The 41,288-nt window shown below is 67.7% G+C and carries 41 protein-coding genes and 1 pseudogene; 23 read left to right on the top strand and 19 right to left on the bottom strand.

Features of this window, described 5'->3' with window-relative positions; translation table 11 throughout:
* From A5648_RS20715 to A5648_RS20700, 4 genes are all read right to left on the bottom strand, one after another.
* Positions 1 to 551 (bottom strand): alpha/beta hydrolase (locus tag A5648_RS20715; RefSeq protein ID WP_207511797.1); only part of this gene is annotated, 551 nt, incomplete at its 3' end.
* The gene (locus A5648_RS20710) at positions 548 to 2,203 is read right to left on the bottom strand and encodes a thiolase C-terminal domain-containing protein (protein ID WP_065026355.1); all 1,656 of its coding nucleotides are present in this window, start codon (positions 2,201 to 2,203) and stop codon (positions 548 to 550) included. The genes A5648_RS20710 and A5648_RS20715, both read right to left, overlap by 4 nt.
* Positions 2,200 to 2,409: a ferredoxin gene (locus A5648_RS20705; RefSeq protein WP_065026354.1), complete on the bottom strand. Its 210-nt coding sequence runs from the start codon at positions 2,407 to 2,409 to the stop codon at positions 2,200 to 2,202. Before A5648_RS20705 ends, A5648_RS20710 begins: the two co-directional genes overlap by 4 nt.
* Positions 2,406 to 3,704, bottom strand: a complete 1,299-nt coding sequence (locus A5648_RS20700) for an NADH-ubiquinone oxidoreductase-F iron-sulfur binding region domain-containing protein (RefSeq protein WP_065026353.1) — start codon at positions 3,702 to 3,704, stop codon at positions 2,406 to 2,408. Before A5648_RS20700 ends, A5648_RS20705 begins: the two co-directional genes overlap by 4 nt.
* Before the next feature lie 29 nt (positions 3,705 to 3,733).
* Between A5648_RS20700 and A5648_RS20695 the strand changes: the two genes are divergently transcribed.
* On the top strand, positions 3,734 to 4,204 hold the full coding sequence (locus A5648_RS20695) for a hypothetical protein (RefSeq protein WP_082966619.1): 471 nt from the start codon (positions 3,734 to 3,736) through the stop codon (positions 4,202 to 4,204).
* Between the two features lie 5 nt (positions 4,205 to 4,209).
* On the opposite strand, the gene A5648_RS20690 is transcribed toward A5648_RS20695, so the two are convergent.
* Genes A5648_RS20690 through A5648_RS20675 form a run of 4 tightly spaced genes read right to left on the bottom strand, consistent with a single transcriptional unit; the run spans position 4,210 to position 7,753 of the window.
* Positions 4,210 to 5,076: an alpha/beta fold hydrolase gene (locus tag A5648_RS20690; RefSeq protein ID WP_065026351.1), complete on the bottom strand. Its 867-nt coding sequence runs from the start codon at positions 5,074 to 5,076 to the stop codon at positions 4,210 to 4,212.
* A gap of 16 nt (positions 5,077 to 5,092) precedes the next feature.
* Positions 5,093 to 5,485 carry a Rieske (2Fe-2S) protein gene (locus A5648_RS20685; RefSeq protein ID WP_065026350.1) on the bottom strand — a complete coding sequence of 131 codons (393 nt, stop codon included), beginning with the start codon at positions 5,483 to 5,485 and terminating at the stop codon, positions 5,093 to 5,095.
* Entirely contained in the window at positions 5,486 to 6,628 is a 1,143-nt protein-coding gene (locus A5648_RS20680; protein ID WP_065026349.1) for an amidohydrolase family protein, read from the bottom strand.
* A gap of 27 nt (positions 6,629 to 6,655) precedes the next feature.
* On the bottom strand, positions 6,656 to 7,753 hold the full coding sequence (locus A5648_RS20675; RefSeq protein ID WP_207511795.1) for an amidohydrolase family protein: 1,098 nt from the start codon (positions 7,751 to 7,753) through the stop codon (positions 6,656 to 6,658).
* Positions 7,754 to 8,020: 267 nt separating this feature from the next.
* On the opposite strand from A5648_RS20675, the gene A5648_RS20670 reads away from it, so the two are divergent.
* The 9 genes from A5648_RS20670 to A5648_RS20630 are packed head-to-tail and all read left to right on the top strand — an operon-like array spanning position 8,021 to position 17,910.
* On the top strand, positions 8,021 to 9,034 hold the full coding sequence (locus A5648_RS20670) for an acyl-CoA dehydrogenase family protein (RefSeq protein ID WP_065026347.1): 1,014 nt from the start codon (positions 8,021 to 8,023) through the stop codon (positions 9,032 to 9,034).
* Positions 9,018 to 10,193 carry an acyl-CoA dehydrogenase family protein gene (locus tag A5648_RS20665; RefSeq protein ID WP_065026346.1) on the top strand — a complete coding sequence of 392 codons (1,176 nt, stop codon included), beginning with the start codon at positions 9,018 to 9,020 and terminating at the stop codon, positions 10,191 to 10,193. The genes A5648_RS20670 and A5648_RS20665 overlap by 17 nt, the downstream gene beginning before the upstream one ends.
* A gap of 15 nt (positions 10,194 to 10,208) precedes the next feature.
* Positions 10,209 to 11,342, top strand: coding sequence for an LLM class flavin-dependent oxidoreductase (locus tag A5648_RS20660; RefSeq protein WP_065026345.1), 1,134 nt, complete (start codon positions 10,209 to 10,211; stop codon positions 11,340 to 11,342).
* Positions 11,339 to 12,505, top strand: a complete 1,167-nt coding sequence (locus A5648_RS20655; protein ID WP_065026344.1) for a sulfotransferase family protein — start codon at positions 11,339 to 11,341, stop codon at positions 12,503 to 12,505. Before A5648_RS20660 ends, A5648_RS20655 begins: the two co-directional genes overlap by 4 nt.
* Before the next feature lie 7 nt (positions 12,506 to 12,512).
* Positions 12,513 to 13,316, top strand: coding sequence for a sugar phosphate isomerase/epimerase family protein (locus A5648_RS20650; protein ID WP_065026361.1), 804 nt, complete (start codon positions 12,513 to 12,515; stop codon positions 13,314 to 13,316).
* 16 nt (positions 13,317 to 13,332) lie between these two features.
* Positions 13,333 to 14,541, top strand: coding sequence for a DUF1214 domain-containing protein (locus tag A5648_RS20645; RefSeq protein ID WP_065026343.1), 1,209 nt, complete (start codon positions 13,333 to 13,335; stop codon positions 14,539 to 14,541).
* 51 nt (positions 14,542 to 14,592) lie between these two features.
* Positions 14,593 to 15,810 carry an acetyl-CoA C-acetyltransferase gene (locus A5648_RS20640; protein ID WP_267887842.1) on the top strand — a complete coding sequence of 406 codons (1,218 nt, stop codon included), beginning with the start codon at positions 14,593 to 14,595 and terminating at the stop codon, positions 15,808 to 15,810.
* Complete coding sequence (locus A5648_RS20635; protein WP_065026342.1) at positions 15,807 to 16,595, top strand: enoyl-CoA hydratase/isomerase family protein; 789 nt, start codon at positions 15,807 to 15,809, stop codon at positions 16,593 to 16,595. The genes A5648_RS20640 and A5648_RS20635 overlap by 4 nt, the downstream gene beginning before the upstream one ends.
* 16 nt (positions 16,596 to 16,611) lie before the next feature.
* Positions 16,612 to 17,910, top strand: a complete 1,299-nt coding sequence (locus A5648_RS20630; RefSeq protein ID WP_065026341.1) for an acyl-CoA dehydrogenase family protein — start codon at positions 16,612 to 16,614, stop codon at positions 17,908 to 17,910.
* Positions 17,911 to 17,929: 19 nt separating this feature from the next.
* Here the strand turns inward: A5648_RS20630 and A5648_RS20625 are convergent, their stop codons facing one another.
* From A5648_RS20625 to A5648_RS20600, 6 genes are read right to left on the bottom strand one after another with little or no spacing between them, the layout of a single operon-like run.
* The gene (locus tag A5648_RS20625) at positions 17,930 to 18,892 is read right to left on the bottom strand and encodes a phosphotransferase family protein (protein WP_065026359.1); all 963 of its coding nucleotides are present in this window, start codon (positions 18,890 to 18,892) and stop codon (positions 17,930 to 17,932) included.
* Positions 18,889 to 19,674: an SDR family NAD(P)-dependent oxidoreductase gene (locus tag A5648_RS20620; protein WP_065026340.1), complete on the bottom strand. Its 786-nt coding sequence runs from the start codon at positions 19,672 to 19,674 to the stop codon at positions 18,889 to 18,891. Before A5648_RS20620 ends, A5648_RS20625 begins: the two co-directional genes overlap by 4 nt.
* A gap of 49 nt (positions 19,675 to 19,723) precedes the next feature.
* The gene (locus A5648_RS20615) at positions 19,724 to 21,091 is read right to left on the bottom strand and encodes a cytochrome P450 (RefSeq protein WP_065026339.1); all 1,368 of its coding nucleotides are present in this window, start codon (positions 21,089 to 21,091) and stop codon (positions 19,724 to 19,726) included.
* Positions 21,092 to 21,106: 15 nt separating this feature from the next.
* Positions 21,107 to 21,313, bottom strand: coding sequence for a ferredoxin (locus A5648_RS20610; RefSeq protein ID WP_065026338.1), 207 nt, complete (start codon positions 21,311 to 21,313; stop codon positions 21,107 to 21,109).
* 40 nt (positions 21,314 to 21,353) lie between these two features.
* Positions 21,354 to 22,214: a mycofactocin-coupled SDR family oxidoreductase gene (locus tag A5648_RS20605; RefSeq protein ID WP_065026337.1), complete on the bottom strand. Its 861-nt coding sequence runs from the start codon at positions 22,212 to 22,214 to the stop codon at positions 21,354 to 21,356.
* Positions 22,215 to 22,255: 41 nt separating this feature from the next.
* On the bottom strand, positions 22,256 to 22,957 hold the full coding sequence (locus tag A5648_RS20600) for an SDR family NAD(P)-dependent oxidoreductase (protein ID WP_065026358.1): 702 nt from the start codon (positions 22,955 to 22,957) through the stop codon (positions 22,256 to 22,258).
* Positions 22,958 to 23,193: 236 nt separating this feature from the next.
* Between A5648_RS20600 and A5648_RS20595 the strand changes: the two genes are divergently transcribed.
* From A5648_RS20595 to A5648_RS20535, 13 genes are read left to right on the top strand one after another with little or no spacing between them, the layout of a single operon-like run.
* Positions 23,194 to 24,708 carry an aldehyde dehydrogenase family protein gene (locus A5648_RS20595; protein ID WP_065026336.1) on the top strand — a complete coding sequence of 505 codons (1,515 nt, stop codon included), beginning with the start codon at positions 23,194 to 23,196 and terminating at the stop codon, positions 24,706 to 24,708.
* Positions 24,705 to 25,910, top strand: a complete 1,206-nt coding sequence (locus A5648_RS20590; protein WP_065026335.1) for a CaiB/BaiF CoA transferase family protein — start codon at positions 24,705 to 24,707, stop codon at positions 25,908 to 25,910. The genes A5648_RS20595 and A5648_RS20590 overlap by 4 nt, the downstream gene beginning before the upstream one ends.
* Positions 25,911 to 25,926: 16 nt before the next feature.
* Positions 25,927 to 27,186 carry a Zn-ribbon domain-containing OB-fold protein gene (locus A5648_RS20585; RefSeq protein WP_065026334.1) on the top strand — a complete coding sequence of 420 codons (1,260 nt, stop codon included), beginning with the start codon at positions 25,927 to 25,929 and terminating at the stop codon, positions 27,184 to 27,186.
* On the top strand, positions 27,174 to 28,346 hold the full coding sequence (locus A5648_RS20580; protein WP_065026333.1) for a thiolase C-terminal domain-containing protein: 1,173 nt from the start codon (positions 27,174 to 27,176) through the stop codon (positions 28,344 to 28,346). The genes A5648_RS20585 and A5648_RS20580 overlap by 13 nt, the downstream gene beginning before the upstream one ends.
* 21 nt (positions 28,347 to 28,367) lie before the next feature.
* Complete coding sequence (locus A5648_RS20575) at positions 28,368 to 29,669, top strand: MCE family protein (protein ID WP_234787503.1); 1,302 nt, start codon at positions 28,368 to 28,370, stop codon at positions 29,667 to 29,669.
* On the top strand, positions 29,666 to 30,694 hold the full coding sequence (locus A5648_RS20570) for an MCE family protein (RefSeq protein ID WP_065026332.1): 1,029 nt from the start codon (positions 29,666 to 29,668) through the stop codon (positions 30,692 to 30,694). The genes A5648_RS20575 and A5648_RS20570 overlap by 4 nt, the downstream gene beginning before the upstream one ends.
* A gap of 46 nt (positions 30,695 to 30,740) precedes the next feature.
* Positions 30,741 to 31,835 carry an MCE family protein gene (locus A5648_RS20565; RefSeq protein WP_065026331.1) on the top strand — a complete coding sequence of 365 codons (1,095 nt, stop codon included), beginning with the start codon at positions 30,741 to 30,743 and terminating at the stop codon, positions 31,833 to 31,835.
* Positions 31,832 to 33,277 (top strand): MCE family protein, encoded by a 1,446-nt coding sequence (locus A5648_RS20560; protein ID WP_065026330.1) that lies wholly within the window; start codon positions 31,832 to 31,834, stop codon positions 33,275 to 33,277. Before A5648_RS20565 ends, A5648_RS20560 begins: the two co-directional genes overlap by 4 nt.
* Entirely contained in the window at positions 33,274 to 34,437 is a 1,164-nt protein-coding gene (locus A5648_RS20555; RefSeq protein ID WP_065026329.1) for an MCE family protein, read from the top strand. The genes A5648_RS20560 and A5648_RS20555 overlap by 4 nt, the downstream gene beginning before the upstream one ends.
* A complete protein-coding gene (locus A5648_RS20550) occupies positions 34,438 to 35,988 on the top strand; it encodes an MCE family protein (protein WP_065026328.1) in 1,551 nt (516 codons plus the stop codon).
* A gap of 17 nt (positions 35,989 to 36,005) precedes the next feature.
* Positions 36,006 to 36,512, top strand: coding sequence for a hypothetical protein (locus A5648_RS20545; protein ID WP_065026327.1), 507 nt, complete (start codon positions 36,006 to 36,008; stop codon positions 36,510 to 36,512).
* 15 nt (positions 36,513 to 36,527) lie between these two features.
* Positions 36,528 to 36,947, top strand: coding sequence for a hypothetical protein (locus A5648_RS20540; protein ID WP_065026326.1), 420 nt, complete (start codon positions 36,528 to 36,530; stop codon positions 36,945 to 36,947).
* Positions 36,948 to 36,985: 38 nt separating this feature from the next.
* On the top strand, positions 36,986 to 37,444 hold the full coding sequence (locus A5648_RS20535; protein WP_065026325.1) for a hypothetical protein: 459 nt from the start codon (positions 36,986 to 36,988) through the stop codon (positions 37,442 to 37,444).
* 4 nt (positions 37,445 to 37,448) lie between these two features.
* Here A5648_RS20535 and A5648_RS20530 read toward each other — a convergent pair whose 3' ends face one another.
* The 5 genes and pseudogenes from A5648_RS20530 to A5648_RS20510 all read right to left on the bottom strand — a co-directional run.
* Positions 37,449 to 38,048, bottom strand: coding sequence for a twin-arginine translocation pathway signal (locus A5648_RS20530; RefSeq protein WP_065026324.1), 600 nt, complete (start codon positions 38,046 to 38,048; stop codon positions 37,449 to 37,451).
* Entirely contained in the window at positions 38,045 to 38,833 is a 789-nt protein-coding gene (locus A5648_RS20525; protein WP_065026323.1) for a VirB8/TrbF family protein, read from the bottom strand. Before A5648_RS20525 ends, A5648_RS20530 begins: the two co-directional genes overlap by 4 nt.
* A gap of 51 nt (positions 38,834 to 38,884) precedes the next feature.
* Positions 38,885 to 39,319 carry a hypothetical protein gene (locus A5648_RS20520; protein ID WP_428844365.1) on the bottom strand — a complete coding sequence of 145 codons (435 nt, stop codon included), beginning with the start codon at positions 39,317 to 39,319 and terminating at the stop codon, positions 38,885 to 38,887.
* A 100-nt stretch (positions 39,320 to 39,419) separates the two neighbouring features.
* Positions 39,420 to 41,072: an FAD-dependent oxidoreductase gene (locus A5648_RS20515; protein ID WP_065026322.1), complete on the bottom strand. Its 1,653-nt coding sequence runs from the start codon at positions 41,070 to 41,072 to the stop codon at positions 39,420 to 39,422.
* Between the two features lie 23 nt (positions 41,073 to 41,095).
* Positions 41,096 to 41,288, bottom strand: a pseudogene (locus tag A5648_RS20510) (IclR family transcriptional regulator); the annotation flags it as partial.

Here is a 41,288-nt window from a genome sequence, read left to right as displayed (position 1 = left end):
CCGCGCAGCACCTCGTCGGGATACAACGATGCCGGCTCCCAGAGCAGTTCGCGCAGGCCGACCGGTCGCTGGCCGGGACCGGCCTTGCTCAGCACGTCGCGCGCGGCGGCCTGGTAGTGCAGCCCGGTGCCGGCCAGTTCCAGGCCGAGCAATTCGTCGCCGCGTTCATCGGCTGCCATGCGCAGCGCCAGTTCGCACCCGTTGGAGTGGCCCAGGACGAACAGTCCGGCGCCCCGGTCCCGATCGCCGAGGATCCGCTCGAGCGCCCGGTAGGCGAGCCGGACGCGCTGCTGAGGGTCGTCCATCGACTCCGGGTACAGCGCCGAAGCGCCGTAGCCTGGCCGGTCCAGGGCGATCACGGTGTAACCCAGCGCGGCACCGGCTCTCAGCAGGGACAGGTGCGGCTGGCCCGGGCAGTCGAAATACGCCGACGTGGTTCCGCCGCCGTGCAGGGCGACCACGACGGCGCGCGGCTCGGGGACTTCGACCAGCAGCGCCGACATCGGGATGCCGTCGGCGCTGACCGTCCGCGGGCGAACGGCTGGACTCATGTGTCGGTCCGCAGCAGCATGACCCCGCTGGGGGTCAGCCCGCCGCTGCTCGTCACCGCGACCCGGGCGCCGGACACCTGACGCTCGCCCGCCTCGCCGCGCAACTGGGTGACGGCCTCGTGGATCAGCCCCATTCCGTGGGTGCGGCCGTGGGAGAGCTGACCGCCGTGGGTGTTCAGCGGAAGCACCCCGTCGCGGGCGATGTTGGTGCCGCCGTCCAGAAAGCTCTTGGCCTCACCGATACCGCAAAAGCCCAGCGCCTCAATCCAGGACAGGCAGTTGAAGCTGAAGCCGTCGTAGAGCTCCGCGACATCGACATCAGCCGGGCGCAGTGAGGTTCGCGACCACAGATGCGCGGCCTGACCCAGCACCTGAGGCTCGTGGGTCAACGTGCTCTGGTCCCAGTCGGTCCGCTCGATGATCTGCGTGCCGACCGCCTCCACCAGCACCGGCGGCTTGGCCAGATCACGGGCGGCGTCTACCGCCGAGACGATCACCGCCACCGCGCCGTCGCAGGGCACATCGCAGTCATAGAGCCCGAACGGCGTGGTGATCATCCGGGCCGACAAGTAGTCGTCCATGGTCATCGGGTCGCGGTAGATCGCTGCCGGGTTCAGCGCGGCATTCGCCCGCTGGTTCAACGCGATCCAGCCCAGCGTCTCGCGGGTGGTGCCGTAACGGTGAAAGTGCCGCTGGGCGTTCTGTGCCAGCGTGTGCGCCGCGGAGGTCGCGCCGAACGGCATCTGCCAGCTGGTCGTGCGCTGTCCGCCCGGCGGCGAGGCTTTGCCGGCCTTGAGCAGCTCGCTGAACGTCGATTCCCACACGGTTCGGAAACACAGCACATGGCGCGCGAGTCCGGCGGCAACGGCCATCATCGCGGCGATAACAGAACCACCGGGCCCGAAGGTGTCCATGCCGCCGTTGATCCAGGTCGGGCGCAATCCCAAAGCGCCCTCCAGTGCCGTGACGCCGCCTTCGCCCATGCCGGCTACGTCCAGGCTCGGATACGTTGAGAGCCCGTCGATGTCATCGAAGGTCAGCCCGGCATCGGCGACGGCCGCCTGGCATGCCTCCACGGTCAGTGCCAGCGGCGCAACCATGAGTCGACGGCCCAGTCGTGAAGCGCCGACCCCGGTGATCGCCGACTTGTCTTCGAATTTCTCGGTACTCACCATCGGGCGCACGTGCTGTGCGAAGTCCTCGGGTGCGATCTCGTCGGCGGGCAGCGGCTTGGTCTCCGTGCTGTCGGCCACCGGCCGGAACAGCGGCAGCCACACATCCTCGATGTTCTCGAAGACGACCTCCACCTGCTGGCCGAGCTCGAGCTGGCCCGGATCGCAGTCGAGGATGTTGGTGGTCAGTCGAACTCGGGGATCCTCATTGATCGCGACCTGCGCCACCACGTAGGGCGCCGGCATGCCGGGCAGGCTGAACCGGTGGTTGACGGTGAACCCGGCCAGGGTGGCCCGCCCGGAAACGTCGCGCACGCCCATGTTCTGGCTGCGGCAGTACCGGCACACCGGTTGCGGTGGATGGATCAGCGCCGCGCAGTCCCGGCACTCCTGGATGCGCAGCACGCCGTCGGCACCTGCGGTCCAGAAGAACTCGTTCTCGAGGGTGATCGAGGGCAGGGGGCGGCCCGGTGCGCTCATTCGGCATCGTCCTCGGTGATCTCGATGATGGCGTGTACCGGGCAGTCCAGCAGGGCGCGCATGACGTCATGCTCGTCCGCCTCGTCCACCGTGCCGTCGCCGGTCAGGGAGGCGTAGCCCCAGTCGTCGAGGGAGAAGTACTTGGATGCGTGTTTGGCGCAGAACCCGAATCCGTCGCACATGGTGCGATCCAGCCGGATCTTCATGGCGTCACCTCCTCGACCGCGTAGGGGCGTTCGGCCCGGAAGGCGCTACCGCCGCAGGTCGCACAGGCGCCGTCCAGGTGCTCGGCCACCGATTCCGGGAACCGGATCAACAGGCTCGCCGCCACATTGGTGGCGCCGTCCAGCGTGCCGCAGGCGCCGCGCCCGGGCAGTACCCCGGCCCAGCGTTGCAGCCGCTCGACCTCCTCGGCGGTCGCTGCCCCGTCTCTCAGCGCCTCGGCGACTGCTGCCATCGCGGCGGTGCCGTTGAAGCACGACCCGCACTGCCCGGCGTTCTCCCGCCCGAAATAGGCCAGCACCGAGGCCGCCACCGCGACCGGGCAGTCGTCGGTCAGCACCGCCATCGCGCCGCAGCCCAGGCCGCTGCCGCCGGCACGCAGGGTCTCGTGATCCAGGGTGGCGTCCAGCGCTTCGCGGTTCAACAGGCCGGAGAAGTAGCCGCCCATCAGCAACCCACGGACCTGGCCGAGCGGAACCCCGTGCAACTGCAGCAGTTCGGAGACCGCGATACCGTGCGGCAGCTCGTAGAGCACGGGCGGCCGGCCGCCGCCGGTCACCGTCGCCAGGAACGTTCCCGGGGACAACGCGGTCCCGGCCGAGCGGAACGCCACCGCGCCGTGCCGCTGCAGATACGGAAGATTCGCCAGCGTCTCGACATTGGAGACCAGCGTCGGTCGCTGGGCGACCCCTTTCTGGTAGGGGCGTGGCGGTTTGTCGGTCGGCTTGGCCGGGCCGCCGTTGATCGCCCGCACCGCTGCGGTCTCCTCACCGGCCACATAACCCGCGTCGACGGTGAACACGCTGATCGTCATCCCGCCAAGGACTTCCGGGCCGACCTCGGCCAGCGCATCCTCAACGCTACGGGCCGCTGCCAGGTCGGAGACGTAGACGTAGGCGCGGGTGGCGGCCACGGTGGCGGCCGCCAGACGTAGGCCGTCGAGCACCAGGTGGGGGCGGTTGCGCAGCAGCCAGCGGTCTTTGATCGACGCCGGTTCGCCCTCCTCGCCGTTGGCGACGACGACGGCGTCCCGGCCGTGGCGGGCGCTGGCGGCGCGCACCGACGCCAACTTGACTCCCAGCGGGAAGGCCGCGCCCCCGCGCCCGAGCAGGCCGCTGCGTTCCACCTCCTGAAGGAACTCGTCGGCGTCGGCGAGCGCACGGTAGCCGCCCGCGGCGATGTAACTGGCACCATCCTCGATGCCCTCACGCAACAGACGCGGTGCACAGTCCGGCCAGGTGGCGACAGTGATATCCGGTCTCGCGGCAGTTGTCGTCATTGCCACCTCGTTTGGCTAGGCTCGCGGACGTGAGAACAGCGGTGGTGCGTGTCGACATCGACCCGACCGGGCAGCTGACCCGTGAGCAGTTGGCGGCCGGAATGGCGACGCTGCGTGACCTGGCCGGGCGGGCCGGCGTCGAGCTGGTGGAGACCGACGTTGCGGCGATGCCGGCGGGCCGGCGCCAGGTCCGGTTGCTGATCACCGGGGCCGACACCGACCTCGTCGACACCGGTACCCGCTTGTGCGCCAAGGCTTTCGACACCGCGCCGAAGCCCGGTGTGGTGACCTACGTGAGTAGGGGCACCGATGACGACGCGCACGGAGTGCTGGCTGGGCTGGGGCTGACCGGCGAGATCGGCCGGACACCGGGAGCGAACGGTCTGGACGTCGTCCACGTGACCCTGGCCGAATCGGACGTGGCGCGGGTCGGCGAGAGTCGCATCCACACCGCGCTGGAGGCGTCGCTGAACTGCGAGGTTCATATCCACAGCCGCTGAGGTCATCAGCGACCCAGGAATTCCAGGATGGCCGGGGCGGCCTGCACCCAGGTGTCGAACATGTTGAAGTGACTGACTTTTCCGGCGGCGCGCTCCTCGCCGGCCCGCTCCCAGGCGTCCTCGGGCCACGGCGGGTCGATCAGTTCGGATCCCTTGATCAGACAGCTCACCTCCAGCGAGGTGCGTTTCGGGTGATCCCAGTCGTTCTCGCCGCCGCGGATGATGAGCGTGGGAACCCTGATGCGGTCGAACATTTCGTCGTCGACACCGGGAATCGTCTGCCCCGGCTTGGAGACGAAGGCGTTCAGCCAGCGCAGCATCACCTTGAGGAACTCGTCGGAGTCCAGCTCGAGCAGCCGCTGCTTGTTCGCCGGGTTCTCCTCGATGCGCTCCTGCCATTCGCGCAGGCCCACCAGCGCCTGGGTGCCGCCGCCGCGTACCGCCAGAATGTTGGGCACCACGTAATAGGACCCCAGCACGAAGGAGCCGTACACGCCGCCGACGATGTTCCACAGCACCAGCTTGGTGACCAGCTCTGGATAGAGCATGGTGGTCAGCATGGAGTCTCGGGCGCCGCCCGAGCCGCCGGCGATGATGCACGGCCCGGTGCCCAGAGCGGTGAGCAGTCCGTGCAACGTTTCGGCGCGCATATGCGATTCGGACTGGCCGTAGAACTGCACATCGGAAGCCCCGCAGTTGGGGCGGTCCCACAGCAGCACCCGGTAGCCACCCTCGACGAGTTTGTCGGCCAATGGGCGCAGTCCGGGGATCTCCTTGGAGAACCGGCCGCCGGGGGTTAAGACGATCAGATCGCCTGCGTCGCCGAGGATCTCATAGACGACGTTTCCACCGTTGATTTCGACTGCGGGCACCGAAAACTCCTGTGTGCTAGGCCTGGACCAGGACGTCGTCGCCGACGACCCGCACCGGGTAGGTTCGGATGCTCCACTCGGGCTTGACCGCGGTGGTGCCGGTGGCCAGTTCGAAACCCCACTGATGCCAAGGGCAGTAGATGTATTCCAAGTCCCGGACCGTAGCGGCGTCTCCCGGCGCGGTCTCATCGACGACGGTGCGGCCGCGCAGCCGCCCGGCGCACAGCGGCCCGCCCTGATGCGGACAGAAGTTCGCGATCGCGTAGAACGTCCCGTTGATGTTGTACACGCCCACGCCGTGATGCCCGATCGGCACGAGTTTATGGGTGCCGGGCGGGATTTCGTCGACAGTGGCAACGATGTGCTCGCGGCCCTGGGCCAGCCGGGGCCGCTGGTCGTCGTGGCTCATTCAGAACACCCGTACCTGACCCTCGAGGGCCGGGACCGTGTCGGGAAGGTGGTAGGTCTTCAAGCCGTTTTTGAACATCACCGCTTCGCGGGCCGCCTTGGGCAGGTGCTTGACGAGCCAGCGCGGGTCGTCGAACGTCCAATGCGGGTAGTCGGAGGAGTACAGCAGAATCTTCTCGCACTCCATCCACTCGAAAGCGCGCATCAGCTCGGTCTTGTCCTCCGGGTAGTCCAGCGGCTGGGTGGTGAATTTGATGTGGTCCTTGACGTATTCGCTGGGTTTGCGTTTGATGTCCAGCCACGACTTGCGCGCCTCGTAGATGGCGTCCATGCGCCACATCAGCGGCAGGATCCAGGTGAAGGCGTGTTCGACGAGCACGATGCGCAAGGTCGGGAACCGGTCGAAGACGCCGTCGAACACCAGACTCATCACCTGGTTCGCCGCGAGCAGCGAGTAGGTGACCATGAAGTCGTGGTTGTAGCTGGGCATCCCCACCGGCGGCATCGGCAGCTCTTCGTGGTGGCTGCGGGACAGGTGACAGCTGACGGTGATGTCGTGTTTGGTGGCCGCGGTCCAGATCGGGTCGTATTTGGGATCGCCCCACGACGGCCGCGGCTCGGCCTTGATCAGGACCTGCGCCATGTAGGGGTGGCCGGCCCACTTCTCGATCTCGGCGGCCGCGCCGGACGGGTCCTCGATCGCGACGCAGATCGACCCGCGCCACCGCTGGTGCCAGTTGTTGTGGCTGTCCAGCCAGTGGTTGGCCTGCCAGTCGTTGAGCGCACACGACATCGCGTGCTGGGCTTCGAGGATCCGTGCCGGGTAGGCGGCGGGCTCCAGGATCGCGAAGTCGGAGCCCGCCTCCATGATCAGTTGTTTGAACGCCAACTCCGGGCTGCTGCCGGGGAACTCACCGTCGGACGGGAACGCGTCGACGCGCATCGCGAATGCGTGCGCGTAGTCGGGGGCGTCGTAGTAGATCTGTTCGCCAATCCGGCGGGTCAGAAAGTACTTGCTACGCCACGGCTCGGGAATGTACGGGGTCAGCTCGCCGCGCCGCGGTACCGGATGGACGTCGGAGTCCACGCATCGCACGGCGACACGCTCGGCCGCCGGCTTGCGCTCTGTGGCTGTCACGGTCATGGTGCTCTCCCTTGATCCAGCTGTTCTCTAGTGTGCGCCCGCGGCGGCCGGAACGGCCGGGATTTCTATGCCGTAAAGCCGGCTGGCATTGCGCCAGCACAGCTTGTCGCGTTGTTCGGCGCTGAACGTGCTCGGCACCGCCAATTCATTGCGCTGCCAGTGCGGATAGCTCGACCCATACATCACCATGTCGTCCTTGCCGGTGAAGCCGAACCATTCCCCGGCGAACTCGGTGTCTCCGGGACCGTCCATGGCGCCCTGCACGAAGTACACATGCTCGGGCAGGTAGTCGCTGGGCATCTCGGGTGCCCACGGTGTCTGCTCCAGGTGTGGCCTGCCGAAGGTGTCCATCCGCCAGATGAACGGGGTCAGCAGATCCGCGCCGCCGTCGGCCCAGACGAACTTCAGCGCCGGCATCCGCTCGAACACGCCCTCGGCGATCATGTTCATCAGGTGGTACAGGTAGTTGCACGCCATGAATCCGACGTACTGCTCGTAGGTGCGGGTGCCCCCCGACGGCGTCGGGGAGGCGGCGATGCCCGAGCCGACCTCGATGTGCGCGGCCACCGGCAGGCCGGCGTCGATCGCCGCCTCCCACAATGGCCAGAACTGCGGCTTGCCGAACAGCTCGCGGGATTGCAACGGAACGCCGATCTGCACCACCCGCGGGTGGTCCTTCCACCGGTCGATCTCCTTCAGCGCTCCGGCGATGTCGTCTGGGTTGACCCGGATCGTGCCGCGGAAGCGCTCGCCGTGCTCGGGGTGGTCCAGCCAGCGTGACACCAGGATCTCGTTGTGCGCCGCGGCGATCGCCGACCCGAGGTGCCGATCGGGCATGATCCCGCGCGTCATCGGGTGCAGCACCGCCACGTCGACACCGCGGTCGGCGAACAGATGCTGGGCCACCACGTCGGGGTCCGAGCCCGGGTATTGGCCTTTCGCGCCCTCGGTGCCCGGGGCATACTCGCCGCCCGGCGCCCCGTACCAGTCCATCTCGTAGTCGGGGAAGCCGCGGCTGCGATAGGGCTCCCGCAGGTAGCTGCGCAGATCCTTGTTGGACGCCGCGAAGATGTGCACGCTGGCGTCGACGACGGGCGTCCCGGTGCCGTCCGGGTGTTCGATCATCAACTCCGCCCTTCATTCGCCGGACCCTGCGCCCGCCACAGAGCGTGCTGCGGGGAGTCACCACGAGCCGGACTCCATTGTATAGCTGTATTCTTTGCTTGCAAGAACTGGATTCTCATACGTGGGGCGAGCGGCCGGTGCAGGCAGGCGGCACGGCGACCGCTTCCAGCCCGCGATACGGTGTGGCAGCACGGTATCTCAGATTGAGATCGTTACATTCGCTAACGAGAATGTTATTCTCGACGGGCGCGTGGAGGAGGTGACGCAATGCTGTTGGAGTTCGATGCGGATCAGCGACTGTGGCAGGGCACAGTGCGCGACGTGGTGGGCAAGCAGTGCTCGCCCTCGCTGGTGCGCGGTGTGGCCGAGGCCGTGGCCGGCTCGGACGATGCGATCGACTCGTTGTGGAAGGTCTACGTCGATCTGGGCTGGACCGAGTTGCACGAGCCGGAGACCGCGGTAGAGCTGGCGATCGTCCTCGAAGAACTGGGCCGCGCCACCGACCCCACGCCGTTCCTGGCGACCATGACCCAGTTCGCCCCCCTGGTCGGTGAGCACCATCGAGGCGACGGTTCGGCCGGCGCGGCGGTGTACCGCGGCGTGAGCGCCTACCGCAACGCCGCCGGCTGGGTGCTGGACGGAACCGCGCTGAACGTGCTCGATGGTGATCGGGCCGAACGGCTGGCGGTGGTCGCCGATGCCGGGGTGTTTCTGGTCGACGCCGCCGCGGTGACGACGCGGACAGCCTCGGTGTTCGACCCGACCCTGCACGTGGCCGACGTGTCGTTCAGCGGCGTCGAGGTGCCTGACACCGCGCGGATGCGCGTCGACGTCGAGCGGGCCCGCCATGTCGCGCTCACCGGGATGGCGATGACGATGGTGGGCGCCTGCCAGCGGATCCTCGATCTGGCACTCGAGCACGTACGCGGTCGTCAGCAGTTCGGGGTGCCGATCGGCTCGTTCCAGGCGGTCCAGCACAAGGCGGCCGACATGCACGTGGCGATCGAACGTGCCCGGGCGCTGGCGTATTTCGCGGCGCTGACGATCGCGGCCGACGACCCCCGGCGGCGGATGGCGTCGGCGATGGCGAAGGCGGCGGCCGGGGAATGTCAGTCGGTCGTCTTCCGGCACGGGCTGCAGCTGTTCGGCGCGATGGGCTTCACCTGGGAGAACGACCTGCAGTTCGCGCTCAAGCGGGCTAAAGCCGGTGAGCTGATGCTCGGTGGTGCCGCGGAGCACCGCGCGGCCATCGCAGAGGAGTACCTTGCAGCTCACGTTTGATCCCGAGGTCGAGGAGTTCCGTGCCGAGTTCGCGGCCTTCCTCGACGCCAATCTGCCCGCCGAGGCCGACACGTTGGAGCGGCCGCGGTCGGTGTCGCACATGCCGGAGTGGGCGCGCCGCTGGCAGCGGTTGCTGTTCGACAACGGCTGGCTGCTGCCCGGCAATCCGCCGGAGTTCGGCGGCCGAAACGCCACCCTGCTGCAGCAGTTCGTCCACTTGGAAGAACTGTGTCGGCGCCGGATTTATCACAGCTTCAATCCACAGGGTGTGAATATCATTGCGGCGTCGTTGCTTTCGTTCGGCAGCGATGAGCAGAAGCGGCGCTGGGCCGTGCCGATTCTGCGTGCCGAGATCACCGCGTCGCTGGGGATGAGCGAGCCGAGCGCCGGCTCGGACCTGGCGTCGCTGCGGACCAGGGCGGACCGCGACGGTGAGGATTTCATCGTCAACGGCCAGAAGGTGTGGACCTCGGGTGCTCACGACGCCGATGTGCTGCTGACGTTCGTGCGCACCGATCCCGATGCACCCAAGCACAAGGGCATCAGCGTCTTGTTGATCCCCACCGACACCCCGGGCGTGGTATGCCGCCCGTTCCCCACCATCTGCGGGATCGACGACAAAGACTTCAACGAGGTGTTCTTCACCGATGTGCGGGTGCCGGGGGAGAACCTCGTGGGCCCGCTCAACGGCGGTTGGCGGGTGGCCAACGGATCCCTCGGGCACGAACGCACCATGATGTGGCTGGGTTTCGCCGACCGGCTCGACAATGTGATCGCCGATTTTCGCCCCGACGGTGCGCTGGAACGCGACCAGTTCGCCACGGCCGTCATGGATTATCAGGCGCTGCGCCTGCTCGGCTCCCGGGCGCTGGCCCGGGCCGCCCGCGGCGAGGAGGACGTGCCCGCCCTGTCGGTGCTCAAGCTGCTCGGCTCCGAAGCCGAGATGTACGCCACCGGTTACGCACTGGACGCCGCGGGGTCATCGGGTCTGATCCACCCGGCCAGTTCCGGGGCGTATGCGCCGATGAACCTCGACAGCTACTTCGCCAGTTGGTTCGAACGGCACGCCCGGAGTTTCTCGGGCACGATCGCCGGCGGCACCTCGGAGATCCACCGCAACATCGTCGCCCAGCAGGTGCTGGGCCTGCCCCGCGGTTGACGCGATAGGACGCCGATGTCATGCGTTCGGCCGGCCGCGTTCCTGCGGACCACCCTGCCCCTGGACCTGTCGACGCTGACCGAGTTCGACACCGGCCGATACCATTCCGTCTGGATGCCCGACCATATGGTCAGCTTCTGGCCGGATGCCTTGTGGACACCGGAATTCACCGATCTGGCCACCGTCTCGCCCTCGCCGCACCGCCATCTCGATGCCCTGGCGGTCGCAGCCGCAGCAGCCGTTCTGACGGAGCGGGTGCCCCTGGCCACCAGTGTGGTGGACACCGTGCGCCGCCACCCGGCATCGCTGGCCCAGAGCGCGCTGACCATCGACCACTTGTCGAAAGGCCGCTTCATCCTCGGACTGGGCAGCGGTGAGCGGGAGAACATCGTGCCCTACGGCTTTGATTACGACCGGCCGGTGAGCCGTTTCGAGGAAGCGCTGCAGGTGATCCGGCTGCTCTGGGACAGCGACGGACCGGTGGACTTCCAGGGCGCCTTCTACCGCCTGGACCATGCTCGAATGGACACCGAGCCCCACGATGGGCGTGTCCCACCGATCTGGATCGGTGCCAGCGGCCCACGGATGCTCGACATCGTCGGACGCTACGCCGATGGATGGTGGCCGGCCGGGGCGTGGACCCCCGAGCAGTACGGCGAGATGCTGGGCGCAGTGCGCGAATCGGCGCAGCGCGCCGGCCGTGACCCGATGGCGATCACGCCGTGTTTCGTCCAGGTCTGTCTCATCGGCGACGACGACGACGCGCTTGCCGAGATCGCCCGGACGCCACTGGTGGCGTCCTTCCTGCTGCAGGTGTCCGCGCAGGTGTTGCGGCGCTTCGGGTTCGATCATCCGATGGGCGAGGACTGGGGCGGATTCCACGACATCGACCCGGCATTGCTGTCACGGGAGCGCATTCTGGGCTTCCTGGATCGGTTCGAGGCGGAGGCGCTGCTGGCGATCGTGCCGCACGGCACACCGAAAGATGTCGCCCGCATCATCAAGACGTACGTCGATGCGGGCCTGAGGGTCCCCAAGATCCTGGACTACTCGGCCATGGCCGGACTGGACTTCGCTGCCGCGTCCGCGGCACGGGTACGCGAGACCGAAGACGAACTCGCGGCGCTGTGCGAAGGCCGGACCGCATGACGACACTCGATGCCGCCGCGATGCTCGCCCGGGCCCAGCGCGAGACCGGATCTGACGACTACGGCGATCCTTCGCTGCCGGAGCGCTTCTCGGTGGCCGTGGCGCAATTGAACGGTTTCGGCTTGGACGCCGACGGCGCCGAACAAGCCCGGCAGGTCTCTCATTGGCTGCTCACCTCCCGGCTGGAGCTGATCGCCGACCGCGGCCGGCACCCGATCGGCGAGGAAGTCATCGACCGGCCGATGTTCGTCACCGGTGAACCGCGCTCGGGCACCACGCTGATGCACGCGCTGATGTCGGTGGATCCGAACGCCCGCGCACTGCGGTTCTGGGAGGTGATGTACCCCTCGCCGCCGCCGGGCCTCGCCGGGCCGGACGACCCCCGCCGCGCACGCGCCGATGCGGACTGGCGCGAGATCAACGCCCGGCTGCCCAAGTGGCTGCACAGCCATCCCTACAACGACATGCTCGGCGACGGTCTGCCCGAGGACGAACGCACCTGGGCGTTCGACTTCCGGGTGATGACACCGACCGCCTGGTGGCGGGTGCCGATGCCGGCGGTGGTCGCCGGTCTGCCCGTCGACGCGGCGGCACAGTACCGCCTGCACAAGGCCATGCTGCAGCAGCTCCAGTACGCACGGCCGCACAAGTACTGGGTACTCAAGGGCTTCCACGGGTTTCGGCTCGCCGAGCTGTTCGCCGCCTATCCCGATGCGAACCTGGTGTGGTTGCACCGAGACCCGGTACAGGTCGCGGCGTCACGCACGATGATGATGGCCGACATCCTCGACGGCATCGTCGGGCCGGTCGACCTGGCGGTGGAGGCCAAGAAGCACCTCGAGATGACGCGGGCCGGCATCGCCAACACCATGTCGGATCCCCTGGTCGACGACCCGCGGATCCTGCACGTCCCCTACACCGACTTCATCGCCGACCCGGTCGCGACCGTGCAACGCTACTACCGGTTCTGCGGCCGGCCGCTGACCGGCGAGGCCGAAACCGCGATGCGCCACTATCTGGCGCACAACCGCGGCGACCGGCACGGCAAGTTCCACTACTCGACCAGCGTGCTGACCGACATCGGCGAGGACCTGGGCGCGTTGCACGATGAGTTCGCGCCGTTCCGGGAACGCTTCGGTGTCCTCATCGAGAAGCGCGAGTGAGTTGGCGATGCACGAGCGGCTGTCGGTGCACAACGTCACCTTCCTGGGTGCGAGTCCCGCCGAGCTGCGCGGTTTTTGGGAAACGCTCGGTGTGCGGCGCCTGAGCATCCTGGACAGCCAACTGCTCGATCGCGGCTTCACCGGTCTGGTCACCGCCGGCGACTACCGCATCGAGGCGGTCTATCACCTGTTCGGCGGTGGCCGGGTACCGGCGGATGCCGAGCAGATCCGCACCGCCCGAACAGAGCTGGCGCGGCTGATCGACGCCGCCGCAGCCGCTCGGGCCCGGTGCATCTACCTGCTCACCGGCGGCCGCGGCCCACTCACCTGGGAGCAGGCCGCCGAGCGCTTCAGCGCCGCAATCGAACCTTGTGCGAGGCGCGCGGAAGCGGCCGGCGTCGACCTGGCGGTCGAGAATGCGTCCAGCCTGTACGCCGATCTTCATCTGGGACACACTCTGCGCGACACGATCACCCTTGCCGAGATGGCAGGCCTGGGCATCTGTGTGGACCTGTTTCACTGCTGGGCCGAAGCCGGGCTGAGCGAGCTGATGGCACGGGCGCTGCCCCGGACCCGGCTGATCCAACTGAGCGACTACGTGCTCGGCGATCGCGCGCTTCCGGCCCGCGCCGTCCCCGGCGACGGCGCGATCCCGATCCGGCCGGTGCTGGCGCAGGCATTGGCCGCCGGCTACCCGTTCGGGTTCGACCTCGAACTGCTCGGGCCGCGCATCGACCGCGAAGGACCGCTGGCCGCCGCGCAGCGGGCCGGGACAACAGTCACCGCGATGCTCGCCGAACTGGGCTGCTGAGGAAGGAGTTTCGACGATGGCTTTCGGCGACGGTCCCGACGATGCGGCGCTCGATGCGGCGTGGCGCCGGTTCTGCGACCAGCTGAAAGCGGCCGGCCGGCAATCCTTCAAGGACTACAACGCGACCGCTGGCGTGCAGCGAGCCGACGCGTTCCGCTTCCTCACCCAGAATCTCGGGCAGGCGTTCGACCTGGCGCTGGAGACCCGCGACACCCGCTACCCGACGCTGCACACCTTCTGCAACCCGACCCGCAAGCTGGGCGGCGACTGCGCCGACTTCACCTACCAGCAAGCCTGGATCGACGGCGAATCCACCTACCGGGTCAGCGGGACCCGCGGCACCGCACCGTTTTTCAATATGACCGTGCAGGGGCGCCGGCCCCCGGGCCCTGGCGTCCTCCACGAGCCGTTCGGCGATGTACCGGAAGCCAACCTCTTCGGCCACCAGCTGACCGCGGAACCGGACGGCACCTTCGAGCTCTACCTCGGTGGAACCGAACGTGGGCCGAACTGGCTGCCGACCACTCCGGAGACGCGAAAACTATTCATCCGTCAGGGTTTCGATCGCTGGGATGAGCAGCCCGCGCGCCTGTGCATCGAGCGGGTGGACATGACCGCACCGAAACCGGTCCCCGGCCCCGAGGCGTTGATCGAAGCGATGGGATGGGCGGCGGAGTTCATCACCGGGGCGATGGCCGACTGGCCCGAGTTCCCCTTCACGTACGGCGGAGTCGACGCGACACGCCCGAACCGATTCCCGGAGATCACCACCACGGACGCGGACGCCAAACGCGGTCGTGCGGCCGCCAACATGTACTGGGAGCTGGCGCCGGATGAGGCGCTGGTGGTCGAGTTCGACGCCCACGAAGGACTGTGGATGGTGACGAACATGGGCGTGTTCTTCACCAGCATGGACTTCTTGTACCGGCCGGTGAGCTACACCCCGAGCCGCGCCTCGGTTGACCCCGACGGCAAGGTGCGCCTGGTGCTGGCGCATCGGGACCCGGGCGTGCGCAACTGGCTCGACACGCAGGGTTTCGAACGCGGCAACCTCACCTACCGGCACATGCTGGCCGGTCACCCGGTGCCGCTGGAAACCCGGCTGGTCAGACATGCCGATCTCGCTGCGGTATTGCCCCGCGAGACCGCGCGGGTCACGGTGGCCGAGCGCCGCGCACTGATGTGGGAGCGCTTCAACGGTATTCGCACTAGGTTTCCGCTGTGAGGGCGCGAGCCTGCGTTTCAGAGAAGGGATTCGGAGAGCGTGGATGCACTAATCGTTGACGCGGTGCGCACACCGCGTGGTCGGGGCCGTCCCGACGGCGCGCTGCACGGTGTTCATCCCCAGGACCTGCTGGGGCAATGCCTCACCGCGGCCGCCGACCGGGTGGGCTTCGATCCGACCGACGTCGACGACGTGATCGCCGGCAACGGCATCATGGCCGGTGATCACGGGGACGACATAGCCCGATTGGCGCTGCTGCTGGCCGGCTGGCCGGAGACCGTGCCGGGAATGACGCTGAACCGGTTCTGCGGATCGGGCCAGCAGGCCATCACCGTGGCCGCCGCCGGGATCGCCGCCGGGCAGCAGGACCTGGTCGTGGCGGGCGGCGTCGAATCGATGTCTCGGTGGGATGTCACCGTCGGCGTACCGACCATCGACGGCGCCAACCCCTCCTTTCGCGCGATGTACCCGACGGTTCCGCAAGGGGTTTCGGCGGATCTGATCGCGTCGCTGGAAGGTTTCACCCGAGCCGACGTGGATGCTTTCGCCGCGTCAAGCCAGCAACGCGCGGCCGAGGCCATCGCGGCGGGATACTTCGACAAGTCGCTGATCGCCGTCCGCTCAGAGTCCGGTGAGATCATCGCCGGTATCGACGAACACCCGCGGCCGGGAACAACCGCGGACAAACTCGCGACGCTACGGCCGGCGTTCGAGCAGGCCGGCAGCGCCCGAGTCCCCGGCGAGCAGCTGAGCTTCGACGAGATCTGCCTGAACCGCTACCCCGGAATCGACCGGATCGACCACGTTCACCACGCCGGGAACTCGTCGGGTGTTGTCGATGGCGCCGCCGTGGCGGTGATCGCTTCGCCCAGTTGGGCGAACGCGCACGGCATTGCACCGCGTGCCCGGATCCGTGCCACCGCGGCGATCGGCAGCGAGCCGATCATCATGCTCACCGCACCGGGCCCCGCGGCGCAGCGATGCCTGGCCAAGGCGGGAATGGATGTCGCAGACATCGATCTGTGGGAGATCAACGAGGCGTTCGCCGCGGTGCCGCTCAAGACGATTCGCGATCTGGGCCTGGATCCGGAACGGGTCAACGTCAACGGCGGCGCCATCGCGCTGGGGCATCCGATCGGCGCGACCGGCGCCATCCTGATCGGCACGGTGCTCGACGAGCTGGAGCGCCGCGACCTGGCCACCGGTCTGGTCACCATGTGCACCGGTGCCGGCATGGGCACCGCGACGATCATCGAGCGAATCCGATGACGCCCACAGCCGAAACCCTCGATATCGAGTCCCCGGCTCCCGGTGTGCGGGTCCTGCGTTTGAATCGCCCGAGCCGGCTCAATGCCGTCAACGAGACCATGCGCGACGAGATCACGGCAACACTGGCGAACATCGCCGCCGATGCAGCGGTGAAGGCGGTCGTGGTCACCGGGACGGGCCGAGGATTCTGTTCCGGTATCGATATGCGCGACTTCGGGCCGGGGATGCTCGACGCCGATGATCCGGCGATCGACCGGCTGCGCTTCCAGGAGGCCATGGCCGGCTTGGCGCACGCGATCCACGCCCTGCCGCAGCCGGTGATCGCCGCGGTCAACGGGCCGTGCGTGGGAGCCGGCCTGGCGATGTGCCTGGCGGCCGATATCCGGCTGTGTTCCACCGCCGCAACGTTCGGCAACGCCGCGATCCTGCTCGGGCTCTCCGGGGCGGAGATGGGCATGAGCTATCACCTGCCCCGGATCGTCGGCGCCTCGGTCGCGGCGGATTGGATGCTCACCGGGCGCACCGTGTCGGCGGAGGAGGCCGATCGGCGCGGGCTGGTGAGTCAACTGGTCGGGCCGGATGAGCTGATGGACCGGGCGCTGGAAATCGCCGGGCACGTAGCCGGATTGGCGCCGTTGGGAGTGCAGCTGACCAAGCGGGCCCTGCAGGTCAATATCGATGCCGGCGGGCTGGGCGCGGCACTGGAACTGGAGAACCGCAACCAGGTCCTCAGCCACGCCACCGAGGATGCGGGTGCCCGTCGCAGTAAATGGACACAGCAGTAGCGAAAGGATTGATTCAGTGGCATGGGATTTCTCCACGGACCCGGAGTGGGCGGAGCAACTGGAGTGGGTGAACGAATTCGTCCGTGCGGAATGCGAGCCGATCGACCTGATCGTCAAGGAATCCCATGACCTCAACGACCCGGTGCGCCAGGCGCTGATTCCGCCGCTGCAAGAAATCGTCAAGGAGCGCGGGCTGTGGGCCACCCACCTGGGTCCGCACCTCGGCGGCCCGGGCTACGGCCAGGTCAAGTTGGCTCTGCTCAACGAGATCCTCGGCCGCTCGGAATGCGCGCCCATCGTGTTCGGTTCGCAGGCGCCCGATTCGGGCAACAGCGAGATCTTGGCGCACTACGGCACCCCGGAACTCAAGACCCGCTACCTGGAACCGCTTCTGGAAAACCGCATCATCTCCTGCTTCTCGATGACCGAACCCCAGGGCGGCGCCGACCCCAAGGTGTTCACCACCGCCGCGGTCCCCGACGGGGACCACTGGGTGATCAACGGCGAGAAATGGTATTCGTCGTTCGCGTCGATGGCGTCGTTTCTGATCGTGATGGCCGTGACGGATCCGGACGCACCGCCCTACCAACGGCATTCGATGTTCGTGGTGCCGTCCGAAACGCCGGGAATCAACGTGCTGCGCGACGTCGGACTGGGCTACCAGCCGCTCGGCGGTGGGGGACGAGAGGGCTACGTCCGCTACGAGAACGTCCGGGTGCCGGCAGATCACATGCTCGGGCCGCGCGGTGGAGCGTTCGCAGTGGCACAGACCCGGCTGGGCGGCGGTCGCATCCACCACGCGATGCGCACCGTGGGGCTGGTCCGGCGGATCTTCGACATGTTGTGCGAACGGGCGGTCTCGCGCCACACCCAAGGCGAATCGCTGAGCCGCAAGCAGCTGGTCCAGGAGATGGTCGCCGACTCGTGGATGGAGATCGAGGCGTTCCGCCTGCTCACCCTGCAGACGGCGTGGAAGATCGATCAACACAACGATTATCGCGCGGTGCGCGCCGATATCTCCGCGGTCAAGGCGATGATGCAGAAGGTGCTGCATGATGTCTCGGCTCGGGCACTGCAGATCCACGGTTCGCTCGGCACCTCGCACGAGATGCCGTTCGTCCAGTATCTGACCGAGTCCTTCGTGCTGGGTCTGGCCGACGGGCCCACCGAGGTGCACAAGGTGACGCTGGCGCGGCTGCTGCTCGCCGACACCACGCCGGCACCGGACGTCTTCCCCAGCGAGCACCTGCTGCGGCTGCGGGCAGCCGCTGAAGCCAAGTTCGCGGACAAACTCGCCGGCATCCCGCGCGAATAGCGCTGCGCTGGAAGCCCACTCAGCACGCAAGGTGTTGCAGAGCCCTGCCCAGCAGCCGTGGCAGCGCCGCGGCCATCTGCTCGAGCTCCTGGTCCGGTGTCGTGCGGCGACGGTTGTGTTTGACGATCAACGACCAGGTCGCCGTCGATTTGAAACAGGCCAGTGCCTGAAACCAGCCCAGATCGGGGATGCTGCGCCCCAAGGCGCGCCGGTAGTGCGCGGCCAGCTCGGGCACCGGGGGAGTCAGCCCGCGGTACGGCGTGGCCCGGCCGTAGGTGCCCGGGTCGGCGTTGATCAGGAACCAGCCCAGATCGACGCGCGGATCGCCTACCGACCAGATCTCCCAGTCGACGACGGCGGTGATCCGCCCGCCGACGGACAGCAGATTGCCCAATCGGAAGTCGCCGTGCACGAGTGCCGGCGTGCTGGCGGCCGGAGTCGTCGAGCGCAACGTCGCGGCGACGTGCTGCCAATCCGGCACCAGTTCCTCCGGCACAGTGGCCAGGCTGCGGCACCACTTGTCGAGTTCGGCCCCCGGCGCCACCACAGGCTCATCGCCCAGCCCGAGTTCAGCCGGGACCAGCCGATGCAGTGCCGCCAGCAGCTGCGCGGCGTGCTGAAACCGTTGCGCGATCACCTCAGCGGGACCCGCGTCGACGGCATCGAAGAGCGGCTCGGCCGCCGCACCATCGATGAAGGACATCACGAACAGCGGCGGTACTTCCGGTGGCTCGCCGTGGTCTTCGGCGACGATCTCGGGCACCGGTACTGCCGTGCCCGCGAGAGTGCGGAGAATCCTGGCCTGGCGCAACACGTCACGGTGGCCGACCGGCGGCAGGCCGGGTGGGGCGACTTTGACGACGACCCGGCGTCCGGCGAGCGCACCGGCGAACGTCAGGCTCGACGCCCCGCCGGCCAGCGCCCCCAGATCCGAGATAGGAGCGAGCCGCTGCCGCAGCCCGGCGAGAACATCGGCACTCAGCTCAGCGCGCCCATCTCGCGCAAGAACGACTGGGTGTGCGCGATGCGGCCGGTCATGGTGACCGGGTCGGCGGTGCACAGCAGCAGGGCCGTACGGGTGATCAGTTCGATGTCCTCGGTATCCGTTTTCGCCAGGTCGAGGCTCCCGGCTCCGGGAGTGGCCACCGGGTTGGTGGGGGCTGCGGCGTTGACCGCGATGCCGTCGTCGAACAGTTCGGCCGCAAGACTTTTCGTCAGTCGGTTCAAGGCGGCCTTGGCCATCCCGTAGATCCCGAAGCCAGCGGTGCGGTCGAACTCGGAGAACGGCGGGCCGGAAGGCAAGTCCCCACCCACCGAGGTGATGTTGAGGATCCAGCCTCGGCCGCGTTCGCGCATGCCGGGGATCGCGAGTTGCGCCAGATGCAAGGGTGCCAGCACGTGCATGTCCAGCATCAGCTGAATTCGCCGCTCGGGAAAGGTGTCCAGCGGGCGCAGAAACGTCACGGCGGCGTTGTTGACCAGGATGTCGGGCGGGCCGACCTGGGCCACTGTCTCGGCGAACAGCCGCTCGCGGTCGGCGGCCTTGGACAAGTCTGCGGCGATAGCGATCGCGGTACCGCCGCGGCCGGAGATCTCATCCTGGGTTTGCGCCAGCGAACCGTCGTACTTGGGATCGGGTTGAGCGGTTCGGGCGGTCAGCACCACCGTCGCGCCTTCGTCGGCCAGGCGCTGGGCGATCGCTTTGCCCAGACCCCGACTGCACCCCGTGACCAGAGCCACCTTCCCGGAGCACCGTGTCGTCACCGCCGCCTACGCCCTTCGTGCGTCATGAAAAATTCTCGTGGCCGAGGATTCAGTCGAGAACGACGGCTTCCTTGCGCTCGGTGATCGGCAGGGCGCACTGCTGCTCGTCGCAGATCCGCTGCAGGTTCTCCAAGGTCTCCTCCAGCCCCGGCCCGATCCGCTTGCCCGGGGTGAATGTCGCGGGCAGGTGCCGCATGCCCTGGATGACGCCGATGGTGTCGTAGTGCACGGTGCCCTCCGGGTCGCAGCGGTAGTCGGGCATCCGGTCCAGGACCGCGGTCAGCATCGACTTGAACACGGTGCGGGCCACATTGGAGCCGATGCAGCGGTGCACACCGAGGCCGAAGCTGAAGTGCCGGTTCCCTTTACGATCGATGATGATGCTGTGGGGGTCCTCGAATATCGAGGGGTCGCGGTTGGCCATCGCCCAGGACAGCCAGAGTCGCTCACCCTCCTTGAACGCGGTGCCCTCCACCTCGACGTCTTCGGAAAAGGTGCGCCCGTCGCCGGCGGCGGGGGTGAAGTAACGGAGGAACTCCTCGGTGGCGGGGTCCAGCAGGGTGTCGCGTTTGGTGCTGAGCAACTCCCGCTGGTCGGGGTTCTCCGAAAGCCATTCCAGCGAGTGAGCGGTGAGCGCCGTCGTGGTGTCGAAACCGCCGCCGATGACCAGTCCCACCATGCCGAGCGCGTCGATGTCGGGAACCGGTTCGCCGTCGATCCGGGCGGTGGCCAGTGCATTGACGATGCCCGGACGCGGGTTCTCTTTGATCTCAAAGTAATTGGTGAGAAGGTCGATGCCCATCTGCCGGTGCAGTTCGGCGACCCGCACCGAGTCGGGGTCGTGCTCGGGCGTGTAGACCGCCGCGTGGACCGGTTCGCAGTAGATCGTCCAGTTCTTCAGCGGGATGCCGAGCATCGCCAGCGTGAACACCGCGGGCGCGATGTTGGCCAGGTCATCGACGAAGTCGATGCGGCCTTCCTCGATCCTCTCGTTGATACAGGCGCGCACGATGTCGTCGATGAAGGGTTCCCAGCGCTTGATGGCGGCCGGGGACAGGTACGGGTTGACCACGTTGCGGTAGAAGCGGTGTTCTTCGCCGTCCATTTCCAGCATGCCGCCACGTACCCCGACGGCTCGTTTGGCCGGCGGGATGGAGATCCCTTTGTAGCCCTTGCGTTCGTTGTTGACGTCGTGGTCGTTGGAGACATGCGGGCACCGGGCCAGTTCGAAGACTTCCTGCGCGCCGGCCGCGACCCAGTGGCCGTCGTACGTCTCGCTCCACGCCATCGGGCACTTGGCGTGCATCTCTTCGGTGATGGACTGGAAGTTCAGCCGATACTCCGAGGTGTGCCGGTCGAAGTGGTACGCCCGTTCCTTCTTGTGGGCACTGTTGGTGACGGCTTCGTTGATGCTCAAGGCATTGCTCCCTTGTTACTGACTGGCGTCGTCCGTGAGGATGATGGCCTGCTCCGGGCATGACCGGGCCGCTTCACGTACCAGGTCTTGTTGGTCGGCGGGGACGACCTCATTTGCCGCCGTGGAGTGACCGTCGATGTCGTCGAGGTCGAAGGAATCCGGCGCGATCATCTTGCACAGGCCGTGGCCCTGACAGCGCTCCGGGTCAACCCAAACTTTCATGCTGCTCCTATCGAACGTGCCGAATTTCCCAGCGCCGCAATCAGACGTGGTAGTCGTACCACTTGAGGTATCCGCCTGCGTCGACCCGCAACTGCATCCCGGTGACGTAGCGGGCCTCTTCGGAGGCGAGCCAGAGCACCGCGTTGGAGATGTCCTCGGGTTCGATGAACGGGACCTTCATCGCCTGCTGCACGTAGAACACCGGTTCGGCGTCGGTGCGGGTCGGGTGCTCCAGGTCCGGGCGGAAGGACCGGTACATCGGCTCGCTCTGCAACATGTCGGTGTTGCAGTTTGTCGGGTGGATGACGTTGGCGCGGATACCGCGCACCGCCAGCTCGGTGGCCAGATCGTGAACGTACTGCGCCATAAGGCGTTTGGAGGTCATGTAGGCCATGCCGCCCGGGTCGTTACCGGGATTGGCCTTCTGGTGGGCGTCCATCAACGCCGCCGCCGAGGAGGTGGCGATGATCGACGCGCCCTCGCCCAGGTGGGGCAGTGCGACCTGGATGCCATTGATGGTGCCGACCAGGTTGGTGTTGATGACGTCGATCCAGGCCTGCAGGGGCGGATTTCCCTTCATGCCGGCCACACCGGCCTGCGCGACGACGATGTCGAGCTTGCCGAACTCGGCGATCCCGGCGTCCAGCGCGGTCTTCAGCGCTGCCGCGTCGCGCACATCGGCCTGCGCGGTGACGATGCCGCGACCGGTCTTCTCGACCAGCTTGGCGGTCTCCTCGAGGTCTTCGGGCCGTGCCATCGGATAGCCGATCGTCTCGATGTCCTGGCACAGGTCGACCGCGATGATGTCGGCGCCCTCCTCGGCCAGCCGCAGCGCGTGGCTGCGGCCCTGCCCACGGGCTGCCCCCGTGATGAATGCGACCTTTCCGGCAACGCGTCCCACAGCTGTTCCTTTCGTTATCGAATGCCTCGGTGCGGCGAATGTCAGGTGTTGCGACCGCCGTTGACGCCCAGGATCTGCCCGGTGATGTAGCCGGCCTCCTCGGAGATCAGGAAGGCGCACGCCGCGGCGATGTCTTCGGGTCTGCCCATCCGGCGCACTGGGGTCTTGGCGATGTTGTCCTCGATGTTGCCGAGGAACCCCTGGCGATCGGCGTTGCGCAGCATCGGGGTGTCGATGAAGCCCGGCGGCACGGCGTTGACGGTGATGCCGCTCGGCCCGTACTCCAGAGCCAGGGTCTTGGTGAGTCCGTTCACCGCGGACTTGGCCGCGACGTAGTGCGCCATATATGGGGTGCCGGAGTGCGTGCTCGACGAGGAGATGTTGACGATGCGTCCCCAGCCGGCCTCGACCATGTCGGGCAGCACCGCCTGGACGGTGTGGAAGACACCGTTGAGGTTGATGTCGATGATCTGCTGCCAGTCCTCGAAGCTGATGTGGCTGAACTTCTTGAAGCCGTCTTTTCCGGCGGCGTTGACCAGGATGGTGACCGGCCCCAGCTGTTGGCGGATCTGCGACAAGGCGGCGTCGATCTGTCCGCGGTCGGTGACGTCGGCGGCGAAGGCGAGATCCTGCTCGCCCGGCTTGAGGTCAATGACCGCCACCCGGTGCCCCTCGGCGCGCAAGCGGCTCACCACGGCCGCGCCGATGCCCGAGGCGCCTCCGGTCACTACAGCCGTTCTCACGAGGCCCGTCTCGCCCACAAAGAATCCCCTTTCCAAGGTGTGAGAATCGTACTCTCGTACAACTGTTTCTGGCAAGGCTCGGACGAACCGGCTCTCATCAGGGATGATGCGGAATCGCGGCGCTGAGGTGTCGCCCAGCGGTAGGGCTGACAGGTTTCCGACTCCGCTTGAGTTCTCCCTGACGAGATGTATGATTCGCCGCACATGAGAATGTAGTTACCCGGCGGGAGGCTTGCATGGGTTCGCAGGAAACGGCAGCGACCATCGCCGATGGTCCCGGCGGCGCGCAGGCCACCGAGCAGGTTGCCGCCCGGCAACTGCTGATCGACGGCAAGCTGGTGGGCGCCGACCGTACTTTCGCGTCGCTCAACCCGGCCACCGGGGAAGTCCTGGGCTACGCGCCCGACGCCGAGGTGGCGCAGGCCACCGCAGCCGTCGCGGCGGCGCGGCGCGCATTCGACACCGGCGACTGGGCCACCGACACCGCGCTGCGGATCCGCTGCCTGGACCAACTGCACACGGCTCTGGTCGAGCACCGCGACGAACTCGCCGCGCTCACCATCGCCGAGGTCGGAGCCACGGCGGCGCTGACCCAGGGCGCTCAGCTGGATCAGCCGATCGCGATCGTGCGCTACTACGCCGATCTGCTCCGCGACTATCCGTTGACCGAAGACCTCGGCAACGTCGAGAGTCGCGGGATGCTGCACCACCGCTGGGTGGAGAAAGAAGCCGCCGGCGTCGTCGCCGCGATCATCGCCTACAACTACCCCAACCAGCTGGCGCTGGCGAAGCTGGCCCCCGCGCTGGCCGCCGGTTGCACCCTGGTGCTCAAGGCCGCCCCCGACACCCCGCTGGTGACGTTGGCGCTCGGGGAGCTCATCGCCAACCACACCGACATCCCGGCCGGCGTCGTCAATGTGCTCAGCTCGTCAGACGCGCAGGTCGGCGCGGTGCTGACCACCGACCCGGACGTTGACATGGTCACCTTTACCGGATCCACCCCCACCGGGCGGGCGATCATGGCCGCCGCCAGCGAGACGCTCAAGCGGGTCTTCCTCGAACTCGGCGGCAAGTCCGCGGCGATCGTGCTCGACGACGCCGACTTCAACATGGCCGCGGTCTTCGCCTCGTTCTCGATGGTCACCCACGCCGGCCAGGGCTGTGCCCTGACGTCGCGGCTGCTGGTGCCCAATACCCATCACGACGAGATCGTCGAGTTGATCAAGACCAACTTCTCCCACGTGCGCTACGGCGACCCGACGAATCCGAAGACCTACATGGGCCCGCTGATCAGCGCCAAACAGCGCGACAAGGTCGACGGCATGGTGCAGCGCGCGGTCGCCGCGGGAGCCACCTTGGTGACCGGCGGCGAAAAGGTTGACCCCGGCTTCTTCTACACCCCCACGCTGCTCACAGGAGTCGACCCGGACAGCGAGATCGCCCAGGAAGAAGTCTTCGGGCCGGTGCTGACGGTGATCGCCTACGACGATGACGACGACGCGGTGCGGATCGCCAACAACTCGATCTACGGGCTGTCCGGCGCGGTCTTCGGCAGCCAGGATCGGGCGGTGGCGCTGGCCCGGCGGATCCGCACCGGAACGTTCTCCATCAACGGCGGCAACTACTTCAGTCCCGACGCCCCGTTCGGGGGATACAAGCAGTCCGGCATCGGCCGGGAGATGGGCGTCGCGGGGCTGGAGGAATTCCTGGAGAGCAAGACCTTCGCAGCGCCCGTGGGAGCCGCCGAATGAGGCCGCTGGAGGGCATCCGGGTGCTCGAGGTCGCGATGTACGGCTTCGTCCCGTCGGCCGGTGCGGTGCTGGCCGAATGGGGTGCCGAGGTCATCAAAGTCGAACACGCGGTCACCGGCGATCCACAGCGCGGGCTGCGGCAGACCGGCATGCTGCGGGTCGAGGGCGACCCCAACCCCAACATCGAGCACGCCAACCGCGGCAAGCGCAGCATCGGCCTGGACGTGTCGATACCGCAAGGCCGCGAAGTGTTGCTCGAATTGGCAAAGCGGGCAGACGTTTTCCTGACCAGTTTTCTGCCGGGCCACCGCAAGAAGTTCGCCATGGACGTCGAAGACATCCGCGCGGTCAACCCGAAGATCATCTACGCCCGCGGCAGCGCGCTGGGGCCCCGCGGCATCGAATCGGAAAAAGGCGGCTACGACATGACCGCCTTCTGGTGTCGCGCCGGTACCGCGGCCACCATCACCCCCCCCGGTATCGCGGGCATGATCGCACCGCCGGGGCCCGCCTACGGCGACACCATCTCCGGCACCAACCTCGCCGGCGGTATCGCGGCGGCACTGTTCAAGCGGGAGCGCACCGGTGAGCCCTCGGTCGTCGACGTCTCACTGCTGGGCAGCGGCCTGTGGGCCATGGGCCACACCGTCGCCTTGACCAGTCATCTGGGCGAGCGTCTGGTCCAACAGCCGCCCGGTGTGCACGGCTCGCCGATCAACCCGCTGGTCGGGGTCTACGCGACCGCCGACGAGCGCTACATCTCGTTTGTCATGATGCAGCCCACCAAGTTCTGGGCCGACGTGTGCCAACACATGGAACTCGACGCCTACATCGACGATCCGCGGTTCGCCACCGCGCAGTCGTTCGCCGAGCACACCCCGGCGGCCGTGGAGATCCTGCGCGAGGCGATGGCCAAGCGGACGCTGCCCGAGTGGAGTGAGCGCTTCGCCACGCTGGCCGGCCCGTGGGCGCCGGTCCAGGACACCCTGCAGGCCGCCCAGGACGCGCAGATCCGCGCCAACGACTACATCGTGCAGGCCGGCGAGCTCGAGTTGGTCGCCAACCCGGTCCAATTCGATGTCACCGCCGCGGAAACCGGCCCGGCCCCCGGCTTCGCCGAGCAGACCGACGAGATCCTGGCCGACCTCGGACTGGACTGGGACCGCATCATCGAGCTGAAGACCGTCGGCGCGGTCACCTGAGAAGTCTGGGATCGCGATGCCGTACGTAGCTTCGATTGGCACCTACCTGCCGTGCTGGGGAACCCCCCTGCGGCGGCTGGCCGGTGACGACGAGGACGCCATCACTTTGGCTGTCGAGGCCGGCCGCGCCGCGCTGGCCGCCGGCGGTGCGGTGGAACGGCTCGTGGTCGTGAGCCGCGATCTTCCGCTGACCGAGAGCAGCAACGCCGCGGTGCTGCTGGCGGGGTTGGGTCTGGATCCGGAACTGGAAGTGGTCGAACGACTCGGTGGTGCGCCCGCCGCACTCGACGCGTTGAGCTCGGCGCGGCCCCGGACCCTGGTCATCGGTGTCGATCTGGATCCTGCCGGCGGTTCAGCGAGGCTCGACGGAGGAGAGGCGAAGCTGGGACCGCCGCATGGGAGCGGCGCCGTGGCAGTACTCACCGCCGAGAGCGGACTGCGGGTGCGCACCGCGGCCCGGATCGCGCGCAGCCTGCCGGTGCGTACCCGCAATGCGGTCGGGGTGGTGCACGACTACGGTGACCCGCGGCTGCTGCACGAGCGCGGGGTGGTGACATCGCTGGCCCAGGCCTGGGCCGACACCCCGGTGATGCTGGCCGGTGTCGAGCACGAGCGCGCGGTCGCCCTGTGCAGCGGCGAGCCCGCGCCGCTGCCGACGACCGGCGCCAGCTCGGGGCTGTTCGCGTTGGCGGTGCTGGCCGAGACCCAGACCGAGGGACCGCTGGTCGCCGTCGAGCAGGCCAACCTGTCCGGTATCAATGTGGCCGGCGGCGAGGTCGCGATGCACCGTCGTGAACCGGTGGCCCGGCCGGTACCGCCGAGCGTGATGACGCCGGGAGCGGACCTGCCGATCTCACTGGCCGCCTACGAGCGGGCCTTCGAGGCCAAAGTGCGCTGGGAGGCGGGCAAGCACCCCGACAGCGACGAACTCGACTTCCCGCCCCGCTACCGGGTCGGCGACGACAGCACGCTGAGCACCGACTACGAGCTGGTGGAACTACCGCGCACCGGCACCGTCTACACCGAGGTCAGCGTGCACCTGCCGGTGCCCGGCCTGCGGACGCCCTACTCGCTGGTGATCGTCGAACTCGACGACGTGGCGGTCCGTGCGCTGGTGAAAGTGACCGGAGCCCCAGCCGGCAGCGCCTGGATCGGCGACCGCGGCCGTCTGGTGCTGCGCCGGATCGCGATGCGCTCCGGGGTGCCCGACTACGGCTACGCCTTCGAACCCTTCGACCCGGCGGATCAACCCGAGGCGGTCGCATGCGGCGCGTAGGAATCGTCGGCGCCGGTATGACGCCATTTCGGGAGCATTTCGCGCTGGGCATCAAGGACCTGTTGCCGATGGCCTTCGCCGAGTGCGCCGCCACCGTCGACAAGGGAATGGCCAAGACCGATGTCCAGGCGGCCTGGTTCGGGGCGCTGGGCACCACCGACGGGTTTCCGTCCGGGATCCTGGCCGACACCCTCGGGCTGCCGGACCTGCCGGTGACCCGGGTGGAGAACTCCTGCGCCACCGGCAACGACGCGGTCCGCAACGCACTGTTCGCGGTCGCCTCCGGGGCGGTGGACGTCGCCCTGGTCATCGGCGCGGACAAGCTGCGTGAGATCGCCACCAAGGACATGCTGTGGGCCTGGGAGGGGGCAGTGCGCGATATGGCGTGGGATTACCCGCTCGGCCTGGTCGCCCCCGCAGGTTTCGCCCTGCATCTGCAGCGTTACCTGCACGAATCGCCCGCCACCCGGGAACACCTGGCGATGGTGGCGGTAAAGAACCACCGGCACGGCGTGGCCAACCCCAAGGCGCGGCTGCGCTTCGAGATCACCCTCGAACAAGCCCTCGAGGCGCCCACGGTGGTGTCGCCGTTCGGGGTCTATGACTGTGCGCCGCAGAGCGATGGCGCCGCGGCGCTGGTGCTGGCCGCCGAGGAGGTGGTCGACCGCTTCACTGATCGACCGGTGTGGATCCGCGGCGTCGGCCTGGGGCTGGACTCGGTGATGCATCAGCACAAGCGCGACATGACCACGTTTCCGGCGACGGTGCGCGCCGCCAAGCAGGCGTTCGCCATGGCCGGATTGACGCCAGCCGACATCGACGTCGCGGAGGTGCACGACTATTTCACCGGGGTGGAGCTGATCAGCTACGAAGATCTCGGCTTCGCTGACCGGTTCGAGGCTTACAAGCTGCTGGAAACCGAGGCGACCAGCGTCGGGGGCGCGCTGCCGGTGAACCCCAGCGGAGGCTTGAAGTGCAAAGGCCACCCGCCGGGTGCCACCGGTGTGGGACAGTGCGTAGAACTCTTCGAGCAGTTGCGCGGTACGGCGGTCAATCAAGTCGATGGCGCCCGGATTGGCTTGGCGCACAACATCGGGGGGCCGACTGCGGTATCGGCGGTCACCATCGTGGAAAGGGGCGGCGGCGATGGATCACGCTGACGTCGCGGTGGCGGCGGCCTAATGGTTCTCGGAGCGACCGCAGATCCGCCGATGGACCGGGAATCCGACGAGGGGATTCACCGGGGCTCCGCCGCGGGACGACATCGGCCCGGCTCGCAGCGAGGGAAGCAACCGGCCTACCTGCGGCCACTGATCGGGCTGGTGACCATCGTGACGATCGCGGCTGTCGTCGGGCTGGCGATCGGCTTGTTCCGGGGCAGCTTCACCCGCACGGTCCCGGTCAGCGTGGTGTCGCAGCGGGCCGGTCTGGTGATGTATCCCGACGCCAAGGTCAAGCTGCGCGGGGTTCAGGTGGGCAAGGTCGGGGCCATCGATCCTCGACCGGACGGCACCGCGGTGCTGCGGCTGGAGATGCAACCCGACCAACTGCGGTTGATTCCGGCGAACGTCACCGCCCGGATCGCCTCCACGACGGTGTTCGGGGCCAAGTCCGTCGAGTTGGTGGCCCCGCCGGATCCGGAGGCCACGCGGCTGCATGCCGGTCAGGTGCTGGCGGGCGAACACGTCACCGTCGAAATCAACACGGTGTTCCAGCAGCTCGTCCGGGTATTGGACAAGATCGACCCGAAGAAGCTGAACGAGACGCTGAGCGCGGTCTCGACGGCCTTCAACGGACGCGGGCAGAAGATCGGGCAGGCGCTCACCGACTTCGACAAGCTGCTGGCCGAGATCGAGCCCAGCCTGAACACTCTCGAACACGAGGCCGCCACCATGCCGCCGGTGTTCCGGTCGTACGCCGACGCGGCACCGGACCTCACCGCTGCGCTCAACGCCACCAGCACCATGAGCGACAGCATCGTGGCTGAGCGCAACAGTCTGGACACCTTCCTGCTCAGTGCCATCGGTCTGGCCGATACCGGCAACGAGGTGCTGGGCGAGAACCGGCAGGCCCTGACCGACCTGACGCATGTGCTGGAGCCGACTGCTGCGCTGCTGGACAAATATCACGAGGAACTCGGCTGTTCGATCGGCGGCTTGGTGCCCTTCGCCAATTCGCCGCCGTTCAACGTCCCCGGCATCATCATCACCGCCAGCTTCACGTTGGCCAAGGAACGCTACCGCTACCCCGACCACCTACCGAAGGTGGCGGCCCGCTCCGACCGCTCCTACTGCACGGAACTGGGTCTGCCCGACGTGCCGCCGGAATACCGGGTGCCCGCGCTGATCGCCGACACCGGAGCCAACCCGTATGAATACGGCAACCAAGGCATCCTGCTCAACTCCGATGGCCTCAAGCAGGCGCTGTTCGGACCGATCGGCGGGCCGCCGCGCAACAGCGCCCAGGTGGGGATGCCGGGATGACACGCTCTTTGGGACCCCTGGTCAAGTTCGGCATCTACGCCGCGGTGATGGTGCTGGCGACGATATTTCTGTTCGCGATCTTCGCCGAGGTCCGCACCGGTCCGACCGTGGGCTACCAGGCGGTGTTCTCCGACGCCTCCCGGCTGAAATCCGGGGACAGCGTGCGGGTGGCCGGCGTGCGCGTCGGCACGGTGGGGGGCGTGTCCCTACGCAAAGACGGCACGGTGCTGGTGAAATTCCAGGCCGACCGCAACATTTCGCTCACCACCGGGACGCAGGCCTCGGTGCGCTACTTGAATCTGGTCGGCGACCGCTACCTGGAACTGACGGACGGACCGGGCTCGACCCGGCTGTTGCCGGCCGGCTCGGAGATTCCCCTGGAGCGGACCGCGCCCGCACTGGATTTGGACCTGCTGCTCAACGGCCTCAAGCCGGTGATCCGCGGACTGAATCCGCAGGACGTCAACTCGCTTACCGCCTCGCTGATCCAGATCATGCAGGGCCAAGGCGGCACCATCGAATCATTGATGTCTCGGACGTCGTCGTTCTCAAGCTCGCTGGCCGACAACAACCAGGTGATCGAGTCCCTGATCGACCAACTGCGCACCACGCTGGCCACCTTGTCCAACGGCGACAAGCGGTTTTCCGGGGCGATCGATCGACTCAACAAACTGGTCGCCGGCTTGGCGGCCGACCGCGACCCGATCGGGACCGCGGTGACGGCCTTGGACCGCGGCACCGCATCGCTGGCCGATCTGCTCGGCAACGCGCGGGATCCGTTGACCAACACCATCACTCAGGTCGATCGGTTGACCACCGCCATCAACGCGGACCTGGCCGGCCTGGACATGTCGTTGCAGAAGGCGCCGGAGAACTACCGCAAGGCCATCCGCCTCGGCGCCTACGGCGGGTTCATCCAGTACTACCTCTGCGCTGTGCAGATCCGGGTCAGCGATACCCAGGGCCGTACGGCGGTGTTCCCCTGGATCAAAGCGGAGGAGGGCCGATGCAGCGACACCGACTGAGCAGCGTGTTGCCCGGTGCCGCGCCGGTACGGCGGGGGGCGCGCTGATGCTGAGATACCGCGGCAGCCATCTGAGCAGGATGGGCCTGATCGGCATCGTGGTCGTAGCCTTCGTCGTCGCGATCGGGCTGCAGCCCGAGCAACTGATCCAGTGGGCCACCTGCGTGCGTTACCAGGCCCGGTTCGCCGAAGCCGGTGGCCTGAGCACTGGTGCCGACGTAACGCTGTCGGGGATCAAGGTCGGCTCGGTCACCGATGTCGCACTCGACAACGGCGACGCCCTGGTGACGTTCACCCTGGCCGGCAAATACCCGCTGGGCTCGCAGACCACCGCGCACATCCGCACCGGGTCGTTGCTCGGCGAGCGGGTGCTGACCGTGGAGCCGGCGGGCAGCGGCAAGCTGCGCCCGCTTGAGGTCATCCCGCTCACCCGTACGTCGTCGCCGTACTCATTGGTCGACGTCGTCGGCGAACTGACCTCCAATACCGCCGGCACCGACACCGAGTCGCTGAACCGGTCGTTGGACACCCTGTCGGACACCATCGACCAGATCGCCCCGCAGCTGGGGCCGACGTTCGACGGTCTGAGCAGACTGTCCCGCGCGGTGAACAGCCGCAACGAGGGCCTTGCCGACCTGCTGAAGTCGGCCGCCGAGCTCACCGGTGTGCTCTCCGAACGCAGCCAGCAGATCAACTCGCTGATCCTGGACGCCGACAGTCTCGTCGATGTGCTCAACACCCGACGGCAGGCGATCGTCAACCTGCTGGTCAGCACGTCGGCGGTGTCGCGCCAGCTGTCCGAACTCGTCGCCCAGAACAACGAACAGCTCAAACCGACGCTGGCGAAGATCATCGAGCTGAACAAGATCCTGGAGAAGAACCGGGACAACCTCGCCAAAGCGCTGCCAGGCCTGGCGAAATACGAACTCACCCAAGGCGAGACGGTGTCCAACGGGGCCTACTACAGCGCCTATGTGCCGAACCTGTTCCTGCCGCAGCTGCTCCAGCCGTTCCTCGATTACATCTTCGGCTTCCGGCGCGGCGTCGACGCCGGACAGCCGCCGGACAATGCCGGGCCGCGTGCCGAACTGCCGTTCCCGGTCAATGGGATTCCGCAACCAGGAGACCTGCCGCCCCGATGAAGACTCGTAAACCACTGCAGATGGCGGCGGTCGCCCTGGCGGCGCTGCTGCTACTGGCGGGTGCGGGCATCCTGGTTCGCCAGACCATCCTGAAACCGACTCGGATCACCGCGTACTTCTCCACCGCGACCGCCATCTATCCCGGTGACGAGGTCCGGGTCGCCGGGGTGAAGGTCGGCACTATCGACCGCATCGAACCGCAGGGCACGCAGGCCAAGCTCACCCTGCGCGTCGACCGCAAGGTGCCGATCCCGGCCGCGGCCAAAGCGGTCATCGTCGCGCCCAACCTGGTGGCGGCCCGGTTCGTCCAACTGACCCCCGCCTACCACCGCGGCGACGGGCCGACCCTGGCTGACGGCGCGGTGATCCCGCGCGAGCACACCGCGGTCCCGGTCGAGTGGGATGAGGTCAAGACCCAGTTGAACCGGCTTGCCGCGGAACTGGGCCCGCGCAGCGGTGTTTCGGGAACGTCGGCGTCGCGCTTCATCGACAGCGCGGCCGATGCGATGGACGGCAACGGCGCCAAGCTGCGCGAGACGTTGGCGCAACTGTCCGGCGTGGCCCGGATCTTCGCCGAGGGCAGCGGCAACATCGTCGACATCATCTCGGGCCTCCAGACGTTCATGACGGCGCTACGTGACAGCGATCAGCAGATCGTGGTGTTCGAGTCGCGGCTCGCCACGTTGACGAGCGTGGTCAACGACAGCCGATCCAACTTGGATGCCGCTCTGACCGACTTCGCCGGCGCGATCGACACGGTGCGGGATTTCGTGGCGGGGAGTCGCGCCGAAACCGCCGAGGCGCTGCAGGGCGTGGCCAATGTCAGTCAGACGCTGGTCGATTCGAAGAATGCGCTCCGCAACATTCTGCATATCACCCCGAACGCGATCGCCAACACGCTCAACATGTACAACGTGACCAGCGGGACCCCGGTGGGTTCGTTCGCGTTCGCCAACTTCAGCAACCCGGTTCAGGCGATCTGCACGATGAACGGCGCGATCGGCAACGTGACGTCGACGGAGACCGGCAAGCTGTGCGAGCAGTACCTCGGGCCGGCCATGCGGCTGCTGAATTTCAACGGGCTCCCGTTCCCGATGTCCCCGTACCTGACCAAGGCGGCCAGCCCGGAGAAGTTGATCTACACCGACCCGGCGTTGATGCCGCACGCCGAGCACCCGGGGAACTTGCCGGAACAGGAGCCGTCGATCTCGGCCTTCACCGGATTGCACGGCGACGTCCCGCCACCACCGGGATGGACGGATCCGTTGCAGCCGCGGGGTTCCTACGTGCCGGACGGGCTGCCCGCCGCAGCGACGCCGCCGCTGATTCCCGGAACGCCGCTGCCCAGTCCGACCACCTTCGACGGGATGCTGCTGCCGGGCGGTCTGCCGCCAGGGCCGCCGCCCGGTCCGTTGCCCGCGGAAGGGGGGCCCACGCCATGATCGGTCTTCGTTCCCTGCGGCGCAGCGCGGCGGTCGCGGCTTTGGTCGCCGTCACCACGACCGGCTGTGCCTTCGGCGGGCTGAACTCGGTGGCGCTGCCCGGTGTTCAGGGTCGAGGTTCCGGGGCGCAGCATTTCACCGTGCAGCTGGCCAATGTCGGGACGCTGGAATCCAATTCGCCGGTGCTGCTCTCCGACGTGGTGATCGGCAGCGTCGGCAAGATGACCGTCAGCAACTGGCATGCCAACGTCGACATCGCGGTCAACCCCGGCGTCGAGGTCCCGGCTAATGCAGTCGCGACCGTAGGGCAGACCAGTCTGCTCGGTTCGATGCACCTGGCACTCAACCCGCCGATCGGAGAGCAGCCGACGGGGCGGCTGAGGTCCGGAGCCACCATCGGTTTGAGCGACTCGTCGACCTATCCGTCCACCGAGCAGACCCTGTCGTCGCTGGCGGTGATCGTCAACGGGGGCGGGCTCGGCCAGATCGGTGACATCATCCACAACTTCAGCGCGTCCATGGCGGGACGGGAAGCCGACATTCGCGACCTGATCGTCCGGCTGGACAACTTCACCGGCGCGCTGGACCGGCAGCGGAACAACATCGTCGATGCTATCCAAGAGATGAACCGGACGGCCACGACTTTCGCCGGGCAGCGCGACACGATCCACCGTGCGCTGGACAAGATTCCTCCGGCCATCGACGTCTTGATCAAGGAGCGTCCCAAGTTCGTCACCGCGATGACCAAGCTGGGCCAGTTCGGCGACCTGTCGGCCGGCCTGGTCAACGACTCCGGGCACCAACTGGTGTCCGACCTCATCCACATCGAACCGGCGTTGCGTTCGCTGGCCGATATCGGTCCGGAACTCAACTCGGCAGTGGCCTACGCCTCGGCCTTCCCTTACGGGCCCAATGCGATCGAGCGGGCCGTGCGGGGCGACTTCCTGAACCTGTTCGCCGTCTTCGACCTCACCAAACCGCGACTCAAGCGCGCCATGTTCGCCGGCACGCAATGGGGTGATGAAGACGCGAAACTCGTTCCGGCGCCCGGTGACCCGTGGTACTTGAACTATTCCTACGACCCGCTGCAAGAACCGATCCTGCGGTCGTCGAGCCAGGGCTTACCGCCGGGGGCGCTCGGTTCGGGAGGCGGTGGCTAGATGCTGACACGTTTTGTGCGGATTCAGCTGATCCTGTTCCTGGTGGCCTCGGTGATCGGCGTCGGAGCCATGATCTTCGGCTACATGCAGGTGCCGACCCTGCTCGGGATCGGCCGAGTCACGGTCAAGCTGGACCTGCCGGAGACCGGCGGGCTCTACCGATTCTCCAACGTCACCTACAACGGCGTGCAGATCGGCACAGTCACCGACGTGGCGCTGACCGGCAACGGTGTACGGGCCACGCTGTCCCTGGATCGATCGCCGAAAATCCCCGCCGACCTGGTGGCCTCGGTGCGCAGCGTGTCGGCGATCGGCGAGCAGTACGTCGACCTGCTGCCGCGCAGCGATGACGGCCCCTACCTGCAGAACGGTTCGGTGATCGCGGCGTCCAACACCCAAGTGCCCCAACAGGTCGGGCCGATGCTCGATCAGGTCAGTGCCCTGGTCGACAGTATCCCCAAGGACCGGCTCAGCGGCCTGCTCGACGAGACCTTCCAAGCCTTCGAAGGCGCCGGCTACGACTTCCAATCACTGCTGGATTCGGCGACCACCATCAGCGGTGACGCCAACCGGGTCTCGGACAAGGTACGCAGGCTGATCGATGACGCTGCGCCACTGCTGGACTCCCAGGACCGAAGCACCGACGCGATCCGGACCTGGGCGCGCAGCGTGGCCGGGATCTCCGAACAGATCGCCGTCAACGACCCGCAGTTGCGCGCCATCCTGCAACGGGGCCCCGGATTCGCCGACGAAGTGTCCGGTCTGATGCAGGATCTCAAGCCCACCCTGCCGATCCTGCTGGCGAACCTGAACACCCTCGGGCAAGTGCTGATGGTCTACAACCCGTCGCTGGAACAGTTGATGGTGCTGCTGCCCGGATACATTGCCGCCCAGCAGTCGTTCGGTCTGCCCAAGAACAACCCGACCGGTCTGCCGCAGGGCGACTTCACCCTCACTTTCGGTGACCCCAACCCGTGCACCGTCGGGTTTCTGCCTCCGTCATCCTGGCGTTCTCCGGCCGACACCACCACGATCGACACCCCCGACGGCCTGTACTGCAAACTGCCGCAGGACTCACCGGTATCGGTGCGTGGTGCCCGCAACTTCCCGTGCATCGAGCATCCGGGCAAGCGCGCGCCCACGGTCGAGCTCTGCGACGACCCGAAGGGGTTCGTGCCCATCGCGATGCGTCAGCACCTCACCGGCCCCGGACCGTTCGACCCGAACCTGGTCAAGCAGGGCATCCCGGTCGATGACCGGGTCGATTTCAACGACCGGATCTTCGCCCCGACCGGAGGCACCCCGTTGCCGCCGTGGGCCACGCCGTCGGGGACATCACCGGATTCCCCGCGGCCGGTGGTGCCGGCGCCGCCCCCGGAAGCACCGGGTGCGGCTCCCTCGGCGAACGCCGGCCCGGGACCGTCGGTCGCGGTGCTGCCCTACGACCCGAACACGGGCAAGTACATGACCCCCGACGGGCGCTACGAGCAGCAGACGAACCTAATGCCCGGATCGGGCCCCAAGACGTGGACCGACCTGATGCCGTCCTAGCCGAAGGAGGACAAAACATGCGCGCACTTGAATTGACCGTCGTCGCAGCGGCTTTCGGCCTCGTCCTGGCGTCGACACCGGCGCCACCGGCGCAGGCCGCCCTGGGCTTCGAGCTCAACGGCCCCTACCAGGTCACCTCGAACGGGGACTGGGCCAAGACCAACGAGGTTTTCATGAACGAAGTCACCGTCTCGTCGGTGTGGACGTTCAGTTCCAGTTGCGAGAACGCACACGTCTGCACCGGCCAGGTCAGCAGCGACCAGGGCTGGACCGCGCCGCTGGAATTTCGCACCTCGCGGTGGATCGTCGACCGCTTCCACGAGAACTGGCAGACCTGCCCGGACGGCACCACCTCGCCGGGCCGGCAGCGCTACCAGTTCCAGGGCAGCGACACCAACGGCCAGTACAACAAACGCAACATCGACCTGCTCGTCGGCTACGACAGAACGATCGGCGTCTCGGGGGCGTGTGGACGCAACCAGCCGACGGTGATCGTCCTGCCGCTGAGCGTGCGGCGGCTCTAGGCGGTAGGGGAGACCATGCAGACCACTCACGTGACGAAAGCGCTTGTCGCGGCGCTACTTGGCGCCGGGGCGGTCGCCGCCGTGACGCCCGCGGCGCCGTCGGTTGCCGACCCGTATGTGCCGATGTGCGATGTCCCGGCGTGCACACCCGGAATCGCACCCAATGTTGTGCTGGGTGCGCCGTGCTCCAACACGACTTACTTCGTCTTCGGGTCCGCTGTTGCCGGGCCTTCCACTCTGCCGGGCAGGCTGGTGTACTGCGCGTCGCCGCGCCGCTACGAGCCGCGCTGGTTCCGCTCCCCGGAGATGCACGGCATCAAGGAGGAGAACAGCAAGTGCGACGAATATTCCGGCGAGGTGGCGCAGGCACCCGACGGGCTTTTCTTGACCTGTGTCGCCGATGGCGAGTCGTTGTGGCGTCGCGGAGACCTCTAGCGGCACATCAGTCCTGGCAATTCGAGGGAGTTCGGCCCATGATGCGAACCACTGTCGGTGCAGCGCTCGGCGCGCTGGCGGTTGCCACGGCCGTGGCGCCGCCCGCCGCGGCCGATATGCGCTACGGCAACTATGACGTGCTGACCAACCGGTGGACCGACGCCACCTGGGTGTGGGCGGCCTACCCGTGCGAGACGATGGGCAAGTTCGATGACCTGCCGGCCGGCTGTGTTCAGGTCAGCGCGATCGACCGGCCGCACTTCTTCGGCCGCGGATACTACGGCGGCACCGCCCGGCTGGTGAACGGGCAATACTCCTTCACCTCGGATTACCCCAACGGTCTGAACTGTCCGTTCGGACCCTCGATGCCGACCCGCGACACCTACACCTGGGATGCCAACACGCTGGCCGGCGTCGTCGAATCACATTTCGACGTGGGCTGTATGAACGGTCCCGCCGGAGTGAACACCTGGACGTTCGCTCTGGTGCGGATGTAGACGGTTACACCGGATCGAACGAGGAGATCAGCCACCGGTCGCCGTGCTTCTCCAAGCCGACCTTGACGCTGCTCATCGAGTAGGAGCCGTCGGGGTTCGTCTTGCTGATCGTCGTCTGGTTGAGATAGATCAGCACTTCGGCGGAGCCGGGACGCAATGACACGATGCCCTTGCGAACCACGGCGGCGATCGTCTGCACTTCCTTCTCTTTGACCGCCGGGGTGACGACCTTCTGGGTGAAATCGGTGTAATGCGAGAGGAAGTCACCGGTGAGGTGGCTCTCGGCGGCGGCGAAGTCCTGCTCCATCGTCTTCGGCGCGTAAGTCAACACCGCGACCGCGCCGTCGGCGGCAGCGGCCATCACGGCCTGTTCGCCCGCGGGGCCGAGTTGTTGATCTGCCCGCAGCACACCGAAGTACAGCCAGGCGGCCAGCGCCGCTGACGCCAACAGCAGCCCGCCCAGCGCGGCAGCGATCCAGCGCGCCGTTGAGACGGTCGGGCCGGCTTGGGATTGCTCGGCCGGTGCCTCGTCGGCCACCTGTTCGGCAGGCTCCGCGGCGTCGGCCGCATCGAGTGTCACGTCGTCTTCATCGGGTTCGCTCATGCCGCGAAGTCCACCTTCGACATCTTGACCTGGTCGCCTTCACGCGCCAGGTGCACAGTGAGGCGCCAGCTGCGCGGTTCCTCTTTCGCTCCGGCGGTATTGGTGACCTTGGTAGTGGCCGCGACCAGCACCACCGCCTCGTTGTCCGACATCGACTCCACGCCCGCGACCGCCGTGTCGATAGTGGTGACGGTTTTGGACTCGCGGGCCACCTTGGCGAAGTCGCCGGCGTGGGCTTCGAAGTCCTTCTTGAACTCACCGGTCGAGTTGTCCAGGATCGCCTTGACGTCGTCGTCGACGGTCTCGTAGTTCAACGACATCAGCGTCACCACGCCCTGCCGCGCGGCCGCGGCGTACTCACCCAGTTGATGCTGGCGCTGTGCGACATCGCGGTGGTGGGACAGCATCAGCACATCAACGGCGAGGAACCCGCCGATGGCGAGCACGGCCAGCGTCGCCGCCACCCACCGCAGTCGTCTCCAGATGCCGGTGGACGTGCGCGGCTGCTCAGCCGGTTTTTCGACGGCACCCTCCTCGGCGCCGGAGTCCGGCTCGGCACCTTCGGACGCCTCGACGTCCGGTGTGGTTTCCAGCTCGACCTTGCGGCTGGATTCCGGCTCGGACCCCTGCTGCGCCTTGAGCAGCTCCGCGCGGGCGCGGGCCAACTCCGCTGCCGCCTCGGCGGCTTTGGCCTCGGCTTCCGCCAGCGTCAGCGCATCCTTCGAGGCGCCCTTGGCGGCATGCTTTCCGTGACCGCCCGGTTTCGCCGGATCACGCGACGGCATACGCCCTCCTGTCCGTTGTCCACCCAGCCCGAAACGGTAGCACCGGGGCTCTCACCAGGTGCGGAGCGAGCAGAGCGCCCCCTTGGTGCCGGCGTCGGTGGCGACCACGACGTCGTCGATGCGCAGTTCGCAGACGAACCCGGGCGCGGCCAACTCGGCATGCATCCCGGGCAGCGACACCACCACCATGGCCCAGTCCTGCGGGTCGGCCAGGGTGGTCTCGAAGATCCAGGGTTGGTTGGGCCCGACCGTGACGTCCGCCCGCGGGCTGTACTGGTAGGGGTTGTGGCTGTACTCGCCGAAGTTGGGCGGCTGGACCTCGCGGTAGTAGATGTACGCCTGCGCGGTTTGTGTCGCGCTGACCAGGTAGCGGACCCGGTGCGGTGCCGCATCGTCGGCGCTCGCCGGCGCAGCGGCCGTCAGCGTGGCAGCGATCGCCACGCTCCCCGCCAGCAGCGGCGCGCCGAGGTTCAACCGGGTTCTCACGGGCTCCTCCACTGCTGGGCGCCAGCCGGAGCGGCACTGCCAAAGATTCAAATTCTTTGCGCGGAAGAATAGCATTTCCGCCCGGTTGGTGCCGAGCGAATTACGCTCCGGTCGCCGGATCGCCGGCGGCCGCCGCACGTCCGGCGCGGAAGCCGAAGACCATCGCCGGGCCGATGGTGCCGCCCGCGCCACCGTACGCCCGGCCGGTCACCCCGGCCATCGCATTGCCCGCGGCGAACAGACCCGGGATCGGCCGCCCGGTGACGTGCAGGACCCGGCCGTCGTGGTCGGTGCGCGGCCCGCCCTTGGTGCCCATCGCCCCCACCGACAGCGGCACGGCGTAGTACGGCGCGGTGTTGATCGGGCCGAGGGTGCGCCCGGCCGGGGTGTCCGCCTGGTCATCGCCCCAGTAGCCGTCGTAGGCGCTCGCGCCCCGCCCGAACTCGGGATCCCCGCCCGCCGCGACGCCGCGATTCCAGGCCGCCACCGTGCTGTGCAGACCCTGGGCGTCGATGCCGGTCTTGGCGGCCAGGCTGGACAGGTCGGGGGATTCGCAGAACCAGTCCGGTGGGGTGCCGGCGGGCGCGACGCCGAGGAAACCGTAGCGGCGCAGGTGCTCGGCGTCGAACACGATCCACGCCGGATCGTTGACGTAGCCGCCGCGGGGCTCCAGATAGTGGAAGGCGCCTGCCATCGAGTTGTAGTCGCAGGCCTCGTTGACGAACCGGCGCCCGGACCGGTTGACGATGATGCTGCGCGGGCGGGTGCGCTCCAGTCGAACACTGCGGCTGCGCTGCTGGCCGCCGATGGTGTCGCCGGGGATCCGGACGATCGGAACCCACCACGCCTCGCCCATGTTGGCCAGGTCGGCGCCGTGGGCCATCGCCATGCGCAGTGCGTCGCCGGTGTTGGCCGGTGGTGATACCGCGCCCCGCATCGGTCCCCGCAGGAATGCCTCCACCAGGGCGGTGTCCCATTCGAATCCGCCGTTGGCCAGGATGACGCCCCGCCGGGCGCGCACCCGGCGCGACATGCCGTCGTGCTCGACCCGCACGCCCGCGATGCCGTGGTCGGCCCCGGCGATGAGCTCGACGCCACGACAGTTGGTCGCCGGCGTCACGCCGGCATCCAGCAGGCCCTTGAGCAGCCCGGCGATCAGCGCGGTGCCCGCCACGCAGAGATCGTCGGCTCCGTTGCCGATGTCGGCGTGCAGCCGGGCGCGGGTCTCGGCGTCGAACCCGACGTTGCTGTAGTCGGCCGGGAACGCGGTGATGCGGTCCTGCCAGTCTTTCCAGGGGCCCAGCCGGGACATGTCGTAGGGCAGTGGGCTCAGCGAACGCCCACCTCCCGGGCGCCCGCCGGGCAGCTCCGGCTTGTAGTCCGGGAATCCGGAGGCGACCTCGAAGCAGACGTCGCTGTGCTTCTCGACGAAGTCGACCATCTCCTGGCCGGTCTGTACGAAGGTCGCGACCAACTCCTCGTCCATCGCGCCGAACGACTGCGCCCGCAGGTAGTCCAAGGCGGCCTCGACGGTCAATCCGGGAACCCGGTTGTGCGCGGGGATCCAGGCAATACCACCGGAGACCGCGGTGGTGCCGCCCACGGTCGCGGCCTTCTCGTAGACGGCAACCGATGCGCCGTTCACCGCCGCGGTGAGGGCTGCGGTGAGCCCGGCGCCGCCGGTGCCCAGCACCACCACGTCGACTGCGTTATCCCAATCGTCGTCGTCCCACCCGTGCGCACCGCTTGGCATTGGCGTTTTCCTCTCGGCAGATCTCAGCTGAGGATCTCGGACAGCCGGGCGGCCGCCGCCAGCACGGCAGCTCGGCCACCCAGCACGACATCCTCGCGATGCGAGATCAGGTTGATGCAGGTGGGCGGCGCGGGAGGGCGGCGGCGCACCGGCACCGCCAGTCCGAAGGTCCCGGGCTCGATCTCGCCGTGGGTGACCACCCAGCCCCGCTCGCGG

The sequence above is a fragment of the Mycolicibacter sinensis genome, assembly GCF_001673565.1.
Lineage (GTDB): Bacteria > Actinomycetota > Actinomycetes > Mycobacteriales > Mycobacteriaceae > Mycobacterium > Mycobacterium sinense_C.
Note: the sequence above shows the minus strand (reverse complement) of the source record. Positions and strands in the feature narration are given on the sequence as shown.

Excerpts from the sequence above, each read along its gene's own strand:
- A5648_RS20710 (WP_065026355.1), bottom strand. The coding sequence starts at position 2,203 with ATGAGCGCACCGGGCCGCCCCCTGCCCTCGATCACCCTCGAGAACGAG.
- A5648_RS20705 (WP_065026354.1), bottom strand. The coding sequence starts at position 2,409 with ATGAAGATCCGGCTGGATCGCACCATGTGCGACGGATTCGGGTTCTGC.
- A5648_RS20700 (WP_065026353.1), bottom strand. The coding sequence starts at position 3,704 with ATGACGACAACTGCCGCGAGACCGGATATCACTGTCGCCACCTGGCCG.
- A5648_RS20685 (WP_065026350.1), bottom strand. The coding sequence starts at position 5,485 with ATGAGCCACGACGACCAGCGGCCCCGGCTGGCCCAGGGCCGCGAGCAC.
- A5648_RS20680 (WP_065026349.1), bottom strand. The coding sequence starts at position 6,628 with ATGACCGTGACAGCCACAGAGCGCAAGCCGGCGGCCGAGCGTGTCGCC.
- A5648_RS20675 (WP_207511795.1), bottom strand. The coding sequence starts at position 7,753 with ATGATCGAACACCCGGACGGCACCGGGACGCCCGTCGTCGACGCCAGC.
- A5648_RS20670 (WP_065026347.1), top strand. The coding sequence starts at position 8,021 with ATGCTGTTGGAGTTCGATGCGGATCAGCGACTGTGGCAGGGCACAGTG.
- A5648_RS20660 (WP_065026345.1), top strand. The coding sequence starts at position 10,209 with ATGTCATGCGTTCGGCCGGCCGCGTTCCTGCGGACCACCCTGCCCCTG.
- A5648_RS20655 (WP_065026344.1), top strand. The coding sequence starts at position 11,339 with ATGACGACACTCGATGCCGCCGCGATGCTCGCCCGGGCCCAGCGCGAG.
- A5648_RS20650 (WP_065026361.1), top strand. The coding sequence starts at position 12,513 with ATGCACGAGCGGCTGTCGGTGCACAACGTCACCTTCCTGGGTGCGAGT.
- A5648_RS20645 (WP_065026343.1), top strand. The coding sequence starts at position 13,333 with ATGGCTTTCGGCGACGGTCCCGACGATGCGGCGCTCGATGCGGCGTGG.
- A5648_RS20635 (WP_065026342.1), top strand. The coding sequence starts at position 15,807 with ATGACGCCCACAGCCGAAACCCTCGATATCGAGTCCCCGGCTCCCGGT.
- A5648_RS20610 (WP_065026338.1), bottom strand. The coding sequence starts at position 21,313 with ATGAAAGTTTGGGTTGACCCGGAGCGCTGTCAGGGCCACGGCCTGTGC.
- A5648_RS20595 (WP_065026336.1), top strand. The coding sequence starts at position 23,194 with ATGGGTTCGCAGGAAACGGCAGCGACCATCGCCGATGGTCCCGGCGGC.
- A5648_RS20590 (WP_065026335.1), top strand. The coding sequence starts at position 24,705 with ATGAGGCCGCTGGAGGGCATCCGGGTGCTCGAGGTCGCGATGTACGGC.
- A5648_RS20585 (WP_065026334.1), top strand. The coding sequence starts at position 25,927 with ATGCCGTACGTAGCTTCGATTGGCACCTACCTGCCGTGCTGGGGAACC.
- A5648_RS20580 (WP_065026333.1), top strand. The coding sequence starts at position 27,174 with ATGCGGCGCGTAGGAATCGTCGGCGCCGGTATGACGCCATTTCGGGAG.
- A5648_RS20575 (WP_234787503.1), top strand. The coding sequence starts at position 28,368 with ATGGTTCTCGGAGCGACCGCAGATCCGCCGATGGACCGGGAATCCGAC.
- A5648_RS20570 (WP_065026332.1), top strand. The coding sequence starts at position 29,666 with ATGACACGCTCTTTGGGACCCCTGGTCAAGTTCGGCATCTACGCCGCG.
- A5648_RS20565 (WP_065026331.1), top strand. The coding sequence starts at position 30,741 with ATGCTGAGATACCGCGGCAGCCATCTGAGCAGGATGGGCCTGATCGGC.
- A5648_RS20560 (WP_065026330.1), top strand. The coding sequence starts at position 31,832 with ATGAAGACTCGTAAACCACTGCAGATGGCGGCGGTCGCCCTGGCGGCG.
- A5648_RS20555 (WP_065026329.1), top strand. The coding sequence starts at position 33,274 with ATGATCGGTCTTCGTTCCCTGCGGCGCAGCGCGGCGGTCGCGGCTTTG.
- A5648_RS20550 (WP_065026328.1), top strand. The coding sequence starts at position 34,438 with ATGCTGACACGTTTTGTGCGGATTCAGCTGATCCTGTTCCTGGTGGCC.
- A5648_RS20545 (WP_065026327.1), top strand. The coding sequence starts at position 36,006 with ATGCGCGCACTTGAATTGACCGTCGTCGCAGCGGCTTTCGGCCTCGTC.
- A5648_RS20540 (WP_065026326.1), top strand. The coding sequence starts at position 36,528 with ATGCAGACCACTCACGTGACGAAAGCGCTTGTCGCGGCGCTACTTGGC.
- A5648_RS20535 (WP_065026325.1), top strand. The coding sequence starts at position 36,986 with ATGATGCGAACCACTGTCGGTGCAGCGCTCGGCGCGCTGGCGGTTGCC.
- A5648_RS20530 (WP_065026324.1), bottom strand. The coding sequence starts at position 38,048 with ATGAGCGAACCCGATGAAGACGACGTGACACTCGATGCGGCCGACGCC.
- A5648_RS20525 (WP_065026323.1), bottom strand. The coding sequence starts at position 38,833 with ATGCCGTCGCGTGATCCGGCGAAACCGGGCGGTCACGGAAAGCATGCC.
- A5648_RS20515 (WP_065026322.1), bottom strand. The coding sequence starts at position 41,072 with ATGCCAAGCGGTGCGCACGGGTGGGACGACGACGATTGGGATAACGCA.